Source organism: Streptomyces winkii (assembly GCF_032248595.1).
Classification (GTDB): domain Bacteria; phylum Actinomycetota; class Actinomycetes; order Streptomycetales; family Streptomycetaceae; genus Streptomyces; species Streptomyces winkii.
Window position 1 is genome coordinate 173015 of the sequence record NZ_JASTTH010000009.1, and the last position, 57151, is coordinate 230165.

The following is a 57151-nucleotide window of genomic DNA, read 5'->3' on the forward strand; positions in this document are numbered from 1 at the left end:
TACCGTCTGGCCGCACACGCGTCAGGGTGCGCGGAGCCCGCGTCGTCACCGTGCCGCACATCGCCTGCCGGGCCACCGCGCCGACCGCGCCCGGCGCCCAACTCCCGGGCGGCGGCGAGGTTTACGGGAACGCGAGGGCGGAGGGCCGCCGGCTCAGACGCGTTCGGCCTTCGCGCTGCGCGACATCAGCTCCTTGAGCGCCACGAGGGGCGGCTTCCCGTCGTGCACGATGCCGACCACCGTCTCCGTCAGCGGCATCTCCACGCCGTGCTTGCGGGCGAGTTCACGTACGGACTCGCACGATTTGACACCTTCCGCGGTCTGCCGTGTGACCGCGATCGTCTCCTCCAGCGTCATGCCGAGGCCCAGATTGGTGCCGAAGGTGTGGTTGCGCGAGAGCGGCGAGGAGCACGTGGCCACGAGGTCGCCCATGCCGGCGAGGCCCGCGAAGGTGTGCGCGTCCGCGCCCATCGCCAGCCCGAGACGCGTGGTTTCGGCGAGACCGCGCGTGATCAGGGAAGCCTTGGCGTTGTCGCCGAGTTCCATGCCGTCGGCGATGCCGACGGCCAGCGCGATCACGTTCTTGACGGCGCCGCCGAGTTCACAGCCGACGACGTCGGTGTTGGTGTACGGACGGAAGTACGGGGTGTGGCAGGCCGCCTGAAGGCGCTGCGCCACGGAGACGTCCGTGCAGGCCACGACGGAGGCCGCGGGCCGGCGAGCGGCGATCTCCTTCGCCAGGTTGGGCCCTGTCAGCACGGCCACCCGCGACCGTTCGACCGCGGCGACCTCCTCGATGACCTCGCTCATGCGCTTCGCGGTGCCGAGTTCGACGCCCTTCATGAGCGAGACGAGCACCGTGTCCGGGTGCAGCGACGGCGCCCAGCCGGCGAGGTTGCCGCGCAGCGTCTGGGACGGCACGGCGAGCACCGTGAACTCGGCACCGTCCGCGGCCTCGGCCGGGTCCGTGGTGGCAGACACGGTAGCGGGGAGTTCGACCTCGGGGAGGTAGTCCGGGTTCACGCGACGGGTGTTGACCGCCTCGGCCAGCTCCGCTCTCCTCCCCCAGAGCGTCACCTCGCAGCCCGCGTCGGCGAGCACCATCGCGAAGGCGGTGCCCCAGGAACCGGTGCCGAATACGGCGGCTTTCGTCACGCGTTCTCTCCCCCGGCGCCGCCCGGGGGCGCCGTGTCCTGCTGTGCTCGTTCTGCTTGCTGTGCCGGTTCGGCCTGCTGTGCGCTCGCGTCCCGCTGTCCGCTTCCGTCCTTCCGCGCTCGGTCGTCCTGCGGTGCGCTTTCGGCCTGCTGTTGCGACGGGACCTGTTCCCGCTGCTTCTTGTCGACCGCGGCACGGTGGTCGTACCGCTCCGCGGGCGCGGGCTCACCGCGGATGTCCGACAGCAGTGCCGTGATCTCGTCCATGATGCGGTCCGTGACCTCGCGGAGCACAGCCGCGGTCGGTTCCTTCCCGTAGAACTCCGAGAGATCGATGGGCGGTCCGGCCTGGACGATCAGCGTCTTGCGCGGAAAGAGCTTGATCTCGCCGCGCTTCGGGTACGGCGGCACCGCGAGATTCGCTCCCCATTGCGCGACGGGAATGACGGGCGCCCGCGTTTCCAAGGCCACGCGTGCCGCCCCGGTCTTGCCCTTCATCGGCCACATGCCCGGCTCACGCGTGAGGGTGCCCTCGGGGTAGAACGCGACGCATTCCCCCTTGTCGATGGCCTCCACGGCGGCGCGGAACGCCCCTATGGCGTCCTTGGACTCGCGGAAGACGGGGATCTGTCCGGTGCCGCGCATCGCGGCTCCCACGAACCCGCTCCTGAAGAGGCTCACCTTCGCGAGAAACCTCGGGACCCTGCCGGTGTTGTACTGGAAGTGGGCATAGGAAAGCGGATCCACGGCGGAGTTGTGATTGACGACGGTGATAAACCCGCCCTTTTCCGGAATATGTTCCATTCCGCGCCAGTCCCGCTTGAAGAACACCAAGAGCGGCGGTTTCAGCAAAACCGCGGCAAGGCGGTACCAGAAGCCGATTCTGCGGCGGGACACCCGGACACCATCTCCTCTTGCCTGTTCGAACAGCGACGGGGCTCCCGGCGGACGGCAGGGCACGGGCCTGCCGCGGAAACGGGCGCGGGACCCCCGGCACGGCGGGCGTGGGCCTGACCGGCGCGTCCGGCGCGCGTTCACCCCGGCGCGCGAGGGGCAAGTCTCACCCCGTACCCCCCACCGTGTCGAGCACACGGTGCGTCTGCGTCTGCCCCGCAACCGTAGCCGGGCGCCTCGGGGGCGCTTCGGGCGGCGGGTGAGAATGAGGGAGATGCAGCCACATGTGACGCCCGTCGCCTGGACCCTCGTGGTGCCGTTGAAGCCGCTGACACGGGCCAAGAGCAGGCTCGCCGCGTCCGCGGGCGACGAGGCGCGCGCCCGGCTCGCGTTGGCGTTCGCGCAGGACACGGTGAGCGCCGCGCTGGCATGTGCGTCCGTACGCGGTGTGGCAGTCGTCACGGACGACCGGCGTGCGACGCAGGCGTTGAGCGCCCTCGGAGCCCGCGTCCTACCGGACGTCCCCGCGGCGGGTCTCAACCCCGCACTGGCACACGGTGCCGCCGAGGTCCGCGCCGATCGCCCCGGTACCGCTCTCGCCGCTCTCAACGCCGATCTCCCGGCGCTGCGGCCCGAAGAGCTCGCCCGCGTGCTGGACTTCGCCGCGCGCTCCCCTCGCGCGTTCCTGGCCGATACGGCCGGTACGGGCACCACGCTGCTGTCGGCGCTGCCGGGCCATGCGCTGGGGCCGCTCTTCGGGCCGCACTCGCGCGCCAGGCACCGCGCCTCGGGCGCCACGGAGATCGAGCTGGCGGGAGTGGACAGCGTGCGCCGGGACGTGGATACGGAGGCGGACCTCGTGACCGCCTGCGCGCTGGGGGTGGGCCCGTTCACGGCCCGTGCCCGGTGCGAGGACGCCCCGTGCGAGGGCGCCGGGGCCACACCCGCGGGCAGCGGTCAGTGAACCGGTGTGAACCGGTTCCTCCGAGGTGTCTTCGCAGCCGGCTGAGTCGCGGGCGGACGGCGCCACGTTGCGCGCACGCCCTAGGCTTCGCAGCATGCAGGCCACTTCGTACACCTACGACCCCGAGACGCGCAGCGGCAGCGTGCTTCTCGACGACGGAACGCCGCTCCCCTTCGACGCGGCCGCCTTCGACGCCGGCGGGCTGCGGCTGCTGCGTCCCGGCCAGCGGCTGCGCATCGAGGTCGAGGGCACCGGCGACGAGCGCAGGGTCACCTTCGTGACGTTGCAGACACTTTGAGAGCCGCGGGCGGCCGGCCGCGCAGGACCGCGCCGGCCGAAACCCCTTGAAACGCCCGCCGGGCCGGACTCCCGACGGAGTCCGGCCCGGCGCTGCGGGACGTGTCGCACGTGGCCGTGCTGGGTTGTACGAAGTCGTACGTACGAGCCGTACAAGCCGTACGGGCTCAGCGCTTGCGCGCGGTTGCCCTCTTGGCGGTGGTCTTGCGGGCGGCGGTCCGGCGGCCGGGCGCCTTCCTCGCGGGGGCCTTCTTGGCCGTGGACTTCTTCGCTGCGGACTTCTTGGCGGTCGTCTTCTTCGCCGCCGCCTTCTTCGCGGTGCCCTTCTTCGCCGCCGCCTTCTTGGCGGTCGTCTTCTTCGCCGTCGTCTTCTTCGCCGGCATCCGCTTCGCGGTCTTCGCCGCGGTGGTCTTCTTGGCGGCCCCGCGCTTCGCCGCGGACTTCTTCGCCGCCGCACGCTTGGTCGTCTTCTTCGCGGAAGTGCCGCCCATCAGGCTGCCCTTCGGGGCCTTCTTCACCGCGACATCGTTCTTCGGAAGCCTCTTCGCCCCGCTGACCAGTTCCTTGAAGCCGGCGCCCGCGCGGAAGCGCGGCACCGAGGTCTTCCGCACGCGCACGCGCTCACCGGTCTGCGGATTACGGGCGTACCTGGCGGGCCGGTCCACCTTCTCGAAGGAGCCGAACCCGGTGACCGAGACCCGCTCCCCTGCGACAACGGAGCGGACGATCGCGTCCAGTACGACATCGACCGCGTCCGCGGCCTGCTGCCGTCCACCGAGCTTGTCCTGGATTGCTTCGACGAGCTGCGCCTTGTTCACGTCTTCCCCTTCGGAACTATTGCAGGAACGAATGTGTTCAAGCTTTTTCGCACGCTAGGCAGATATATACCGCGAATCAAACATGAAACGGGCGAATCACCCTTGTGCCGCAACGAACTCGCCCTTCATCGAGTTCCGTCAGCGCGCTTGCCTGCCTGTTCCTCGGGGAAGCGCCCCTCGTCGATATCCGTCATGAGACGGTCCACGCGCCGCTCCGCGTCGGCGAGATCGTGCTTCGAGGCCGCGGTGATGACGAGCAGTTTGCGCTGAAGCGCCACCCGTACGCCCTCGGGGACTTGCAGTGTGCGCACTCGTGTGTGCGCCTCTTTCAAGCGGGCGGCGAGCCGGTCGTAGAGATCGAGTTGACCGTCGCGTTCCATGCACCGATTGTGCCATCTGGGGTGAGTTGTCGCATGCCGGCTCCTCAACACGCACTCGCGCCCCACGCCACGAGGGGCGAGGGGCGCGAGAGGTGACGCCGTTGCGGGCGGTGCGCAGGGGGCCGCGCTAGATGTGCGTCACGCCTGCTGCGTAAGGGGTTTGAAGGCCGGGCGCCGCGACTCGTAGTCGCTGATGGCGTCGTCGTTCTTCAGCGTGAGGCTGATGTCGTCCAGCCCTTCCAGCAGCCGCCAGCGGGCGTTCTCGTCCAGATCGAAGGCGGCCTCGACGCCGGGCGCGGAGACCTTGCGCTCGACGAGGTCCACCGTGACCTCGGTGCTCGGGTCGGACTCGGCCAGCGCCCACAGCGCGTCCACGGTCTGCTGCGGCAGCACGACGGTGAGCAGGCCGTTCTTCAGGGAGTTGCCGCGGAAGATGTCCGCGAAGCGCGGGGAGATCACGGCCTTGAAGCCGTAGTTCTGGAGGGCCCATACGGCGTGCTCGCGGGACGAGCCGGTGCCGAAGTCCTCACCGGCGACCAGCACCGTGCCGCCCTTGTACGCCTCCTGGTTGAGCACGAAGTCGTCCTGCTTGCGCCATGCCTCGAAGAGCCCGTCCTCGAAGCCGTCCCGCGTGACCTTCTTCAGCCAGTGGGCGGGGATGATCTGGTCGGTGTCGACGTTGCTGCGGCGCAGCGGTACGACCCGGCCGGTGTGTGTCGTGAAGGCTTCCATGGTTTTGCGTCCTCCTCAGACGCCGGCGGGCACGCGTACGTCGGTCAGGTCGGCGGGCGAGGCGAGGTGCCCCAGCACCGCGGTGGCGGCGGCGACCTGCGGCGAGACCAGGTGCGTGCGGCCGCCCTTGCCCTGCCTGCCTTCGAAGTTGCGGTTGGAGGTGGACGCGGCGCGCTCGCCGGGCTGGAGCTGGTCGGGGTTCATGCCCAGACACATCGAACAGCCCGCGTGCCGCCACTCGGCGCCGGCCTCGGTGAAGATCTTGTCCAGGCCCTCCTCGACGGCCTGGAGCGCGACCCGTACGGAACCGGGCACGACGAGCATCCGCGTTCCCTCGGCGACCTGCCGCCCCCGGATGACGGACGCGGCCGAACGCAGGTCCTCGATACGGCCGTTGGTGCACGAGCCGACGAAGACCGTGTCCACGCCGACCTCGCGCAGCGGCTGCCCGGCACGCAGCCCCATGTACTCCAGGGCCTTCTCGGCGGCGACCCTGGCGCCCTCGTCCTCGAAGGAGGCCGGGTCAGGCACGGACTCCGACAGCGGCGCGCCCTGGCCCGGGTTGGTGCCCCAGGTGACGAACGGGGCCAACTCCCCGCCCTCGATGACGACCTCGTGGTCGAAGGCGGCGTCGTCGTCGGTGCGCAGCGTCTTCCAGTACTCGACCGCTGCGTCCCAGTCGGCGCCCTGCGGGGCGTGCTCGCGACCCCGTACGTACTCGAACGTCGTGGCGTCCGGGGCGATCATGCCGGCACGCGCGCCCGCCTCGATGGACATGTTGCAGATGGTCATGCGCGCTTCCATCGACAGCTTCTCGACGGCCTCGCCGCGGTATTCGATGACGTAGCCCTGGCCGCCGCCCGTGCCGATCTGCGCGATGATCGCCAGGATCAGGTCCTTCGCTGTGACGTCGTCGGGCAGTTCGCCGTTGACCGTGACCGCCATGGTCCGGAACGGCGCCATCGGCAGCGTCTGCGTGGCCAGTACGTGCTCGACCTGGCTGGTGCCGATGCCGAAGGCGAGCGCGCCGAACGCGCCGTGCGTGGAGGTGTGGGAGTCGCCGCAGACGACCGTCATGCCCGGCTGCGTCAGGCCCAGCTGCGGGCCCACGACGTGTACGACGCCCTGCTCGACGTCGCCCAGCGGGTGCAGACGCACGCCGAAGTCCGCGCAGTTCTTGCGCAGCGTCTCCAGCTGGGTGCGCGAGACGGGGTCCGCGACGGGCTTGTCGATGTCGAGGGTGGGGGTGTTGTGGTCCTCGGTGGCGATGGTCAGATCGGTACGGCGCACGCGCCGGCCGTTCTTACGGAGACCGTCGAAGGCCTGCGGGCTGGTCACCTCGTGCAGCAGGTGCAGGTCGATGAAGAGGAGGTCGGGCTCGCCTTCGGCGCGCGTGACGACATGATCGTCCCAGACCTTCTCCGCGAGTGTCCGTCCCATCGCTTTCCCTCCGGCCGGCCGCATTGCCGGCCCACATGTCGAGATCCAATGGCACACCACGGCGGGTGGTCCCGCCGATGAGCAGTGTGCGCCGCCACTCCAGGGTGGCGGGTGGCGCCGGAAAAGGAACTTGCGTTTCATACTCTGAGACGCGAATATCGACGCATGGACAACTCTAGCGGCGTCGGCGTTCTCGACAAGGCGGCTCTCGTACTGAGCGCTCTGGAGTCCGGTCCGGCCACCCTCGCCGGGCTGGTCGGGGCGACCGGCCTGGCACGTCCGACGGCACACAGGCTCGCGGTGGCGCTGGAGCACCACCGTCTCGTCGCGCGGGACATACAAGGGCGCTTCATCCTCGGCCCGCGCCTCGGTGAACTGGCCGCCGCGGCGGGCGAGGACCGGCTGCTCGCCTCCGCCGGGCCCGTGCTGACGCACCTGCGCGACGTGACGGGCGAGAGCGCCCAGCTCTACCGGCGCCAGGGCGACATGCGCATCTGCGTGGCCGCGGCGGAGCGGCTGTCCGGATTGCGGGACACGGTGCCGGTCGGCTCGACGCTGCCCATGAAGGCGGGCTCCGCCGCACAGATCCTCATGGCCTGGGAGGAGCCGGAGCGCCTTCACCGCGGCCTCCAGGGCGCCCGCTTCACGGCCACGGCGCTCTCCGGCGTACGGCGCAGGGGGTGGGCACAGTCCGTGGGCGAGCGTGAGCCCGGCGTAGCCTCCGTCTCGGCGCCGGTGCGCGGCCCGTCGAACCGCGTGGTCGCCGCGGTGTCCGTGTCCGGGCCCATCGAGCGGCTGACGCGGCACCCGGGCCGCATGCACGCGCAGGCGATCGTCGACGCGGCGGCGCGGCTGAGCGAGGCGCTGCGCAGGACATCGGGCTGAGCGGGCTGGGCAGACCTCTGCGCGCCGGGCCCCAACGCCCTGAGCCGCGGCCCGGGTTGGAACGGACTCGTCGATCCGCCCCGCACGCGAAAAAGCCCCCGCAGCTCACGAGGGCTTTCGATCGAGTACCCCCGACCGGATTCGAACCGGCGCTACCGCCTTGAGAGGGCGGCGTGCTAGGCCGCTACACAACGGGGGCCCCAGCCTGCCGGTGATGCCACCGGCCCGTACCCCCGACCGGATTCGAACCGGCGCTACCGCCTTGAGAGGGCGGCGTGCTAGGCCGCTACACAACGGGGGCCTCGATCTTGTCAACTGACAGCACACACAGCGCACTTGCCGAGATGCATTTCAAGATCGCGCTGGGCTACCAGGACTCGAACCTAGACTAACTGAACCAGAATCAGTCGTGCTGCCAATTACACCATAGCCCACCAAAACGCAACCCCCTGCTGTGAACTGATCAGCGGGGATCTTGTCCGGGTGACCGCCTTCCGGTCGGGCCTCGCAGCTCCGTCCCGTTCGGCGACAGGAAGAACAGTACCCGATCGCGGACGGCGCTCCAAAACGGGTTCCCTGAGGCCGCAACCGGCCCGGAAAGGCATGCCAGGAGCACGGCAGGAGCGCAGAGAGAGCCGGCGACGGCTCCGTCAGGCCGTCCCCAGCTTCGCCAGTGCCGCGTCCACACGCGCCAACGTACGGTCCCGGCCGAGGAGTTCGAGGGACTCGAAGAGCGGAAGGCCGACGGTGCGGCCCGTGACCGCGACGCGGACGGGCGCCTGGGCCTTGCCGAGCTTCAGGCCGTGCTCCTCGCCCGCCGCCAGCACCGCCTCCTTGAGCGCCTCGGCCTTCCAGTCGGCGTCGGCGAGCTTCGTACGGGCGGTGCGCAGCACGTCCTCCGCGCCGGGCTTCATCGCCTTCGTCCAGGACGCCTCGTCCTCGACGGGCTCGTCCAGGAAGAGGAAGTCGACGTTCGCGGTGATGTCGGACAGGACGGTCAGCCGGGTCTGTGCCAGCGGCGCCAGCTCCTCGAACGCGGCCTGGTCGAAGGCCTCCGGCCGCCACGGCGCGTACGGGGCGCGCAGCCACGGCTCGCACGCCGAGACGAAGTCGGCGGGCGGGAGTTCGCGCAGGTGCGTCGCGTTGATGGCCTCGCACTTCTTCAGGTCGAAACGCGCCGGGTTGGCGTTGACGTCCGCGATGTCGAACGAGGCGATCATCTCGTCGAGGGAGAAGATGTCGCGGTCCTCGGCGATCGACCAGCCCAGCAGCGCAAGGTAGTTGAGCAGGCCCTGCGGCAGGAAGCCGCGCTCGCGGTAGAGGTTGAGGGACGCCTGCGGGTCGCGCTTCGAGAGCTTCTTGTTGCCCTCCCCCATCACGTAGGGGAGATGGCCGAAGACGGGCGTCGTGCCGCTGCCGACGCCGAGCTGCGCGAGCGCGCGGTACAGGGCGATCTGGCGCGGGGTGGAGGAGAGCAGGTCCTCGCCGCGCAGCACGTGTGTGATCTCCATCAGCGCGTCGTCGACCGGGTTGACGAGCGTGTAGAGCGGGGAGCCGTTGGCGCGGACGATGCCGTAGTCCGTGACGTTCTCCGGGGCGAAGGTGAGGTCTCCGCGCACCAGATCGGTGAAAGTGATCGGCTCGTCCGGCATGCGGAAGCGGACGATATGCGTACGGCCCTCGGCCTCGTACGCGGCGATCTGCTCCTCGCTCAGGTCGCGGCACTTGCCGTCGTACCCGGAGGGCCTGCCGGCCTTGCGGGCGGCCTCGCGGCGCACCTCCAGCTCCTCGGCGGTGCAGTAGCAGGGGTAGGCGAAGCCGTGCTCCTGGAGCCTGGCCGCCACGTCGGCGTAGATCTCGGTGCGCTGCGACTGGCGGTACGGGCCGTGGGGGCCTCCCCCTGGGCCTGCGGCCCGGGCGGTACCCCCAGGGCCACCGGAGGCGGCGTCGAACGCGGCGGGGCCCTCGTCCCAGTCGAGGCCGAGCCAGCGCATGGCGTCCAGCAGCTGCTCGTACGACTCCTCGGTGTCCCGCGCGGCGTCGGTGTCCTCGATGCGGAAGACGAGGGTGCCGCCGTGGTGGCGGGCGAACGCCCAGTTGAACAGGGCGGTGCGGACGAGGCCGACGTGGGGGTTGCCCGTCGGTGAGGGACAGAACCGTACGCGGACGTCGTTCGTGACGGCCGTGGACGGCGGTGCGGTCGCGGTCGCGTCAGTCACGCTTGACCACCTTGTTGGTGAGAGTGCCGATGCCTTCGATGGTGACGGCGACTTCGTCGCCGATGCCGAGCGGGCCCACGCCCGCCGGAGTGCCGGTGAGGATGACGTCGCCCGGCAGCAGCGTCATGGCCTCGGTGATGTGGACGACCAGATCCTCGATCGAGCGGACCATCTCGCTGGTACGGCCGAGTTGGCGCTGCTCTCCGTTGACGGTGCACATCACGCCGAGGTCGGAGGCGTCCAGCTCGGTCTCGACCCAAGGTCCCAGGGGGCACGAGGTGTCGAAGCCCTTGGCGCGGGCCCACTGCGACTCCGCGCGCTGGATGTCGCGGGCGGTGATGTCGTTGCCGCATGTGTAGCCGAGGATCACGTCGTGGACGCGCTCGCGCGGCACGTCCTTGCACAACCGGCCGATGACGACGGCCAGTTCGGCCTCGTAGTGCACCTCGGAGGAGAAGGACGGATAGGTGACGGGGTCGTGCGGGCCGCACACGGACGTGGACGGCTTGAAGAAGACGACCGGTGCGTCCGGCACCTCGTTGCCCATCTCCTTGGCGTGCTCGGCGTAGTTGCGGCCGATCGCGACGACCTTGTTGGGCAGCACGGGCGGCAGCAGGCGCACCTTGCTCAGGGGGAGCTTCTGCCCCGAACGCTCGAACTCCGCGAAGGGATGGCCCTTGATGATGTCCAGGACGGGGCCGCCTTCGGTCTCCGCGTCCCCTTCCACGACGCCGAAAGCGACGTTTCCGTCGAGGGAGAATCTTGCGATGCGCACGGGTTCGGGGTGCCCTTCGGATGTGGCCGGACGGGGTGACGACGCCCCAGCGTATGCGATGGGGTTCCCCGGGGCCTCCGCCCCCACTCCCCCGCCGGGGCTCCGGCCGGGGTCCCCTGGGGCACCGGACGCGCCGCGGGGCGCTCAGGGACGCACAGGGCAGCACGGGACAGCGCAGGGCGGACTCCGGTGGCGCCTGCGGTGCCGCCGGTGGCGCGGATGGCGTGCGGCACCGTGGGCACAATCGCCTGAGGCCGAGGTGAACGGCCCCCGGGGCGACCCTGATTGGAGAGAGCGTGAGCAACCGAGCCGCCGCCGGACGGAGCGAGCCTCTGTGGTCCTGGCTGACGCCGAGCCTGTTGCTGCTGGGCGCCATGGCGGTGTGGGGCGTGCTGCGGTATCCGGAACTGCCGGACCGGGTGCCCGAGCACATCGGCCCGGAGCGCGTCGACGCCTGGACGGCGAAGTCCGTCGGGGCCGCCTTCGTCCCGGTCTTCGTCTACGCCGGGATCACGGTGGTGCTCGCCGGCTGCGCCGCCCTGTCGACCCACATCAGGCCCCTGAACGAGATGCCCGCCTCAGCGAGCCGCCGGCCGGGAGCCACGAACGCCCTGACCAACCGCCCCGCCAGCGCGGCCTCGGGCCGCCGTACGGCCAGGGCCCTGCTGATCATGAACGCTTTGTGCGGGGCGGCTCTTCTGCCGTTGTGCTGGATCCAGTGGCGTACGCCGGAGACGGCGGAGGTCCCCGCGTGGCTGCTGCCCGGCACACTGGAGCTCTTCCTCCTCGGCCTCGTGCCGATGGCCGTCGCCTGGTGGCAGGACGCGGCGGAGAAGAAGGCCGCGAGGACCGCGTGAGCAGCGCGTGAGCAGCGCGTGCAGCGTCCCGTGAACGGCGCGTCCGCATGGGTCCACATGACCGCGGATCGTGAGCCGGCGTGAGCGGCGCGCTCGCGCGGACCCGTACAACTGCCGCCCCCACAAGGCGAGAAGCCGCACCCTCAGGTCCGGCTTCCCCGCGAGCGGTGTGCCGTTCTCTGCTCCGGCACGTGGCCGCGCCCTAGCGCAGGCGGGCCATCAGCGCGTGTTCGACCAGGGTGATCAGCGCGCTCTTCGCGTCGGCGCGGTGCCGCGCGTCCGTGGTGATGATCGGGGCGTCGGGCCCGATCTGGAGGGCCTCGCGGACCTCCTCCGGCGTGTAGGGCTGGTGCCCGTCGAAGCCGTTCAGCGCGATCACGAAAGGGAGGCCGGAGTTCTCGAAGTAGTCCACCGCGGGGAAGCAGTCCGCGAGGCGGCGCGTGTCGACCAGCACGACGGCGCCGATCGCTCCGCGGACCAGGTCGTCCCACATGAACCAGAAGCGGTCCTGCCCCGGCGTACCGAAGAGGTAGAGGATCAGGTCCTGGTCGAGGGTGATGCGGCCGAAGTCCATGGCCACCGTGGTGGTGGTCTTGTCGGCGGTGTGCGACAGGTCGTCGATACCTGCCGACGCCGAAGTCATCACGGCTTCCGTGCGCAGCGGATTGATCTCCGACACGGCACCGACGAAGGTCGTCTTGCCCACACCGAATCCGCCAGCAACCACGATCTTCGCGGAAGTGGTGGAACGGGCAGCAGCGCCGCCGCTAGAGCTTCCGAAGTCCACTGAGCACCCTTTCGAGCAGTGTCACGTCTGGCTGGCCGTCGGAGTTGCTGTCGTCGCCACCAGGCTGGTGGATGGCGACGAGGCCAGCTTCGGCCAGGTCGGCGACGAGGATACGGGCGACGCCGAGCGGGATGGTGAGAAGTGCCGAGATCTCAGCTACCGATTTGATCTCGTAGCACAGGCGGCAGATCCGCTGGTGCTCGGGCAACTGGCCCTGAAGCATGGCGGGTTCGGCCGAGGTGTGCACCAGTGCCTCGATGGCGAGCTGGTACCGCGGACGGGTCCGTCCACCCGTCATGGCATACGGGCGCACCAGCGGCTGCTGCTCCGGGCGGCCGCCCTGGTGGGCGGGGTCCTTGCGGGGCTGCGGCTGTACCGGCTGGATGCGGGGCGGAGGTCCCTGGTCGAACTGGCGCCGCTCGTACTGCTGGTCGTACCGCGACGACTCGTACAGCCCCTCGTCGTAGCGGGAGGGCTGCCGGCGGCGCGGCGGCGGCGGTGGCTGCTGCTGTGGTGGCTGCGCGGCCCCCTGAGGGTCCTGGCCGTGCTGCTGTCCGGCGGCATGCCTGCTGGGCGTGGAGGGGAAGTTGAAACGCTTCGGGCGCCCGTTCTCATGACCGCTGCCGTACGACGACGGGCCGCCTGGGGGCATTGCCATGTTTCCTCCTCCGACTCACGGACGTGCGGGCCACACATTGTTCCGTCCTGCTCCGGCAGCGGCTCAGCGGGCACCGCACCTAACGCACTTTATGGCGCTCGGGCGCAACGCGCACTGCCTGTCTGCCGGTTGAGAACTAGTTCAGCAGGCTTCCTTGCAGTTCGGCGCGGAGATCCGGGGTCAGGACCGTTCCCGCGCGATCGACGAGAAGTGCCATTTCGTAGCCGACGAGTCCGATATCGGCCTCGGGATGTGCGAGAACCGCGAGTGCCGAACCGTCGGAGATGGACATGATGAAGAGAAATCCTCGCTCCATCTCCACAACCGTCTGGTTCACGCTGCCGCCCTCGAAGATGCGGGAGGCTCCGGCGGTGAGTGAGGTCAGCCCGGACGCGACGGCCGCCAACTGGTCGGCGCGGTCGCGCGGGAAGCCCTCGGACATCGCGAGCAGAAGTCCGTCCGCGGAGACCACCACTGTGTGGGACACACCGGGGGTGCTGTCCACGAAGTTGGTGATCAACCAGTTCAGGTTCTGCGCCGCCTGGCTCATCGGGCTCACACTAACGCTCCTGATCGTAGGTGCTGCCGGGGCCGTAGCCCTGTCGGTCATTCTGGGGGGCGTCACCCGCGTCGCGCCCTCGGCGTACGCCGCGGTGGAGGTTGCTCAGCCTGCCACGGACGTCCTCGGGTGCGCGGGAGACCATGGGGCCTCCCTGCGGGTTCGCTTCGGCGGTGCCCGCGACCAGGTTGGCCCTGGGCACCCGCCGGGGAAGGCCGGATGGAGTGAGACCACTGGACTGCGGGTCACGCAGCCGGCCTGCCCGGCTCCAGCGCTCGTCGTTGGCGCTACGCCAATCCTCGGAAGGTTCCGTTTGAGGCTGGTGCTGCTGGTGTTGCTCCTCCGGACCTCCCTCTTGCCGTGACCGCCCCGCTTCCCGGCGCGGCAGGCCTGCGCCGGTTGTGGTGCGATAACTGCTCGGGGTGGGGCCCGGACGGTCGAAGCCTACGCGGTCACCGCCACTCTCGTGAACGCCCGTACCGGATTCCGGTTGGGCCTCCTGCGAGGCGTGGCCTGCACCGTAGTACGGCAACTGGTCTGGCTGGTGGGGCAGTTGGGAGTCGCGCTGCGGCTGCTGCTGCTCGTACGGGGACTGCGGCCGCGGAGGGATGCCGGGGTCGCGCCGCAGCCGCTCCTGCTCACGCCGCTGTTCCTGCACCTCGGGGGGCTCCGCGGGCTCCGGCTGCGGGAACCGGCTCTGCCGCTGCCGCCATTCCTCCTCCGGCTGCCACGGCGCCTCCGGCTCCAGTTCCAGCGGCTGTTCGCGGAACTGCTGCGGCTGCGGCTCCCTTTGCTGTTGCTCCTGCTCGTACTCGCTCTGCTCGTACTCGCTCTCGCCACGGTTCTGCCGGGACTCCATCGCCTCGCGGCGCTCGTCCCGCAGCTGCGCGCGGCCGACCGGGTCGAGGGGGCCGAGCGAGGAGAGGTCGTCGGGAACCTCGTATCCTCCCTCGCCGAAGCCGAGTTCGCCCGCGGCGCGGGACGGCGGCAGGCCGCGCCCGTACTGCGCGGGCCCGGGCGCCACCGGCGGCGCGGGAGGCCCCGGGGCCTCCGGCATGATCCGGGAGACGGTGAAGTCCTCGTAGCCCTCTTCCTCGCCGCCGCCTCCGCGCGTGATCCCCTCGGGGAGCATCACCAGGCACGTCGTGCCCACCTGCTCGCCGGAGGGCCGCAGTTGTACGCGGATGCCGTGGCGGTCGGCGAGGCGCCCGACGACGAACAGGCCCATGCGGCGCGCGAGGGCGGCGTCCACGACCGGCGGGTTGGCCAGCTTGTGGTTGATGTCCGCGAAGTCCTCAGCCGTCAGCCCGACGCCCTTGTCGTGGATCTCGATCACGATGCGGTCGTCCGGGAGCCGCGTGGCGGTGACGTCGACCTTGGTCTGCGGCGAGGAGAAGGACGTGGCGTTCTCCAGCAGCTCGGCCAGCAGATGCACGAGGTCGTTGACGACCTGGCCGTGGATGTCGGTCTCGGGGATGCCGGAGAGGTCGATGCGCTCGTAGTGCTCCACCTCGGAGGACGCGGCGCGCAGGATGTCCACGAGCGGCACCGGCTCGTTCCAGCTGCGGCCCGGCTCCTCGCCGGCGAGCACGAGGAGGTTCTCGCCGTTGCGGCGCATGCGGGTCGCGAGGTGGTCCAGACGGAAGAGGCTCTCCAGCTGGTCCGGGTCGGCCTCGTTGTTCTCCAGGTCGGAGATCAGGCCGAGTTGGCGCTCGATGAGGCCCTGATTGCGGCTGGAGAGGTTCGTGAAGATCGCGTTGACGTTGCCGCGCAGCAGCGCCTGCTCGGCCGCGAGACGTACGGCCTCGCGGTGCACCTGGTCGAAGGCGCGGGCCACTTCACCGATCTCGTCGGTGCTGTCGATCGGTATTCGCGCGACGCGGGTGTCGACGCGGCCCGGGTCCGTACGGGAGAGCTGGTCGACGAGCATCGGCAGCCGCTGCTCGGCGATGTCGAACGCCGCGTTGCGCAGGCCGGCCATGCTGCGGCTCATGGAGCGGGCCATCATGCCCGCGAGGAAGAACGCGATCAGCAGCGCCACCAGGACGATGAGCCCGTTGATCAGGGCGTCGCGGGCGGCGTCGTCCGAGATCTGCGCGGTCTCGTCGACGGCGCGCTCGGTGAGCTCCTTCTCCACGGCGCGGTAGGCGTCGAACGTGCCGGTGGTGGTGGCGAACCAGCTCTCCGGCGTGATGCCCTTCGCCGCCAGGGCCTGCTTGGGGGCTCCCGAGACGATGAGGGGGATCGCCTTCTCGGTCGTCGGCGGGGGGACGAAGTCCTTGCCCGCGGCGGTCGCCTTGGCCTCCGCCTTGGCCTGGGCCTCCTTGCCCTTCGCCTGGGCCTTGGCGACCTCCTGCTTCAGCAGCGTCACGTCTTCGGGACGGCCGCCGCCGACGTACTCCTCCAGCGCGATGCGCTCCAGGTAGGCGTAGGAGGTCAGGCCGGTGTGCTGGCGCTTGGTGTCCGACTTGGACGGGCCGGGCCGTACGAGAAGATGCATGCCGATGGACCGCTCCAGGGACTGGGCGGCCTTGCCCAGCGACACGGAGTAGACGGTGCGGCCGTAGGAGGTGATGTTGCCCGTGCCGAAGCCGAGTTCGTTGGCGAACTCCATCAGCGGGTGCTGGACGCCGACGTAGCGCTCCTCGGTCTCCACCCCGCCGAGGCGCTTGCTGTAGGCGGCCGCGCGCAGCGGGCCCAGCTTGGGCTCCACCTTGCGGAAGAGGGCGAGGCGCCGCTCGAGTCCGGGCTTGTCCGGCATGGCGGACGCGGCGCGGTCGAAGTCCTTCTTGGCGCGGTCGGTGACGGTTCGGGCGCGGTCGACTGCCGGATCGTTACGCCGCCCCGCGAGCAAGGGTGCAGCGGTTCGGTCGCGCTCGTCGATGAGGGCGTTGCCGTAAGTCGCCGCGGCGCGCACGAGTTCGGCGGTGCGCTGGGCGTCCTCGGCCTCGTTCCAGGTGCTGATCGAGTCGTTCACGCGGAAGCCGCCGAAGACGAGTCCGACGAGTACGGGTATGAGGAGGATGGCGTAGAGCCGCGTCCGCACACGCCAGTTGCGCACGGCCAGGCGGCTGCTCGAACCACCGGCGCCGTCGGGCAGGTCGGAGGTCACCGAAACCCGCGACGGCGGGGTGAAGTTGCCCCTCGACTCCCCCCGGGCCTCTGTCGCAGCGCCCGTCTTGCTTCGCCTCACGCGACTCCTCACCTCTTGACCCTCGGTGTCCGTATCCGACGTCCATGGGTCGGCGACGTGCCAACTCACTACTGATGAGTTCGACGCATTTCAGCACGTCAGGGCGGCGTCCAACAAACACTTCGCGGAGGCCCGTACCAGCCCCCCACAGGCCTGCGAAAGCGGGCATACGAGGGCAATGGGGGCAAAGGGGTCCGATTTTGTGAGCAGAGTGAAGCCTTTTGCTCGCCAGCCGTGTTCACGGCGACGTAATTCACTGTCGAAACGTTATGAACCTGAAGGAGCGGTTGCGGGGAAGAACACAGCCAACACAGCCGGGCAGAGGGACTCCTGCCCGGCTGTGCCGTCAACTCGTCCCGGAGAGCGCTTAGTTGGCCCTCGCGCTCACTTCAGCCGGGCGAGCAGGGCGTGCTCGACCAGCGTGATGAGGGCACTCTTCGCCTCGGCGCGGTGCCTCGCGTCCGTGACGATGATGGGGGCGTCCGGCCCGATCTGCAGGGCCTCGCGAACCTCTTCGGGCGTGTAGGGCTGGTGCCCGTCGAAGCCGTTCAGCGCGATGATGAACGGCAGGCCCGAGTTCTCGAAGTAGTCCACCGCCGGGAAGCAGTCCGCCAGGCGGCGGGTGTCGACGAGGACCACCGCGCCGATCGCGCCGCGCACCAAGTCGTCCCACATGAACCAGAAACGATCCTGCCCGGGCGTGCCGAAGAGGTAGAGGATCAGGTCGTCGTCGAGCGTGATGCGGCCGAAGTCCATGGCCACCGTCGTGGTGGTCTTGCCACCTGTGTGGGTCAGATCGTCGATGCCGGCGGACGCGGACGTCATGACCGCTTCCGTACGGAGCGGATTGATCTCGGAGACCGCACCGACGAAGGTCGTCTTGCCCACGCCGAATCCGCCGGCCACGACGATCTTCGCGGACGTCGTCGCACGGCCGGGGGCAGGGGCTCCGGCTCCGTAACCCACCATCTGGCCCGTCTGCGGGCTAGAGCTTGCGAAGTCCACTGAGCACCCTTTCGAGCAACGTCACATCTGGCGCGCCGCCGGGCTCGGAGCCGCCGCCGGGCTGGTGGATGGCCACCATTCCGGCCTCGGCGAGATCGGCGACCAGGATCCGGGCCACACCCAGCGGTATCGCGAGCAGGGCGGAGACCTCCGCGACCGACTTGACCTCCCGGCACAGATGGCAGATGCGCTGGTGCTCCGGGAGCAGACCCTGAAGCTGTACCGGGTCCGCGCTCGTGCTCACCAGCGCTTCGATGGCGAGCTGGTACCGCGGCCTGGTACGGCCACCCGTCATCGCATAAGGGCGCACCAGCGGCTGGTCGCCCTCACCTCCGTACGGTGCGTGCTGGTATGGGGCACCGTACGGGCCGGGCGAGGCTGGCGGGGTCATGGCTCCTCCGGGCGAGGCATGAGGTCGGGGTCGGGTAACGGACTGAGGTGGCTCATGTAGGGGGAGCTTTCAGGTCAGTTGAGGATGCTCCCCTGAAGTTCAGCGCGCACGTCAGGGGTGAGGACGGTTCCTGCGCGGTCTACCAGTAGCGCCATCTCGTATCCGATGAGACCGATGTCAGCCTCCGGATGGGCGAGGACGGCCAGTGAAGAGCCGTCGGAGATGGACATGATGAAGAGGAAGCCGCGCTCCATCTCCACCACCGTCTGGTTGACGGGGCCTCCCTCGAAGATCCGGGAGGCACCGGCAGTCAGTGAGGTCAGCCCGGACGCGACCGCCGCCAGCTGGTCGGCGCGGTCGCGCGGGAAGCCCTCGGACATGGCCAGAAGGAGGCCGTCCGCGGAGACCACCACCGTGTGCGACACACCTGGGGTGTTGTCCACGAAGTTGGTGATCAACCAGTTCAGATTCTGCGCCGCCTGGCTCATCGGACTCAACTAACGCTCCTGCTGGTAATGGGGGCCTATGCCGCGGCCGTTGGTGGTACCGGCTTGTCGGCCCTGCTGGATGCCGCGGCGGAGGTTCGTCAGCCTGCCGCGGACGTCATCGGGTGCACGAGAGACCTGCGGTCCTGCTTGTGCGGAGGACTGCTGCTGTGCCGTGCCCGCGACGAGGTTGGCGCGGGGCACGCGGCGCGGCAGACCGGAGGTGGTCACTCCGCCCGCGGCGGGCTGGCGCACCTGCTCCGCTCGGCGCCAGCGCTCGTCGTTGGGCGAGGCCCCCCAGTGGGCGCCGGTGTCGGCGCCGTGCTGAGCCCCGGTGGAGTGGTTCGCCGAGACCCCGTCCGAGGACGGACGGGCGTGCCGCTGCGGCATCGGCGGCACGGCCGAGGCCGGCTGCCCTGGCCGCGGGGTGGGGGCGTGGGACGAGGACCGCTCCGGCGCGGACTCGTAGGACTCCCGCTGGGCGGGAGGCGGCGGAGGCGCCGAGGAGGCGGCCCGGAACCAGTTCGACTCGATCGACTCGAAGATCGGCGTCGGGGCGTCGGCCGCGGCCGGCGGACCGGACGGTATGCCGAAGTCCGGGTCGTACGAGGGCTCTTGGCCGCCTTGCGTCTGCTCGCTCTGCTCGCGTCCGGGTGCGGCTCCCTGGCCTCCGCTGGACGCTCCGGTGTAGCCGGGGCGGGCGAACTCGCCGGTGTCGTTGGACTCGGACTCGTCGTGACCGCGGGGGCCGTCCTCGGCGGGGCCGGAGGCCGTCGCCCAGCTCGGACGCGGCTGCGCCCACTCGTCGGGGCGCGTGAACTGCGAGGTGTCGCTCGGCCCGCCGGGCTCCGGACGCTCGAACTCGCCCGTGTCGGAGCCCGATTGGGGACGCGCGAACTCTCCGGTGTCCGAGCCCGACTGAGGACGCGCGAACTGACCCGTCTCGGAGGGCGACTGCGGACGCTGGAACTCGCCCGTGTCAGAGGGGGACTGGGGCATCGCGTACTCGCCGGTCGACTGGCTCTCGCGCTCCCAGGAGTCACCCCAGCCGCCGCCGGGCCGCTCGAACTCGCCCGTGCCCGGGCCGCCCTCGCCGCCCGGGAGGGCGCCCGCGGGCCCGGTCCGCTGCGGCAGCGGCGGCATCCCGCGGTTCGCGGGGCCCGCGCCCGGACCCTGCCGGTCCGGACCCCGGCCCTGGCCGCTGTCGCCGAAGAGGTTGGTGGTCGGTGCTCCGCCGTCGCCCTGGCCCGAACCGGCACCCACGGGGACGTCCGAACCGGGCAGTGCGGGACGGGACTCGCCGCCGCCCACCTGACGGGGCGGGGCGCCGCCCAGCTTGGCCTGGCCGCTTCCGCCGGGGCCGGCGCCCGGCCCGCGCTGAAGCGCGGCGGCGAGACCGGCGCCCTTGGGAACGCCACCGCCGCCGCCCGCCGCGGCGGGCTTGCCCTTGCCGCCCGCGCCCTGCGCGCCGCCCTGTGCGACGTCGACGGGCAGCATGACCAGGGCGGTCGTGCCGCCGGAGTCGGACGGACGAAGCTGGATGCGGATGCCGTGCCGCAGCGAGAGGCGGCCGACCACGAACAGGCCCATGCGGCGCGAGACCGACACGTCGACCGTCGGGGGGCTGGCCAGCCGCTCGTTGATCGCCGAGAGGTCCTCGGGCGAGAGGCCGATGCCGGTGTCGTGGATCTCGACCAGCACCCGGCCGTCGGGCAGGGCGTGGCCGGTGACCTTGACCTTCGTCTGCGGCGAGGAGAAGGACGTGGCGTTCTCCAGCAGCTCGGCCAGCAGGTGCACGAGGTCGTTGACGACGCGGCCCGCGACCTCGGTGGCCGGCACGGAGTTCAGCTCGATGCGCTCGTACTGCTCGACCTCGGAGGCCGCGGCGCGCAGCACGTCCACGAGCGGGACGGGCCTGGTCCAGCGGCGGCCCGGCTCCTCGCCCGCGAGGACGAGGAGGTTCTCGCCGTTGCGGCGCATGCGGGTCGCGAGGTGGTCCAGCTTGAAGAGCGAGGACAGCTGGTCCGGATCGGCCTCGCGGGACTCCAGCTCGGAGATGAGCGAGAGCTGACGCTGGATGAGGCCCTGGCTGCGCCGGGAGAGGTTGGTGAACATCGCGTTGACGTTGCCCCGCAGCAGGGCCTGTTCACCGGCGAGCCGGACGGCCTCGCGGTGGACGTCGTCGAACGCGGAGGCCACCTTGCCGATCTCGTCGCGGCTGTGGACGCCGACGGACTCGACGGAGGTGTCGACGTCCTGCGGCTCGGACTCGGACATCTGGCGGACCAGCTCGGGCAGCCGCTTGCGGGCGACGTCCTGAGCGGTGTCCTGGAGGCGCCGCAGCGAGCGGACCATCGAGCGGGCCACGACGAAGGCGCCGACGAGGGAGATGCCGAGGACGAGGAGGATGACGGCGCCGTTGATGAACGCCTCGCGCTGCGCGTCGGAGCGCAGTTCGCGCGCCTGCTGCTCCATCTGCGAGAGCAGCGTCGACTCGATCTTCCCCATCTCGTCGATCTTGGAGCGGTCCTGGTCGTACCAGTCGGGGTACGAGCGGTTCTCGCTCTTGATGCCGTCCTGGTTGTTCAGCACGCGGTCGCGGTACTTGTCGGCCAGCGTGATGTTGACGACGCCGCCGTCGAGCGGCTTCGTCAGGTCGGAGGCGCTCTCCTCGCCGTAGATCTGGTTGAAGCTGCCGAGGGAGGCGCTCTCGCTCTCGGCGGCCGTCTTGGCGTAGAGCCTGTCGCTCTCGGAGAGCTCGGGGCCGCCCTTGCGCGCGAGCCCGGCGGAGATGATGGCGCGCTGGATCGACGCGTACTCCTTGGCCGTTGAGAACGACGCCAGGGCGCGCGTGCTCTGGATCATCTCGGAGTTGTTCGTCGCCTGCGCCATGTCCTGGGACAGGGAGAGCAGCGAATCGATCAGCTGGTTGTAGCTGTTGACCGTCTGCGAGACCGACGAGGGGTTGTCGTACGCCCGCTCGCGGATGTTCTTGATCGCGGTCAGCTGGCGGGTGATGTCGAGAACGGTGGACTGGACGCCCGCCATCACCCTGTCGCTGCCGTCGATGTCCGCCGTGGCTTCCTTGAACGCCTGGAAGGACTGGTCCGTCTTCTCGCGCGGGCCGACGACGGTGTCGTCCTTGGAGTCCCCGGTGGCGGTCAGCGGGCCGGCCGAGCGGTCGCGCTCCTCCTGGAGCGCCGAGGCGAGTTCGGTCGCCTGCTCGGTCATCTCCGTGAGCAGCTTCATGTTGTCGAGCTGGTCGACCTTGCCCAGGGAGTCCTGAATTCGCAGGGCACCCAGGGTCGTTGCCGCGACCACCGGCAGGGCGAGCAGCGAGACAAGGCGCGTACTGATCCGCCAGTTGCGCAGGGCGGCACGCGAGCCCGGCCCAGGAGGCGTCCTGAGCCGCTGCTCGGCGCTCTTGTCAGCGCTCTTGGCGGCAGGACGGTTCGTCGCCGCGCCGTCCTCTTCATGCACGGCGGCCGTGGGGCCGCTCTGCTGGGCGCGCTGGGGTGTGGATCCGCGGTCCGTCATTCCGCGCGGCTCCGGATCCCCCGCAGCGCTGCCATCCCTCTTGAAACGTCCCTGCACTAGCGTCGCAACCTCTGGACCAGGCGCCCCTCCGCTTGGGACGGCGGGACGGTATCGAGTCTTGGGGGTCCCAAGGCCCCCCGGGCGGTCGTGAACTGACCGGCGCGCGTCCCCATGACCGCCGCGCGGCGCTGCTCTGCGCCCCTGCGCGCCGGCTTGTTTCCCGCAGCGGTCCGTGGAATTCCAGCACAGTGCCGGATCTCCAACAAGGCCTGTGGAAAACCCGGGAGAGCATGTGACGCTCTGCCGATATTCCGTCACGTGCTGTGCTGAACACTTCCCGAGATTCCGGACTTTTCCGCCGCGGTGCGTCGGCCTCTCACACCCCAGCAGTATCAGGCGCGGAGACGGTACTTCACATCTGGCCCCGATGTCCGCTTCGGCCCTCACCGACGCTCATCACGTAAGTCCCTTTTGCCCGCGCTCCGGTGAGGAAACTCACACGCTCCGCGTTGCCCGTGTCACCGACCGGAAGTAAAAGGCGCCCTAGCCTTGTTTACAGAACACTGCGGAACGACAAGCCAATTGGAAAGTGCGAGGTGCGGTCGAGCGTGAAGACCACCCTTATCATGCGCAATACAGCCAACCCGCGCCGGACCACCCTTGCCGATGTGCAGGACGCGGACGAGCTGACCACGAGGGCCGTCGCCGAAGAGGCCGAGAGCCTCGACGGCCTTCCCCCGCAGACCGCGAATCCCGAGCGCACCGTGCTCGAGGACGCACCCGCCGGCTGACGCGCGTCGGCGCCGACCACGCAGCAGGGCGGCCTCCCGTGAATCCGCACCGGGAGGCCGCCCTTCGTTCTTTCCGCTTTCTTGTGTTCTTTCCGCGTCCTGGGCCCGTGAGTTCAGCCCTGCCAGCTGTGCGGGGCCCTGAAGCCGCGTGCGCGCTCCAGCCGCCGCCAGCCCGCCTTGCCGACGGCCTTCTTGCGGGAGGCCGGGATCTGGGCGTGCCGGGCCGAGGCCGCGGCGCGGGCGAGCAACAGGGCCGTGACCGCGGCGAGTTCCTCCTCGCTGGCCTCGCCCTTCTCCACGCGGACGAGGCGGCTGCCCGCTGCGTCGGTCGCCGTACGGGTCACAGTGTCGGTCGGGTTCATCGAAGTCTTCATCCCTTACTGAGGGGGGTTTCCGTGTTTGCGTGAGGGCAGGTCGGCGTGTTTGGTGCGGAGCATCTGCAGGGAGCGGATGAGGACTTCGCGGGTCTCGGCCGGGTCGATGACGTCGTCGACGAGGCCGCGTTCGGCCGCGTAGTAGGGGTGCATCAACTCGGCCTTGTACTCCTTGACCATCCGGGCCCGCATCGCCTCCGGATCATCCGCACCCGCGATCTCCCGCCGGAAGATCACATTCGCCGCGCCCTCCGCACCCATCACCGCGATCTCGTTCGTCGGCCACGCGTAGGTCAGATCAGCACCGATGGACTGCGAGTCCATCACGATGTACGCACCGCCATACGCCTTGCGCAGCACCACCGAGATCCGCGGCACCGTCGCATTGCAGTACGCATACAGCAGCTTCGCCCCGTGCCGGATGATCCCCCCGTGCTCCTGGTCCACCCCCGGCAGGAACCCCGGCACATCCAGCAGCGTCACCAGAGGAATGTTGAACGCATCGCACATCTGCACAAACCGAGCGCCCTTCTCCGACGCCTCGATGTCCAGCACCCCCGCCAGCGACTGCGGCTGGTTCGCGATGACGCCCACCACCTGACCGTCCATCCGCGCCAGACACACGATCAGATTCGTCGCCCACCGCTCATGGATCTCCAGCACATCCCCGTCATCGACGAGTTCCTCGATCACCCTGCGCATGTCATACGGCCGGTTACCATCCGCCGGCACCAGATCCAGCAGCACCTCGCTGCGCCGCTCCACCGGGTCGGTGCACTCCTCGGCCGGCGGGTTCTCCCGGTTGTTGCCCGGCAGCATCGACAGCAGATACCGCACCTCTTCCAGACACGACGCCTCATCGTCGTAGGCGAAGTGCGCCACACCCGAGGTCGCCGCGTGCACATCCGCGCCGCCCAGACCGTTCTGCGAGACCTGCGCCCCGGTCACCGCCTGCACCACATCCGGACCGGTGATGAACATCTGCGAGGTCTCCCGCACCATGAACACGAAGTCCGTCAGCGCCGGCGAGTAGGCCGCACCGCCCGCACACGGGCCGAGCATCACCGAGATCTGCGGAATCACCCCCGACGCACGGGTGTTGCGCTGAAAGATCCCCCCATACCCCGCCAGCGCCGCAACACCCTCCTGGATACGCGCCCCCGCACCGTCATTCAGCGAGATCAGCGGCGCACCCGCCGAGATCGCCATATCCATGATCTTGTGGATCTTCGTGGCATGCGCCTCCCCCAACGCACCGCCGAAGATACGGAAATCGTGCGCATAGACGAACACCGTCCGCCCATGCACCAACCCCCACCCCGTCACCACACCATCGGTATACGGCTTCTTCTCCTCCAGCCCGAAACCCGTGGCACGATGCCGCCGCAACGGCTCCACCTCACGGAAACTACCCTCATCCAGCAGCAGATCGATCCGCTCCCGGACAGTCAGCTTCCCCTTCGCATGCTGAGCCTGCGTCGCCCGCTCACTAGGACCCCGCAGGGCGCGCTGCCGCAGAGCACGCAACTCCGCCACACGCCCGTGCGCGTCCTGCGCCCCGGGGCCTGCGGCGCCGGGCGCGGCCACGGTGTCCGTGGTCTGCTGCGCCTGCCGCGACGGCTGGGTCTCATCGGTCATGTATAGACCCTACGAAACCGCAGGGCGATTCATCCTCGTCAGATCCAAACAGTGTCCGGGCTCGATTCATGGTCGCGCTGGACAGAACGGCGCCGGAGCACGGCCTCGGGGCAGTGAACTCTCACATCCGGCACGCGCTGGGCTGTGGGGTTCCCACAGCCCGACGACGATCCCAGGTCAGGGGCCGTGCCCGGCCCCGCGCCCCGATCCGGGCCCAGCTCAGCGCGTCGGTGAACCCTTCAGGGCGGCGAACTCAGCGCAGCCGTACCGTACAGCCCACGCTCGCCCCCGCCGTGCCCGGCGTCACGCGCAGGCGGAGCGAGCGGCCGGTGCCGAGCACCTCCACACCGTCGTCCGCCGAGAGCACCTCGCGCACGTGCCGGTGCCAGGTGACCTCGAACTGCCCGCCGGTCCTTGGAGGTTCCGCCACATGCACGGTGGCGGTGCGCTGGTTCCCGGAACCGCCACGCCTCCCGCCCCGCCGCACCAGCACGCTGCACGGGGCGCTCGCCGTGAGGCGCCCCGCCGACCCCGCGGCCCAGAAGTTCGCCGCGCTCAGCCCCAGGCCCGGGACGGTGACGGCCTGCACCGCCGCCGTGTTGGCGTCGACGGCGAGCCAGCGCGCGTCCGCGGCGCGGGCGGCGAGCTGCCACGCACTCGCGCCCGGCATCAGCAGATAGACGTAGCCGGCGTCGGCGGGGTCCGTGCCGTGACTGGTCCACAGCGTCAGATGGCGGCGCGTGACGGGGTCGGTCACGCTGCCGCTGTTGATGTCGGACCATGCGCCGGTGCGTTCCTCACACAGCACGCGCAGCCGCGTGCCGCCGGGCCAGACCCAGCCGCCGTGCCCCTCCAGATGTGCCCACCGCGCGCGTGCGGTGATGCGTGGACGGCCGGGCGCGCCGGGTTCCGTGCCGCTCCGGACGCCGTCCACCGTGAGGGCCGGCGTGCGGGCGGATGCCCCGGGGGCGCCCAGATTGCGGTCGTCGAAGACGGTCTCCACTTCCGTACCGTCCTCGCAGCTGATCCCCGCGCCGAGGCAGACGACCGCGTCGTCCACGCAGAACCAGGACTTGCGCGCGGTGAGCGTGCTCTCCAGGCCCCTCAAGTCCTGCCCCACGGCGGCGAATTCACCGTCCGTCGCACCGCCCGCCCATGCTGTGGCGGGCTTCGGCTCGCCCCACTCGCCGCCCGCGTTGTCAGGCAGGCGCTTGGTGGAGACGGTGGTGCCGGGCATCCGGTACCAGTCGGCCGTCGGCCAGTAGTCGTCGGAGTACTGGCCGAGCGTCCCGGACGGCCCCCACCAGGAGAGCATCCCGGCACCCGTGTGCCAGCCCCGCGGATTCTCGCCGTTGCCCGCCTCGTAGTACGCGATGCGGTCGGAGGCCATGGCGATGTTCGCGCACCAGCCGGGCCGGCGGTGGACTGCCCGCGCCATCGCGGGAAAGAGCCGGTGCTCCACGGGCTCCACGGCGACCGGGCCGTCCTCGTCCGCGACCGCGTGCAGCCGCGCCAGGTCCGCGACGTCGAACTGCGGATCGGTGAGGACCGGCAGCTCGGTGTCCCGCTCGATCCAGCCCCGCACCATCGCGTTCCAGCGCCGGCGCTCCTCCTCGCTCGCTCCGCCGCCCAACAGGGCCACGGCGGCGAGCAGTTGATGCCCGCGGGTGTGGTCGCTCTGCCGGATCCGCTTCGTGTCCTGCTTGAGGATGCCGCGGGAGATCGCCCGGCCGCTGACGCTGTCCATCATCAGCCCGTCGTGCAGCAGCGGCGCGTAGGCGTTCTCCACGCTGTCGAGGATGATCCGGCGCGCGGGGTCGGTGACCTCCCAACTCGTGCCGTCCAGCAGGGTGAAGAGCCTGCCGAGACCGTCGAGCAGCACGTAGCCGTACGTGCCGGAGTAGGCGACCCACGTGTGCTGGATGAAGGAGCCGTCGGCGTAGAGCCCGTCCCCCTCGGTGACGTACGGGAAGACCGGGGAGAGGGAGGCGGTGGCCAGCGCGATCTTGGCGGGGGCCTCGCCGAGGACGCCGCGTACCGCGTAGACGCGGCAGAAGTCGACGCGGTTTGCGCCCGTCGAGCGGCCGGCGTACTCGTCGAAGACCGACTCGGGGAGGAAGTGGTCGACGGCGGCGAGGTATCGGCCACGCGCCTCCGCCGGGATCTCGTCGTACAGCATCGCGACGATGTCCAGCAGCAGGCGGGGGCTGCCGATCTGCCACTCCCACCAGTTGCCGTACGGCTCGGTGCCCGCGTGGTAGACGCGCTCGTGCACATGGGCAAGCCCTGTCAGTACGGCGTCGCGGAGGGCGGCGTCGCCCGTGCGGCCCGTGCCGGGCTGGACGTAGCCCTCGGTCATCGTGGCGAGCCGCTGGTAGGACTGCGTGATTCCGGAGGGCGGGTCGAAGGGGTACTCCGGGAAGAGGGAGTCGTCCGCGGGATCCATCTGCCCCAGCAGTTCGGCGGCCTGTTCGCCGGTCTCCGCGAGGCGGGACGCCCAGGGCTCGGCCGCCGGGTCGAAGCCGGTGCCCAGCAGCAGGCGCAGCCAGCGCTCGCGCAGCGCCGCGAAGTCGTCGGCGGCGGGCGCCTGTCGGGACCCGGCGCGGCCGAGTGCCGCCGCGGGTACGGGAGTTGTCACGGAGAGAGCGGTTACCACTGATGCGGCGGAGGCGGCCAGGAAAGTGCGTCTGGGCCAGTTCGGCAAGGACGGCACGGCGTTTTCCCCTCTCGAAGTGGCGTAGACCTCTCGGGTCCTGAGACGGTCTAGCAGCCCGGGGAGGACCCGGCAATGGGGCCCGCCGCAGATCGGTCCGCAAGCGCTGTCATGGCGGACGCCGCCGGGCGGCGCGGCATGTGCCGGTCCCTGTCCCCGCTCCCGCTCGGCCTGGAACTCCCTTGCGGGGCAAGGGCGTTGGACGCAGCCTGCATGGAAGACCTCCGGAAGGGCTCCATGGGGAACCTCATGGGCCCGGTTCCGGGGCCTCTCATGCAAGGGGGCCGAACGCCCCGCCGCCACCGGCCCGCAGGAGCACCGTCCGATGACCGACGCAGCCGAGGCCCCGCACCAGGACGACGCCGGAGCCCCGCACCGCCTGGACCCCCGCGGCACCGCACAGCACTCCGTCAACGAGCGGCTGCGCGCCCGCGGCCCGGCCGTCCCCGTCGTCCTGCCCGGGGAGGTCGACGCGGTGGCCGTCACCGGCCACGCCGAGCTGCGGGACTTCCTCACCCATCCCCAAGTGGCCAAGAACGCCTGCCACTTCGCCGCCCTCCAGGAGGGCCGTCTGCCGGAGGGCTGGCCGCTGACCGTCTTCGCCACCGTCGAGGGCATGACCACCGCGGACGGCGACGACCACCGGCGGCTGCGCGGACTGGCCGTCAAGGCCTTCACCGCGCGCCGCGTCGAGAGCCTGCGACCGCGCGTGGAACAGCTCACGACGGAACTGCTGGACGCGCTGCCCGCTGCCGTCGACGAGGACGGCAGCGTCGATCTGCGCGAGCACTTCGCCTATCCGCTGCCCATGGGCGTCATCTGCGAACTCCTCGGTGTGGACCCGGAGTTGCGCGACCGGCTGCACCACCTGTCCGGCGTCCTCGTCAGTACGAGCGCGGAGCCCGCCACGGTGATCGCGGCGAACCGCGAGGTCGTCGAGGTCCTCGGCCAGGTCGTCGCCACCCGCCGCGCCGACCCGGGGGACGACCTGACGAGCGCCCTCATCGCCGCCCGCGAGGAGGACGGCGACCGGCTCAGCGAGACCGAACTCGTGGGCACGCTGATGCTGATGATCGTCGCCGGGCACGAGACCACGCTGAACCTGATCACCAACGCGGTGCGCGCCCTGTGCTCACACCGCACCCAACTCGGCCTGGTCCGCGCCGGGTCGGCAACCTGGGACGACGTCGTCGAGGAGACGCTCCGCTACGACAGCCCCGTCAGCTACTTCCCGTTCCGCTACCCGACGGCGGACCTCACGGTGGGCGGCAGGACCGTCTCCCGGGGCACGCCGGTCCTCGCCGGCTACACCGCCGCGGGCCGGGACCCCCGTACGTACGGCGAGGACGCGGCGGCCTTCGACGTCATGCGCGAGAACAAGCGCCACCTCTCCTTCGGCCACGGCGCGCACTTCTGCATCGGCGCGCCGCTGGCCAGGATGGAGGCGGCCGTCGCGCTGCGGGCGCTCTTCGACCGCCATCCGGAGCTCCGTCTCGCCGTGCCCGACGAGGAGTTGGCGCCGCTGCCGAGCTTCGTCGGCAACAGCACGCGGACGCTGCCGGTGCGCCTGGACGGGGAGGGCTGAGGGCGGCGGGGCTGAGGGCGGCGACCCTGCGGCGGCCCGCGCCGGTCACTCGTGCGGCTCGACTCCCGCCCGCAGCAGCCCGTACGTGTAGGCGTCGTCCAGTGCCTGCCACGACGCGGCGATGATGTTGTCCGCGACTCCCACCGTCGACCACTCCGAGCGCCCGTCGCTCATGGAGACCAGCACCCGCGTCGTGGAGTCGGTGCCGTGCCCGCCTTCGAGGATGCGGACCTTGTAGTCGACGAGCGAGAGCCTGGCCAGCTCCGGGTGCAGCCGCTCCAGCCCGCTGCGCATCGCCCGGTCCAGCGCGTTGACCGGGCCGTTGCCCTCGCCGGTGGCGATGATGCGCTCGCCCTTGGCCCACAGCTTGACGGTGGCCTCGTTGGCCTGGTCGCCGTCGGGACGCTGCTCGACGATGGTCCGCCAGGACTCCAGCCGGAAGAAGCGCCGGACGCGGCCGTCCACCTCGTCGCGGAGCAGCAGCTCGAACGAGGCGTCCGCGGCCTCGTACGTGAAGCCCTTCAGCTCCTGCTCCTTGACGCGCGCCACGATCCGCCCGACCAGATCCCGGTCGCCTTCGAGGTCGTAGCCGAGTTCCTTGCCCTTCAGCTCGACCGATGCGCGCCCCGCCATGTCGGAGACGAGCATCCGCATGGTGTTGCCGACGCGTTCTGGCTCGATGTGCTGGTAGAGGTCCGGGTCGACCTTGATCGCGGAGGCGTGCAGCCCCGCCTTGTGCGCGAAGGCCGAGGTGCCGACGTACGGCTCGTGGGTGGAGGGCACGAGATTGACGACCTCGGCGATCGCGTGCGAGATGCGGGTCATCTCCTCCAGCGCGCCCTCCGGCAGCACCTGCTTGCCGTACTTGAGCTGGAGCGCGGCCGTGACGGGGAAGAGGTTCGCGTTGCCGACGCGCTCGCCGTAGCCGTTGGCGGTGCACTGGACGTGGGTGGCGCCCGCGTCGACGGCGGCGAGGGTGTTCGCGACCGCGCACCCCGTGTCGTCCTGCGCGTGGATACCGAGCCGGGCCCCGGTGTCGGCGAGCACGGTGCGTACGACCGCCTGGACCTGGGCCGGAAGCATCCCGCCGTTGGTGTCGCACAGCACGACGACGTCGGCGCCCGCCTCGTGCGCGGCACTCACGACCTGCTTGGCATAGCGGGCGTTGGCGAGGTAGCCGTCGAAGAAGTGCTCGCAGTCCACGAAGACCCGGCGGCCCTGCTCGCGCAGATACGCGACGGAGTCGCGGACCATCTCCAGGTTCTCCTCCAGCGTCGTGCGCAGCGCGAGCTCGACGTGCCGGTCGTGCGACTTGGCGACGAGCGTGACGACCGGAGCGCCGGAGTCCACGAGGGCCTTGAGCTGGGCGTCCTCCGAGGCACGCACGCCTGCCTTACGAGTGGAGCCGAAGGCCACCAGCTGCGCGTTGCGGAAGTCGATCTCCTCGCAGGCGCGGTCGAAGAACTCGGTGTCCCGGGGGTTCGCCCCCGGCCAGCCGCCCTCGATGAAGCCGACGCCGAACTCGTCGAGGTGACGGGCGATGGTCAGCTTGTCGGCGACGGTGAGGTTGATGCCCTCCCGCTGGGCCCCGTCGCGCAGGGTGGTGTCGAAGATGTGGAAGTTGTCGTCTGTACCGGCCGGGGCGTGCGTGCTCATGGCTGCTGTGGCTCCTGGTGGATGCTGTGCTCATGCGGAACGAACGGAGATCCGTGATACCGGGCTCTGCTTGTCCCTCGTGTTTCTGATGCTCCTGTTTCTCCTCGCACCGTCGCCCCCGGCTGCGGGTGGGCCGGAAACAAAAAAACCTCTCGTGGGTACGAGAGGTCTGGCGCGCGGGTCTGGGACACGGTGGCCGATGCCGCGCGGGTGTTGCTGCGACAGTCGGTCACGCAGGACCGGCGCGCCTGCTGCCGATAATCATGGCGAACGAGGACACGCGGGGAGTCTTGCACAATCCGCCCCGGTATCCGCAAGGTGTCTCACCATCCGGAAACCGGCTGGACTGCGGAGGTCCGCCACGGCCGTACGGGACCGGCCCGCATCCCGCCCGCACCGGTTCCGTCCACGGCCGGAGCGGGCGGGTGCGAATTCAGGGCGGCGAAGCGCCACTTCGGCCCGCGCCCGCGAGGGCACAAGGTGCCGCCGCCGTCAGCGCGGACGCACCCGTGATCCCGCCGGACACGCATCGGTGCAGGGCTGCGCTGTGGCGAACACCACCCCCAGGTCCTCGCACGAAGCCCGGCGGGCCGGACCCGCCGGTGCCCCGTGCGTCCCGCGCCGCCGCCCTCAGGTCAGCGGCCGCATCCAGCCGTGCCGGTCCTCGGCGTGCCCGGTCTGCACCGCGAGCAGCGCCTCGCGCAGCCGCATGGTGATCTCGCCGGGCTGCCCGTCGGCGACCTTCCACGCGCCGCCGGCGGACTTCGCCTCGCCGACGGGAGTGATCACGGCGGCCGTGCCGCAGGCGAAGACCTCGGAGATCGTGCCGTCCGCGTTCCCGTCGCGCCAGTCGTCGACGGTGAGCCTGGCCTCCTCGGTGGCGTACCCGAGGTCGGCGGCGAGCGTGAGCAGCGAGTCGCGGGTGATGCCCGGCAGGAGCGTGCCGGTGAGCGACGGCGTGACGATCTTGGCGTCCGCGCCCGACCCGTGCACGAAGTAGAGGTTCATGCCGCCCATCTCCTCGATGAAGCGGCGCTCGATCGCGTCCAGCCACACCACCTGGTCGCAGCCCTGCTCGGCGGCCTCCGCCTGCGCGACGAGCGAAGCGGCGTAGTTCCCGGCGCACTTGGCCTCGCCGGTGCCGCCGGGCGCCGCCCGCACGTACTCCTTGGAGAGCCAGACGGACACCGGCCGCACGCCGCCCGGGAAGTACGAGCCGGCGGGCGAGGCGATCAGCATGAAGAGGTATTCGTTGGCGGGCCGCACGCCGAGGCCGACCTCCGTCGCGAACATGAACGGCCGCAGATACAGCGACTCCTCGCCGCTGCCCGGCACCCAGTCCTTGTCCTGCCGCACGAGCAGCTCGCACGCCTCGATGAACGTCTCCTCGGGAAGCTCCGGCATGGCCAGCCGGCGTGCGCTGCGCTGGAAACGGCGGGCGTTGGCGTCCGGGCGGAACGCGGAGACGGAGCCGTCCGGCTGCCGGTACGCCTTCAGTCCTTCGAAGATCGACTGTGCGTAGTGCAGCGCCATGTTGGCGGGATCGAGCTGGATCGGAGCGTACGGCTGGAGCTGGGCGTCGTGCCAGCCGCGGCCCTCGGTCCACTTGATCGTGACCATGTGGTCCGTGAAATGACGGCCGAAGCCGGGATCCGCCAGGACCGCCTCGCGCTCCGCGGCGGGCAGCGGCTGCGAGGAGGGCTTGAGGTCGAAGTCGATTCGAGGCGTCGTCATGTGAGCGCGTCCTTCGCTGTGTGTCGTGGCGGACCGCGCTCCCGTACGCCCTCCGTCATGTGCTTGGACGTCCGAGCATTCCCTCATGCGTCAGCCCCCGCGTCCGATTATCACGCGCGGGGGTCCGCCGAGAAGAGTCCGGGTGGGCGGCCCCTGGATGGATGGTGGCACCCCGACCCCTCACAGGCACAGCGGCCGGGTACCGATGCCCGGCCTTGAATCCTGGACCGGGTCAGCCGGATACCGCCGCGGCCAGGGCGTCGCCGATCTCGTCCGTCGTGCGCGGGCCGGAGCGTCCGGCCAGGTCGGCCGTGACGGCGTCCTCGACGCGGGCGGCCTCCGTCCCGAGGCCGAGATGCCGCAGCATCAGGGCGACGGAGAGCACGGTGGCCGTCGGGTCGGCCTTCCCGGTGCCCGCGATGTCGGGCGCCGAGCCGTGGACGGGCTCGAACATGGACGGGAATTCGCCGGTCGGGTTGATGTTCCCGGAGGCGGCGAGGCCGATGCCGCCGCTGACGGCGGCCGCGAGGTCGGTGATGATGTCGCCGAAGAGGTTGTCGGTGACGATCACGTCGAAGCGCCCCGGATCGGTGACGAGGAAGATCGTCGCGGCGTCGACGTGCAGATAGTCGGTGGTGACCCCGGGGTACTCCTCGCCGATCTTGTCGAAGAGGTTCTTCCACAGGTGGCCGGCGTGCACCAGCACGTTGTTCTTGTGCACCAGGGTCAGCTTCTTACGGGGGCGCGCCTGGGCGCGCTCGTACGCGTCCCGCACGACGCGCTCGACACCGTACGCGGTGTTCACGCTGACCTCGTTGGCGACCTCGGCGGGCGTACCGGTGCGGATGCTGCCGCCGTTGCCGACGTACGGGCCCTCGGTGCCCTCCCGCACGACCACGAAGTCGATCGCGGGACGGCCCGCCAGCGGAGTCTCCGTGTTCGGGAAGAGCTTCGAGGGCCGGAGGTTGACGAAGTGGTCGAAGGCGAAGCGCAGTTTGAGCAGCAGCCCGCGCTCCAGGACCCCCGAGGGGACGCTCGGGTCGCCGATGGCGCCGAGCAGGATCGCGTCGTGCCGCCCCAGCTGCTCCAGCTCGGCGTCCGGGAGGGTCTCGCCCGTGGCGTGCCAGCGCGCCGCACCCAGGTCGTACTGCTTCGTCTCCAGCTTCACGTCCTGCGGAAGGACGGAGGTGAGGACCTTCAGGCCCTGGGCCACGACTTCCTGGCCGATTCCGTCACCGGGGATCACTGCGAGGCTGATGCTGCGAGACATGCGGTGACTGTACCTGCCGTCCCAGGAGTTGACATTCACCGTCCACATGCCGGACGCGCCCCAAGCGGGGCGGGACCGGCATGGTCGACGGAAGGTCCGAGGTGCGAGCCGGTCGCCTCAGTGGCCCGTGGCGCCGCCGTTGTCCCGGCGGTCGAGGGCGCGCTGAAGGGCGGCTGCGGCGTTCCTGCGGTCGGCGTCGCGGTTCGTACGGGTGGTGTGGCGGACGCGGCGGCGTGCGGTCTCATCCATGATCAGCAACTCCTTCTGCACACAAAGGCTTCAAGAAGGGAAGGTGGGGGCTGGATGCCGGAATGGGCGGGGGCGGAACGGTGCGTCAGGGGTCACCTGCACTCGTGCACCGGGCCTCGACCGCCGGTCGCTGGATGAGCGAGACGTTCGGCTTTCCACAAAGGTAGAACCCGATCGCCGTGATGTCTCGCCAATTAGTTGGCCTTCCTACTATCTGAGACGAACACCACTCGATTCAGGCCACGCCGCGCCCCTGACCGGCCGCGGGGGCCGGGGCACCGGCCCCTACAGCAGGGCGGCGAGCAGCGCCGGCAGCTCAGCCAGCCCCGTGATCCGGCGGACCGCCGCTGCGGCTCCCGGTCCCGCGGCGCCGTCCCGGTCGATCCATACGCCGTGCAGGCCCGCCTCGTCGGCGGCTCGCGCGTCGATGTCGTGGCGGTCGCCGACGTAGACCACCTCGGCGGGAGGCAGCCCGAGCGCCTCGCACCCGGCGCGGAACGCCTCGGGTGCGGGCTTGGCATGGCCCAATTCGTCCGGGCACAGGAGGACTTCGAAGCGGTCGCGGATGCCCAGGCGGCGCAGCTTGCGCTCCTGGTTGGGGGTCGAGGAGTTGGAGAGCGCGCCGTGCCGGTACGCGGGAGTCAGCGCGTCGAGCGCGGGGACGGCGTCGGGGAAGAGCGTCCATGCCTGCTCGTACAGCGCGACGTAGCGGCCGAACCAGGCATCCGCCTCCTCGTCGGTGAGCGGAGTGCCGAGGAAGCTCCGCGCGCGCTCCCTGCGGTGTTCGAGGAAGCCGAGCTCGCCGGAGACGAAGCGGGCGAACTGCTTCTCCATGACCTCCTGCCAGCGCGCGAGGGCGGCCTCCGGCGAGGCGTGGCGCTCCAGCAGCCGCTCGGCCTCCATGTGCCGGAGGGCGCCGGCGCGGTCGGAGCCGGTGTAGTCGAAGAGGGTGTCGTCGACGTCCCACAGGACCGCTCGGATGGGCATGCGGCGGACGTTAGCAGGCGGCGGACTGCGGGACCGGCCCCGGACTCGGCAGGTCAGCCCCGCGGCCCGGCACCGTGTCAACCGGTGCCGGGCCGCGGCCTGTTCACGTACCGGAGAGAGCGGGGAGCCGGTCAGCCCATGTGCGGGTAGCGGTAGTCGGTCGGCGCGACCTGGGTCTCCTTGATGGCGCGTGGCGACATCCAGCGCAGCAGGTTGAACTTCGAGCCCGCCTTGTCGTTGGTGCCGGAGGCGCGGGCGCCGCCGAAGGGCTGCTGACCGACGATCGAGCCCGTGGGCCGGTCGTTGAGGTAGAAGTTGCCCGCGGCGAACCGGAGTTTCTCGCTCGCCTCGGCCAGCGCCGCCCGGTCCTTGGCGAGGACGGCGCCCGTCAGGGCGTAGGCCGCGACGGACTCCATCTGCTCCAGCATCGTCGCCCAGTCGCCGTCCTCGTAGACGTGTACGGCGAGGATGGGGCCGAAGTACTCCTGGGAGAAGACCTCGTTCTCGGGGTCCGTGCACGCGATGACCGTCGGCTTCACGAACCAGCCCACGGAGTCGTCGTATTCGCCGCCGACGAGGATCTCGCAGGTGGGGTCCTGCTTCGCGCGGTCGATGGCCGCCTTGTTCTTGGCGAAGGCGCGGTCGTCGATGACGGCGCCGATGAAGTTGGACAGGTCGCTGACGTCGCCCATCGCCAACCCCTCGGTCTCGGCGAGGAGTTCGTCCTTGAGCCCGCCGTCCCACAGGGAACGCGGGATGTACGCGCGGGAGGCCGCCGAGCACTTCTGGCCCTGGTACTCGAAGGCGCCGCGCACCATCGCGGTCTTCAGCACGGCGGCGTCCGCGGTGGGGTGGGCGACGATGAAGTCCTTGCCGCCGGTCTCGCCGACGATGCGCGGGTAGGACTTGTAGCCGGTGATGTTCTCGCCGACCGTCCGCCACAGGTACTGGAACGTCTTCGTCGAACCGGTGAAGTGCACGCCCGCCAGGTCCGGGTGGGGCAGCGCGACCTCGGAGACCTCCTTGCCGTCGCCGGTGACGAGGTTGATCACGCCCTTGGGCATGCCCGCCTCCTCCAGCATCTCCATCAGCAGCACGGCGGAGTGGGTCTGCGTCGGGGAGGGCTTCCAGACCACCACGTTGCCCATCAGCGCGGGCGCGGTGGGCAGATTTCCGGCGATGGCCGTGAAGTTGAAGGGTGTGATCGCGTAGACGAAGCCCTCCAGCGGGCGATGGTCGAGGCGGTTCCAGACGCCCTTCGGCTGGATCGGCGGCTGCTCGGCGAGGAGTTCGCGCGCGAAGTGCACGTTGAAGCGCCAGAAGTCGATGAGTTCGCACGGGGCGTCGATCTCGGCCTGCTGGATCGTCTTGGACTGACCCAGCATCGTGGACGCGGCGATCGTCTCGCGCCACGGGCCCGACAGCAGTTCGGCGGCCTTGAGGATGATCGCGGCGCGGTCGTCGAAGGACATCGCGCGCCATGCGGGCGCGGCGGCCAGAGCGGCGTCGATCGCGTCCTGCGCGTCCTGCCTCGTGGCGTTCCCATAGGTGCCGATGACCTTGGCGTGGTTGTGCGGTTGCACGACGTCGACGCGTGCGCCGCCGCCCATCCGCTTCTCGCCGCCGACGGTCATCGGCAGATCGACCGGATTCTCGGCGAGTTCCTTGAGCTTGCGTTCCAGCCGGGCACGCTCGGGGCTGCCGGGCGCGTAGGTGTGCACCGGCTCGTTGTACGGGGCGGGGACCTGGGTCACAGCGTCCATGGCTGCCGTCTCTCCTTACTCTGAGGGCACTGTCGGGGTGTTCAGCCGCGGGTGGCGAGCGAGCGGAGGAAGAATCCGAGGTTGGCCGGACGTTCCGCGAGGCGCCGCATGAAGTATCCGTACCAGTCGGTTCCGTAGGGGACGTATACGCGCATCCGGTGGCCCTCGGCCGCAAGCCGCAGCTGCTCGCCCTCGCGGATGCCGTAGAGCATCTGGAACTCGAACTCGTCGTGCTTGCGCCCCAGGCGCCGCGCCAGCTCCTGCGCGATGGTGACCATCCGCGGGTCGTGCGTGCCGACCATCGGATAGCCCCTGCCGGAGAGCAGGATCTTCAGGCAGCGCACGTACGAGCGGTCCACCTCGGTCTTGTGCTGGTACGCGACCGACGCCGGTTCTTTGTATGCCCCCTTCACCAACCGTACGCGCGAGCCCTCACCTGCCAAGGCCCGGCAGTCGTCCTCGGTGCGCAGCAGATAGGACTGGAGCACCGCCCCGGTCTGCGGGAAGGTCCGCCGCATCTCGGCGAGGACGGCGAGGGTGGAGTCCACGGTGGTGTGGTCCTCCATGTCCAGCGTCACGGTGGTGCCCGACTCGGCCGCCGCCTCGACGACCGGCCGGACGTTGGCGAGCGCCACGTCGTGGCCGCCGTCCGGGAGCGCCTGCCCGAAGGCCGACAGCTTCACCGACATCTCGGCCCGCGCACCCAGGCCCTCGGCGGCCAGTGCGTGCGCGAGCGCGAGGTAGGCGTCCCGGTTGCGCAGGGCCTCCAGGCGGTCGGTGGTGTCCTCGCCGAGATGATCGAGAGTGACGTCGAGGCCGCGCGCGGTCAGCGACCGTACGGTCCGGATGCACGGCTCGAGCCGCTCGCCCGCGACGAAGCGGTCCACGACGGGCCTGGTCACCGGCGCGGACGAGACGAGACGGCGGATGCCGTCACTGCGCGCGGCGGCGAGGAGCACTGGTCCGAACACGGGCACCTCCACTGGCGTTCTTCTTCGCGCTCCAGGCGTCCCGTGGCGGGCCCCGTTCGACCGAGGGGGAACGTTGGGCAGGACGAAAGCCACGGCGTCGGAAGCCACCCTGAATCTAAGGATCGCGCCATCGCGGGGCCATCGACAGCTGTCACGCATCCGTGTCCCAGATCTCAGACATATGTACGAGAATGGTGAGGCCGGAGCGGACGGAAGCGGCCGGTGGGGACGGAGAAACCGGCGGAGAACCCGGAGAGCCGCCCGGAAACCGGCGGAGAGCAGCCGGAGCGGCGGAGAACCGGCAGGCGGGGAGGCGGACATGCGCGAGGACTACCAGGCACTCATCGACGAGGTCTGCGCGCTGCTGGGAACCCCCGCGACCCTGGAGCGCCGCGACTTCGCACTGATCGCCTTCGGCGCCCACGAGGGCGACGGCGACGGCGCGGAGCCCGCGCTGGACCCGGTGCGCAGGCGCTCCATCCTCGGCCGCCGCTCCACGGCGGAGGTGAGGGCCTGGTTCGAAAGCTTCGGCATCACCAGGGCGACGCGGCCCGTGCGCATCGATCCCGAACCGGCGGCCGGCGTCGAGCACGGCCGCATCTGTCTGCCCGTGCGGCACGGGGGCGTCGTCCACGGCTACATCTGGCTGATGGACGACGGTGCGCTGGACCTCGCCGACCCGCGGCTCGCGTCGGCGATGGAGGTGGGCTCGCGGATCGGAGCGCTGCTGGCCGCCGAGGCGCGGGCCGAGGCGCGTACGGGCGAGCTGCTGCGGGCGGTGCTCACCGAGGACGACCGAGCCCGGAGCGAGGAGGCGGCCGCGGAGCTGCGTGAGCTGCTCGGGCCCCCGGCGTCGGGACCGCTGGCGCTGGTGGCCGTGAGCCCGTGGCGCACGGGGACCGAGGGCGGGGACGCCGGTGAGCGGCGGGGCGGAAACGGGAGTGGCGAGGGCGCGGGAGGCCAGGGCAGGCAGGGCGGGAACGACGTACGGGCCGCGTCCGACCCGTACGCCACCGCGCCCGCCCCCGTATCTCCGCATGTGATGGCGCGCTCCGTGCTGCCGGGGCATGCGGGGGCGGCGCTCGCCGCCCTGGTGCGGCTGCGCTCCCCCGACGCCCGCGATCCGGCGCTCACCGCGGCCGCGCAGTTGCTGCGCGGGCCGGGCGCCCACGCCACGGCCGGTGTGAGCGGCACGCGGCGCGGCCTCGCCGAGGCGGTGCCCGCCTGGCGGGAGGCGCTCGCCGCGGCCCGGGCGGCGGAGGCGGAGGCGGAGCGGCTGGGCCCGGTCGCGGAGTGGGACGCGATCGGCCCGTACCGTCTGCTGACAGCGCTGCCCGCCGGCACCGGCGAAGACCCGGCCGCCGCCGCGCTGTTGCGCCCCGCGCACGCCGAACTCGCCCGCACCGCCGAGGTGTTCCTCGACCACGCGGGCCAGGCGGCCCGCACGGCCGCGGCCCTGGGCATCCACCGCCAGACTCTCTACTACCGCCTCTCCCGCATCGAGGCCCTCACCGGCCTCGACCTCGACGACGGCACCTCCCGCCTGCTGCTGCACATGGCGCTGAAGGCGGTGCGGCTGTGAGCCGCCGCACGCCCGCGATTCCGTGAGCGACGTCGGTGGATCACGAGCACTCGACGAGCAACAGGGGCTCGCTGAGCAACTGCCGGTGGAGGCCCTCCACATGTCGACGTACGAGTCGAGGTTCCTCTCGACCTTCTCCCAGTCCGGCCTCTTCCAGTCCGGCCTGAAGACCTCGACGCCCTTGACGATCCGCGTGAGTTCCGTGGCGTTGGCGCCGGTCGCCCTTGATGTCGCCCCTGGCCCGACGCCGCTGCCGGGGCCCTCCCCACACATGACAGAGCGGCCAAGCGCCATTGAAAACCGCGCGTGAAACCGAAACCGCCTCCGACGACCGGGACTTCGGCCGTCAAGAAAACTCCCAGCCGCGGCCCGGGTGTGCCTGAACAGGAATTCATCATTGGTCGCACCGGTGTTGCGAAATTCCCAGCAGCGGGATTTCCAATTTCATTGGAATAGGCCACACTTCAGAGCTTTTCTCATTGCTACGCTCACCGCGCAATCCCCACGAGGCGGCGTCGGACGACCTGTCTGATCCGCCTGTCGGAAAGTTGTCTGAGTCAACTGCCAGGAAGGCGACATGCGAAGAAGAACTCTGTGGGCGGCCGTCGCCGCCTCTTCGGCACTCACCCTGACCGCCACGGGCGTCGCGACCGCCGTCGGGACGGAGGCGGCGGGCTGCGCACAGACCCGGATTTTCGAAGTCGGCGGCCACCTCGACGGGAACGCGTCGGTCTACGACAAGAGCAACGGCAGTCTCCCGGCGGGAACGGACGCCCAGAAGGTGCCGTACTCGGCCCAGATCGCCCCGTTCCCGGGTGACACGATCTCTATGGACGACTCGGTGGCCGAGGGAATCTCCAAGCTGGACAAGGCTGTTCGCGACTACCACGGCCAGTGCCCGGACTCTCACATCACCATCTCCGGATACTCCCAGGGAGCGATCGTCGCCGGTGACGAACTGGCCCGGCTGTCGCAGGAGCAGACGATCCCGCACCAGCAGATCGACGGCGTGCTCTACGGAGATCCGAGACGGCCCGGCGTCGACGGCGGCCCGGGCGGCATCGAGGGGAACCTGCCGACCATCGTTCCCGGTATCACGATGAAGGGCCAGCGCGGCTTCGGCGACATAGCGGTCCACGAGATCTGCAACAAGAACGACGGCATCTGCTTCTCGGAGAACCCGGTCACGAATCTGCTCGGCTTCGCCAACGGCGTCGCGGGCTACTTCATGGGCGACCACTCCTACGAGATCGACCCGTCGGCGCACCGGGGCGACGGCGACACGGTCCACGACCAGCCACCGCGCGTCCCGCACGGGCCGCCGCTTCCCGTACCGGCGAAGACGCCGCGGGAGAAGTACGAGGGCGATGTACCCGGGGCGCAGCGCGCGACCGCCGTGTTCCGCGACGGCGTCCGCGAGCACCTTCCCCGCGAACTGCGCGACAAGCTCGACGAATTCCCTTGGCTCTCGGTCCCGGCGAAGTAGGCGAGTGGTGAGGGTTCCGCCCGCGGGCGGTCCGGTCGAAGACGCTGACAGTCGTGCGCCGCCGGACGGTTCCGGGGAGCGTGCCGTCGCGCCTGGAATACGTGGGCACCCCGGGGTGAGTCGAGGGTGACCTCTGCGTCTGCTGTGGCGGCCACACCGGCAAGCCGTACGGCGTCGTCGAGGGGCACGCGCTCTCGGCGCACGCCGCGCGGCGACGTCGGTCAGAGTCTGGGACTGAAGCGGATCGAAACCGCCGAGGGTTAGGGACGAAGGCAGCGCCACACATCGCATTGCTCATCCACACCGACACCGCAGATCAACGGTCCGCGATTGCTCACGAAATCGCGGACCGTACAGAGTTGTTGCGGGGTCCGCGATTTGACGCGCGATGTCCCCCACCCCGACCGAACACGGCCGCGAGTTCCTCCGCGAAGCCACCGAGTCGTCCGAGCCGCCACCGAAGCCGATCCCGCGCAGGACGGCATGCGCAGCCGCCGTTCCGCCATGAGATGAACTCGCGGGCAGAGGAGAGCGGCACGGGCAGGTGGTGAAGCAAGGACGGCCCCCGGAGGGCCCAGCATGCCGGCCGTCAAGAGGGCGGCCAAGGCGGAGGAATGGACGGGGAATCGATGTCGACAGCGGAATACGACCAGATCGCTGACTGGTACGAAGAGGACTTCCTCGGCAGGCAGGACGCCGCAACCACGGACGGAAACCCCCGCAGCCTGAACCGGCTGCTCGGCGGGCTTCTCGGGACAGGCAGCGGCACCTGCCTGGAGATCGGCTGCGGCACCGGTATTCACGCCGCCCCCATCCGCGACCGTGGCTGGACGCCGGTCGGCGTGGACCTGTCCCGCCGGATGCTCGGCTACGCCCGTGATCGGCTACCGGTCGCGCAGGCCGACGCCGAGAGGCTGCCGGTCCGCAGCAACTCCGTCCCGGCCGCCGTCGCGGTCATGGTGCACACGGACATGCCCCGCTATCCGACGGTGGTGCACGAAGCTGCCCGAATCCTCCATCCCGGCGGGGTGTTCGTGCACATCGGCGTCCACCCCTGCTTCTGCGGAGCGTTCGCCGACCGCTCGGAGCCCGATGCGATCGTGGTCCGTCCCGGCTACCTCGACGGCGCCTGGACGAAGACTTCCTGGACGAACCAAGGAGTACGCGACAAGGTCGGAGCCACGCACCTCCCGCTGCCCCACCTCATGCACGCGTTCCTCGACGCAGGACTGGTACTCGAGCGATTCGCCGAGCACGGCACCCCGACTCCGATCGTCATGGCGGTCACGGCACGCAAGCCCGGCCGACTCCCGACGTCGGCCACAGCGCGAAGTCACGGCCCCCGCACCGGGGTCGCTTCCGCTGATCAGGAGTCGTAGGCCGTCGTCAGGCGCAGCCTGGACGCCTCCAGGTGGTCGCGCATGGCCTGCGCCGCGGCCTGCGGATCCCGGGCTCGGACGGCGTCGAGTACCGCCCGGTGCTCGTCGACCGCCTCACCGGCGATGCTGTGCCGGAAGTAGAGGCGGTAGCTGTGGTTGTGCGCCCGGAAACGGCGCAGCGTGTCGGCCATCAGCGGGCTGCGGCTCGCCTCGGCGATCGCGTTGTGGAAGGCGGCGTCGAGCTCCGCGAAGTCCCGATACGACTCGTAGGTGTCGCCGCGCAGCGGCGGTGTCATCCGTTCAAGTGTCCGGTGCATATCGGCCAGTTCGGCCGCGTTCGCGTGCCGTGCCGCGCGCTCCGTGGCCGTCGGCTCGAGGAGCAGCCGGATGTCGTAGAGGTCGTCCAGGCCTGACCGGTCGAGCAAGGGGGCGACCTGGTAGCCGGCGTTCGGCCGGCGCACGACGAGGCCCTCCGACTCACACCGTGCGAGGGCCTCGCGGACCGGCGTCTGGGATACGTCGAGTTGGCGCGCGAGCCCGTCGATCGACAGCTTCGTACCGGGCTCCAGGTCGAGATCCATGAGCAGCGTCATCAGCGACTGGAAGACCGACTCGCGAACGCTGATCTTCACCGATCTGCGGGAACCCGAGCCGCTCCTCGCGGCCGCGCGCGCCGCCGGCACCCGGTCACTCATCGGTCCTCCACATCGTCGGTCACTGAAACTACGCGCTCGACTCGGCCAACCAGCAGGACGGTACTGATCGTTGCGGAATCTTCGCGACGCCTGGTTGACGCACAACCGGAACGCCTGCATCCTCAAGGCGAATCGTATCGTATCTGATTTCGTCCGGCCTCGCTCGCTCCGGAAGGTGACTCTCTTGACCATCCCCGACTGGTTCGGTGAAGCGGCCTTCGGGCTGTTCGTCCACTGGGACCACGCGAGTCAGCAGGGCGTGGAGATCGGCTGGCCGCTGGTCGGCCGATCGATCCTTCCGGGCCGTACCGAGCCCGAAGCCGACATCACGGTGGCGCAGTACCAGTCCACCGCCGCGACCTTCGATCCGCACCGATGGGATCCGCGGGCGGTGGCCCGCCTCGCCCGCGCCGCAGGCGTGCGGTACGTCGTCTTCACCGTCCGGCACCACGCCGGCTACTCGATGTACGACACCGAACACTCGCGCTTCTCCATCGCGGCGTCCCCGTACGGACGCGACATCACCCGCGAGTTCTTCGACGCGCTGCGCGCCGAGGGCCTGCGCGTCGGCGTCTACTACTCGCTGCCGGACTGGAACCATCCGGACTACCCGGCGTTCACCGACGCCGACCGCCCCTACCCTCACGACCGGTATCGCCGGCCGTCGCCGGAGCGGTGGGCGCGCTACATCGACTACGTCAAGGGACAGCTCACCGAACTGCTCACCCGGTACGGGACGATCGACCTGCTCTGGTTCGACGGGGAGTGGGAACGCACCGCCGAGGAGTGGCACGCCGCCGAGCTGCGTGAGCTGATCAAGTCGCTTCAGCCGGAAGTGATCATCAACGACCGGCTGCCGGGTCAGGGCGATTACGCCACTCCGGAGCAGGGCATGCCGCGGCGGCCGCCGGGCGGTCCGTGGGAGCTGTGTCTCACCATGAGCGAGAGCTGGGCGTACCGGCCCGACGACCTGGACTACAAGAGCCCGCGCCTGCTCGCCGGCTACCTCAGCGAGGTCGTCTCACGCGGCGGCAATCTCCTGCTCAACATCGGCCCACGCGGCGACGGATCGCTCGTTCCGGCCGAGGTGGCCACGCTCAAGCGGCTCGGCTCCTGGCTTGCGAGCCACGGCGAGAGCCTCTTCGGCGCCGGTCCGGCGTCCGAACGTCTCGACTTCTACGGCCCCGCCACCCAGCAGGGCGACACCGTCTACCTGCACCTGCTGCTGCGGCCGCAGGACCTGCTCGTCGTCCGCAACGTGCCCGTCGGCTCGGTGACCGGTGTACGCCTGCTCGGCACCGAGCAGCCGCTGGAGTTCTCCGTCAACGAGGAAGTGCACAAGGCCAACGGCGCCGACGACGAGCCCCTCGGCGAACTCCTCATCAGCGTGCCGCCACCGACCGGCGCCCTCGTCGACGTCGTTGCCATCGAACTGTCCAACTCCCGGAAAGGGGAGTCACGTGCGGACCTTTGACCCTTCCAAGGCGGCCAAGCGCGTCGTCGTCCTGCTCGCCGTCGCGAGCGTCCTCTCGGCGTGCGGCACCGGTCCGGGCGCTTCCTCCGGCGACGGCAAGTCGCTGCGCGTACAGATCCCCTCCGGGCCGTTGGCCAAGCGGATGCAAGAGGTCGGCCGGGACTTCGAGAAGGCCAATCCCGGCACCAAGGTCACCTTCGAGAGCGTCGACTCCGACAGCTCCCGCGGCCCGAACGTGGCGCTGCTCAGCTCGACCGCCACCCCCGACATCGGCTACCTCCAGCGCAGTACCGGCGTCTGGTCGGCGCTGCTGAAGAAGAAACAGCTCACGCAGATCGACGACGTGTGGGACGACGCCGGTCTGGCGAAGAAGTACGCCAAGAGCCAGAGCGCCTACTACACGACCAACGGGCACCACTACGGCGTCCTCTACGAGGAGCTGCTGGTCGCCCCGATCTACTACAACAAGGCGGCGTTCGCCAAGGCCGGCATACCCGACCCGGCCGATCACCAGGTCGCCTCCGTCGACGAGTTCGAGTCCATGGTGGACAAGTTGAAGGCCGCCGGGTACGCGGGCTTCGGCGTCGGCGGATCGAGCCCGTACGACCTGGGGCACACGCTCGACGCGCTGCTGCCCACCGCGGTGTCGAAGAGCGATTACGAGGCCATGCTCACGAACTTCAAGCCGGGGTCGCCGACGAAGGTCAAGTACACCGACCCGGGCTTCGTGAAAGTGCTGAAGACCATCCAGGACTGGCAGAAGAAGCGCGTCTACCAGAAGGGGATGCTCGGCATGGACACCACCCAGGCTCAGGCGCTGTTCACCAGCGGCAAGCTCGCGACGCTCCAGGGCGGCAACTACAGCTACGCGGAACTGAAGGCGGCCAAGCCGTCGTTCGACATGGGCTGGTTCCTGCTGCCGCCGCTCACGCCGGGCCGCAAGACGCCGTTCAACGCCTTCAACGGCGACACCCTCGTCGTCCCGGCCAAGGCGGGGAACCCCGAACTGGCGAAGAAGTTCCTCAAGTTCTTCATGACCGAGAAGTACCAGATCAGCGTCGTCGCCGGCAGCGGCTCCCTGCCGGTGTTCACCTCGATCCAGCCGTCCCGCCTGTCGAACCTGGGCGACCTGGTGCAGGAGCAGTTCGAGCTCTCCAAGTCCGTCGGGCAGGTCAACATCTGGGACTCGACCGTGCCGTCCACGCTCGGGCAGGCGTTCGCGGTGCCGGTGCTTCAGAAGCTCGTCTCCGGCAAGCTCACCCCGCGGCAGGCGGCGGAGCAGTTCCAGGCCGAGCTGGAGAAACTCCAGTCCGGCAAGGTCTCCGGGGCGACGGACTGATGGTCGCCCACGAGGCCGGTCCGGCTGTGGCCCGCGCCCCCGTGCGCGGGCCGCGCCGGAAGGCACGGAGGTTCCCGGTGCTGATGGTCGCGCCGGCGCTGGTGCTGATGGCCCTGCTGATCGCGTACCCGGTCGCGGAGTCGGTGCATATCAGCCTCGGCTCGTGGGACGGCATCGGATCGGTCACCTACCGCGGGCTGGCCAACTACCGGCGGCTCGTGGGCGATTCACTCGTCCAGCAGTCGATCGTGACGAGCCTGGTGTTCTTCGCGGGCACCGTGGGCTTCAGCGTGCTGATTGCGATCTTGCTCGCCAACGCGATCAACCGGAAGGTCCCGGGCGCCCGCGTCTTCAAGACCGTCTGGTTCCTGCCGGTCATCGTTCCGGTCAGCGCCGCGGGCGTGTTCTGGTCCAACTCGTTCCAGCCCTCCACCGGCGTGGCGAACACCGTGCTCGGCTCGCTCGGACTCGGCGACGGGCACGCCTGGCTCGCGTCGTCGTCGACCGCGCTGACCGTGACGATCTTCGTCGCGGTGTGGACGCAGACCGGATACGCGATGCTGATCCTGCTGGGCGCGATGGACACCATCCCGCCCGATGTCCATGAGGCGGCCACGCTCGACGGCGTGTCCGAGGCCGGACGGCTCTTCCGGATCACGCTGCCGAACATCGTGCCGATGATCGGCACGGTCACGACCCTGATGTCGGTGTTCTCCTTCAACGCCTTCGGCGTCATCTACGCGATGACCCAGGGCGGGCCCGGCAACGCCACGAGCATCCTGCCGGTGCTGGTCTACAAGCAGTCGTTCATCGACCAGGACTACGGCTACGGCTCGGCCACCGCCGTCGTGACGACGCTGATCGTCAGCGTCATCGGCGTCGTGGTCCTGCAACTGTTCCGCCAGCAGCGGCTGGACGCGCGATGAGGGAACCTGCGCGGCGCGCGCCGGCCCGGACTGCCGGCATGGCGGCGAGCGCGCGCCGGCGCGGACGGCTCCGGAGCCGCGGCCCCCTCTGGTACTTCGGTTATCTGCTGCTGCTCGTCTGGACGTTGATCACCATCGTCCCGTTCCTGTCGATGCTGTTGCTGTCACTGCATCCGACAACCGACATCTACGCCCATCCGCTGGGCCTCGACGGCCGCTGGGTGCTGTCGAATTACGCAGCGGCCTGGCGCGGCACGGTCGGCGGCGCACCGCTGTCGACGTACATCGTCAACAGCCTGCTGGTCACGCTGTGCAGCCTCGGCATCGGCGTGACCTGCGGCAGCCTCGCCGGCTACGGCCTGGCCCGCGCGACCCGCCGGTTGTCGGGCGCGGTCAGCCGCATCATGGTGCTCGCACTGAGCATCCCTCTGGTCGTCGCGCTGATCCCGACGTTCGAACTCCTCGGCAGGTACCGCCTTCTCAACAGCGTGCTCGGCATCTCGCTGGTGTACGGGGCCTTCACGACGCCGACCATCGCCCTGATCATGCGGTCGGTCTTCGCCGCCGTGCCCCGCGAGCTGCTGGAGGCGGCCAAGATCGACGGGTGCGGGGAGTTCGCCGCGCTGCTGCGCGTCGTCCTGCCGATCAGCAGGGGCGGCTTCATCTCGGTCTCGATGCTCGGGTTGATCTTCGTCTGGAGCGAGGTGCAGTTCGGTGTGGTCTTGCTGACCCGCCCGCAGAATCGCACGCTGTCAGTCGGACTGCTGTCCTTCCAGGGCCAGTTCGTCAGCGACCAGGGAGCGTTCTTCGCCGGACTCGCCATGGCGACGTTTCCCGTCGTCATTCTCTTTCTCATCTTCCAGCGCTACGTCACGAGCGGCATCACGCTGGGCGCCCTCAAGTGAGCCGTACAGTGCCCCGATCCAGGAAGCACACGACATGACACGAATCGAACGCATCGAAGTCCAGCTGGTGGATCTCGAACCGGCGGTCGTACGCGTCGACGCGATGCAGTCCTTCGTCAAGCAGGAGACGGTCCTCGTCACAGTCCACTCGTCCGACGGGCTGTCCGGTACCGGGTACTCCTACACCATCGGGACCGGCGGGCGGGCCGTCGTGTCGCTCATCCGCGACCATCTGGTCCCGGCACTGCTCGGGCGGGACGCCTGTCCCGTCGAGGCGCTGTGGCGGCACATGCTGGACCAGACCCGTGCGACGACCGTCGGGGCGATCACCTCGCTCGCGTTCGCCGCGGTGGACACCGCGCTGTGGGATCTGCGCGGCCGCCGTACCGGCGAGTCGCTGTGGCAGATGGCCGGCGGCGCCCACGAGCGGCTGCCCGTCTACGACACCGACGGCGGCTGGCTGCACCTGTCCGTCGAGGAGGTCGTGGAAGGCGCGAAGCGGTCGGCCGCGGCCGGGCTTCGCGGCGTGAAGATCAAGGTGGGCAAGCCGTCGCCGGCCGAGGACGCCGAGCGGCTCGCCGCCGTCCGCGCGGCCGTGGGCCGGGAGTTGGAGCTGATGGTCGACGCGAACCAGGCGTTCACCGCCGCCGAGGCGATCCGCCGCGCCCGCACGTACGAGCCGCTCGACGTCGCCTGGTTCGAGGAGCCGCTGCCGGCCGGCGACCTGGCCGGGCACGGCCGGCTGGCCGCCTCGACCAGCGTGCCCGTGGCGGTCGGCGAATCGCTGTACTCCGCCCAGCAGTTCGGGGCCTACCTGGCGGCGGGAGCGGCCGGGATCGTCCAGGTCGACGTCGCCCGCGTCGGCGGGATCACCCCCTGGCTGAAGGTCGCCCACGCCGCGGAGGTGCTCAACATCGCGGTGAGCCCGCACTTCCTGATGGAGCTGCACGTCAGCCTGGCCACGGCGGTGCCGAACGGGATCTTCGTCGAGCACATCCCGCAACTCGGGGCGATCACGCACAGCACGCTCTCCATCGAGAACGGGTGCGTGGCCCCGCCCCGCGTACCCGGCATCGGAATCGACTGGAACCACGACGCCCTGGACGATCACCGGGTCGTCTGAAACGACTGAAGGAGCCCTGATGAAGCGGGTCGCCACCGTCATCCGGCTGCGGCCGGAGAAGGAGCGGGAGTACCGGCGGCTGCACGCCGCCGTGTGGCCGGACGTGCTCGCCGCGCTGCACCGCGCGCACATCGGCAACTACTCGATCTTCCTCCGCGACGGCCTGTTGTTCAGCTACTACGAGTACACCGGGGACGATCTGCGGAGCGACCTGGCACGGCTCGCAGAGGACGAGACGACGCAGCGGTGGTGGCAGCTGACCGATCCCTGCCAGGAGCCGGTCGCCTCGGCGGCCGACGGCGAATGGTGGGCTCCGATGGAGGAGGTCTTCCATGACGACGGACCGCACTGAAGCCGCCGGAAGCGTCCCGGCGTCACCGCGTATCGACGCGCACCACCACGTGTGGGACCTGTCGGTCCGGGATCAGCCGTGGACCCGGGATCTGCCCGCGCTGCGCCGCGACTTCAGCATGACCGACCTGGCGCCGGAGCTCGACGCACACGGCATCGACGCGACCGTGGTCGTCGAGACGGTGGACTCCGCGGACGAGACCGTGGAGCTGCTGCGGCTGCACGCGCGCGACATGCGCGTCGCCGGTGTCGTCGGCTGGGCCGACCTCACCTCCCCGGGCCTCGCCGGCACGCTGGACCGGCTGCGCACGGCGGAAGGCGGTACCGGCCTGGTCGGCCTGCGGCACCAGGTGCAGCTCGAACCACCCGGCGCGGCGGAGGGCGACTGGCTGCTGCGGCCGGACGTCGCCGCGGGCCTGGACGTCCTGGGGGACCGCGGCCTGGTCTTCGACCTGATCGTCACCGCCGGGCAGCTGCCCTCGGCGATCGAGGCGGTACGGCGCCACGCCGGCACGTCCTTCGTCCTGGATCACGCGGGCAAGCCGCCCATCGCGGCGGGCACGGCCGAGCCGTGGGCGACGCACATCGCCGAGCTCGCGGAGCTTCCGAACGTCGCGGTGAAGTTCTCCGGCCTGCTCACCGAGGCCGCCGACGGGCAGCGCGACGCCGAGCATCTGCTCCCGTACGCCCGTCCGCTGCTCGAGGAGTTCGGCGCTCAGCGGCTGATGTTCGGCTCGGACTGGCCGGTGTGCACTCTGGCCGCCGGCTACGGGCGCACGATGTCGATCACGGCCGCGCTGCTGGAGACACTCGACGAGGCGGACCGCGCCGCCGTGTACGGGCGCACCGCGATCCGCTGGTACGGGCTCGCCCACGGCAGCGGAGCCGCCTCGTGAACCGCCGGCGTATCGGACGGACCGGTCTCCACGTGACCGAACTCGGCTTCGGCAGCGCGTCCATCGGAAACCTCTACGCGGCCATCGACGACGAGCAGGCACGGGCGACCGTCGACGCGGCCTGGCAGGGCGGCGTCCGGTACTTCGACACGGCGCCGCACTACGGGCTCGGCCTGGCCGAGCAGCGACTCGGCCGGGCGCTGGCGTCCAGGACCCGCGCCGAGTACGTGATCTCGACCAAGGTCGGGAGGCTCCTCGTGCCCAACGACGAACCGCGGGGCACGGATCTCGACTCGGGGTTCGACGTACCGGACACGCTGCGGCGGCGGCTCGACTACTCCCCTGCCGGGGTCAGGCGCAGTCTTGAGGACAGCCTGACCCGGCTGGGCCTCGACCACGTCGACATCGTCCTCGTACACGACCCCGACCTGCACCTCCCGCAGGTGATCGCCGAGACGGTGCCGGAGCTGCTGCGGATGCGCGACGAGGGCATGGTCTCGGCGGTCGGCGTCGGCATGAACTACTGGCAGCCGCTCGCGGAGATCGTCGACCGCTGTGACGTGGACGCCGTGATGCTCGCCGGACGCTGGACCCTCCTCGACCGCTCCGGCGAGCCGCTGCTGGACCGCTGTGCCGAGCGCGGCGTGTCGCTGCTCGCGGCGGCACCGTTCAACTCGGGCATCCTCGCGCGCGCTGAGCCGAGCGGCGACGACACCTTCGACTACGCGCCGGTGACCGAGCCGGTGCTGCGCCGCGCCCGCGAGCTCGCCGACCTCTGCCGGGCCGCGGGCGTCGAGCCGGCGCACGCCGCGCTCCGGTTTCCGCTGCGGCGGCCGGAAGTGGCGTCGGTGGTCGCCGGCATGGCCTCCCCGGACCAGGTACGCCTCGGCGTGCGGCGCATCGACGAGCCCGTCCCCGACGCGCTGTGGCCGCGGACACGGGCCGCGGCACCGCTGCCTGACGGCGCGTTCAGCCGGCCCCCGTCGCCTTGAGCGCGGCGTGCCCTGCCGCGGCCCGAACCGCTCTGCGGCGGCAGACCTTCGGAAGGACGGGACATGGGTGACTTCGACGGACTGCGGGCGCTCGTCACCGGCGGCGCATCGGGCATCGGCCTCGCCACCGCCCGCCGCCTGGCCGAACTCGGGGGAACCGTCGCGGTCCTCGACCTCAACGGGCCGGACGACACCACACTGATCGGTGTCACGGCAGACATCACCGACGACGCCGCGGTGCGCGCGGCCGTCGGCGAGGCGATCGGCCGGCTCGGCGGCATGGACGTCCTCGTCAACAACGCCGGCATCGGGGCGCAGGGCGGTGTGGAGGACAACCCCGACGCGGAGTGGCAGCGAGTCCTGGACGTCAACGTGGTCGGCCTGGTGCGCGTGACCCGTGCCGCGCTGCCGGCGCTGCGCGCGTCCGCGCACGCGGCGATCGTCAACACCTGCTCGATCGCGGCCACGGCGGGCCTGCCGCAGCGTGCGCTGTACTCGGCCAGCAAGGGCGCCGTGCTCGCGCTGACCCGCGCGATGGCGGCCGATCTGCTCCGGGAGAACATCCGGGTCAACGCCGTCAGCCCGGGGACCGCGGACACCCCGTGGATCGGCCGGCTGCTGTCCGCCGCCGACGACCCCGGCGCCGAACGCCTGGCCCTGGAGGCCCGCCAGCCGCACGGCCGCCTGGTCCGGCCCGACGAGATCGCGGCCGCGATCGCCTACCTCGCCTCGCCGGTCTCATCGTCGGTGACCGGCACGGCCCTGGCGGTCGACGGAGGCATGGACGGCCTGCGCCTGCGCCCCGGCGCCTGACCCGATGCCTGCCAACACGGAATCCGGCGCGCGCCCACGGCGGAAAGCGTGTGGTCCTCGGCGTACGGACGGCACAATCTGCCTCAAAGGGGGCGCCTTCCGCGAGAGTGAGCTATGTCTGGTTCCGCCATCCACGTCGAGGGTCTGGTCAAGCGCTTTGGAACGACCACGGCCCTCACCGGCATCGATCTGAACGTCGAGGAGGCCACCGTCTTCGCCCTGCTCGGACCGAACGGCGCGGGCAAGACGACCCTGGTGCGGGTGCTCGCCACCCTGGTCGCTCCGGACGAGGGAAGCGCCCAGGTCTTCGGCCGCGACGTCGCCGACGATCCCGCCGGCGTACGGGAACTCCTGGGACTGACCGGCCAGTTCGCGGCGGTCGACGAGATGCTGACCGGCCGGGAGAACCTTCAGATGTTCGGGCGCCTGTTCAACCTCTCGGCCGCGGCCGCCCGCCGTCGGGCGGGCGAACTGCTCGAGCGCTTCGACCTGGCCGACGCCGGAGATCGCCGGGCAGGCACGTACTCAGGCGGCATGCGGCGACGGCTCGACCTCGCGTCGAGCCTCCTGACCCGCCCGCGCGTGCTGTTCCTGGACGAGCCGACGACCGGCCTCGACCCGCGCAGCCGCAACGAGATCTGGTCGATCGTGCGTGAACTCGTCCGCGACGGTACGACGCTCCTCCTCACCACCCAGTACCTCGAGGAGGCGGATCAGCTCGCCGACCGTATCGCCGTGATCGACCACGGCGGCGTGATCGCGCAGGGCACGGGAGACGAGCTCAAGGACCGGATCGGCGGCCGGCTCCTGGACGTCGAACTCGTCACCGCCGCACAGCGCGAGAGAGCATGCGTGGCGCTGATGAGCATCGGCTGCCGCGGTCCCGAACCCGGCGACCAGCCCGCGCAGCTGACACTTCCCGCGCCCCACGACGGCCTCGAGATGATCGAGAACGCGGCTTCGGCGCTCCGCAGAGCGGACATCGCAGTGCGCGATCTCAGGCTCCGCCGCCCGACGCTCGAGGACGTGTTCCTCCAGCTGACGGGCGCGCCCCCGACCGAGGACGAAGCCGCCTCCGAAGGCGCGTCCGAAGCCGCGTCCGAAGCCGCCGAGCACGAGGCGCCGACCCGTGACGTCCCTGCTGCTGAGACCCCGGCGACCGGCCCCCGGGCCGCGACGCGACCACCGCGGTGGAGGCGGCTCTCGCCGGGAATCCTCCGTGCCGCCGGCGCCGGCGCCGACGCACGGGTGATCAGTGCGCGCAACCTGCTCCACTTCATCCGGCAGCCGGATCTGCTGGTCTTCTCGACGATCCAGCCGATCATCTTCGTGCTGCTGTTCGCGTACGTCTTCGGCGGCGCGATCAGCGGGTCGCTGCCTCACGGAGTCACGTACATCAACTACCTGCTGCCCGGCATCCTCATCCAGTCGGTGACGTTCCGGGCCAGCATGACGGCACTGGGCCTGTCCGACGACCTGAAGCTCGGCGTGATCGACCGTTTCCGCACCATGCCGATGGCGCGCTCCGCCGTGCTCGTCGGCCGTACCGCCGCCGACTTGATCCGGAACGTCCTGATCATCGGGCTGATGATCGTCATCGGCTACCTCATCGGCTTCCGCTTCCAGGCCGGTGCCGTACAGGCTGTCGGCTCCGTCGTCCTCGTCAGCGCCTTCGGTCTCGCACTGAGCTGGATCTTCGCCTTCGTGGCACTCATCGTGCGAAGCGCCGAGGCAGCTCAGTCGGCCGGCTTCGTGATCCTCTTTCCGCTCGTGTTCGCGAGTTCGGTGTTCGTGCCGATCTCGAGCATGCCGAGCTGGCTGGAGGCGTTCGCGAGCGTGAGCCCGGTGACCCTGACCGCGGACGCGGCGCGTTCGCTGGCGCTCACGCCCGGCCTGCCCTCCACCCTCGGCGGCGCGATCGCATGGATCGCGGGCATCCTCGCCGTGTTCGTCCCGCTCTCCGTGTGGCGCTACCGGCGCATGACCTGATGTGCCGCAAGAGCCCGCCACGGCGGGCGCTCTGTGCGTAGCGTCGGGTGGGTGACGGACGACGCCGACGGGGACGGGGGCAAGGCCGTGGCCGGGAACGCGGACGTGGCCGGGAGCGGGGACGAGGACGAGGCCCTGCGTGCTCTGTACGACGCGTCGATGCGGGGAGCCCCGCCGACGCCGTCCCCCGGCGTCGTCTACGAGCAGGACGGGCCGCTCGTACGCGCCGTCGGCGGCTTCCGCGGCTTCGTCTTCTGCCCCCGCGACCCCGGCCTGCGCGGCGCCGGGCTGGACCGGCTGATCGAGCGGCAGCGCGATCTCTTCGCCGGGCGCGGCGAGACGGTGGAGTGGCGGGTGCACTCGCACGACCGCCCGCCGGAGCTGACGGAGCGCCTGCGGGCGGCCGGCTTCGCGGCTGCCCGGCGCAACACCGTACTCGTGGGCGAGAGCGCGGAGTTGGGCACGGAGTCGGGTGCCGCGCCGGGGACGGGGCGGGCGCTGCCCGAGGGCGTCGTGGTGCGCCGCGTCAGCGGGGCGGCGGACATGCGGCGGATCGGCGCGATGCAGGCCGCGGTCTGGGACATGGACCTGAGCTGGCTCGCCGGCTTCCTCACCGGCCGGATCGAGGCGGCGCCGGAGGACGTGGCCGTGCTCGCCGCCGAGGCGGACGGGCAGATCGTGAGCGCGGCATGGATGTTCCTGTGGCCGGAGCGGGGCTTCGCCGGGCTGCGGGGCGGGACGACGCTTCCCTCATGGCGGGGCCTGGGCGTCTACCGGGCCCTTGTCGCCCGGCGCGCCCGGATCGCGGCCGCGCGCGGCGTGCCGTATCTACAGGTCGACGCCACGGGCGACAGCCTTCCGATCCTGCGCCGGCTGGGCTTCCGGACCGTCACCAAGATGACGCCGTACGTGTGGACGCCGCCGGGCCGCTGACCGGCCGGGACGGCCGGAACGGGCCGAACGGCCGGAACTTCCGGAACACCCGCCTCAGGCGCCGGTCGTCCCGTCGACGGCCTCGCGGATGAAGTCGGCATGGCCGTTGTGCCGCGCGTACTCGTGGATGAGGTGCAGCATCACCAGCCGCAGCGAGACCTCCTCGCCGGACCGCGTGTGGCGTCCCGTGACGTCGAGGGACTCCGCCTCCCGCTCGATGCGCCGCGCGTGCCCGATCTCCGCCCGCCAGGCGGCGAACGCCTCGGCCCGCGTGGAACCGCTCGCGTCGTACGCCTCCTGGAAGTCGCCCACGTCCGACCAGACCAGCGGGAGGTCCTGGCCGTCGATCGTGCGCCGGAACCACACCCGCTCCACCTCGGCCATGTGCCGCACCAGGCCCAGCAGCGAGAGCGTGGACGGCGGTGAGGCGGCGCGGCGCAGCTGCTCGTCGCTCAGGCCCTCGCACTTCATCGCGAGCGTCTCGCGGTGGAAGTCGAGGAAGGCCCGCAGTGTCTCGCGCTCCCCGCCGGTCAGCGGCGGAGAGGTCCGTTCCGTGGCCACCCTGTTCTCCCCTGTCCCGTGAACGTATGGCTGTGAAGCTGCCCGTGAAGCCGCCGCGAAGGCGCTCGTGAACGTGGCAGTGAACGTACGTGCGCCCGGACCGTGTCTCCACGACCCGGGCGCACGCCTGCCTGCGGTCCGCCGTACGCGGCCCGCCTCCCCTGCTCAGTCGGAGAGGTCGACGCTGCGGGCGGACGTCGCCCCGATCTCGCCCTTGATCTCCGCGAGGACGGGAGCCGGGATGTCGTCGTCGACGGTGAGTGCCACGAGGGCCTCGCCGCCGGCGGTGGCCCGGCCCACCTGCATGCCGGCGATGTTGATCCCGGCCTCGCCGAGGATGCGGCCCACCGTGCCGACCATGCCGGGGCGGTCGGTGTAGCGGAAGAACGCCATGTGCTCGGCGAGCGGCAGGTCGACGTCGTGCTCGCCGACGGCGACGACCTTCTGCTGGTGCTTCGGCCCGGTCAGGGTGCCGGAGACCGAGACCTCCTCGCCGCTGCTGAGGGTCCCTCGTACGGTCACCATGTTGCGGTGCTCCGCCGACTCGCTGGAGGTGGTCAGGCGCACCTCGACGCCGCGCTCCTGAGCGAAGAGCGGCGCGTTGACGTAGCTCACCGTCTCGTCGACGACGTCCTCGAACACGCCCTTGAGAGCGGAGAGTTCGAGCACCTTCACGTCGTGCTGCGTGATCTCGCCGTACACCTCGACGTCCAGCCGGACCGCGACCTCTCCGGCGAGCGCCGTGAAGATGCGCCCGAGGCCCTCGGCGAGCGGCAGCGCGGGACGTACGTCCTCGGCGATGACGCCGCCCTGGACGTTGACGGCGTCCGGCACCAGCTCGCCCGCGAGCGCCAGCCGCACCGACTTGGCGACCGCGATGCCCGCCTTCTCCTGGGCCTCGCCCGTGGAGGCGCCCAGGTGCGGCGTGCACACGACCTGGTCGAACTCGAAGAGCGGCGAGTCGGTGCAGGGCTCGCTCGCGTAGACGTCGAGACCGGCGCCCGCGACGCGGCCCTCCTTCAGGGCGGAGGCCAGCGCCGCCTCGTCGACGATGCCGCCGCGGGCGGCGTTGACGACGCGGACGCTCGGCTTGACCTTGTGCAGCGCGTCGTCGCCGATCAGGCCCAGCGTCTCCGGGGTCTTGGGGAGGTGGACGGTGATGAAGTCCGACACCTCCAGCAGCTCGTCGAGCGAGAGCAGCTTGACGCCCATCTGCGCGGCCCGCGCGGGCTGCACGAACGGGTCGTACGCGACGACCCTCATGCCGAACGCCGACATGCGCTGCGCCACGAGCACGCCGATGCGGCCGAGGCCGACGACGCCGAGCGTCTTCTCGCTCAGTTCCACGCCGGTGTACTTGCTGCGCTTCCACTCGCCGTTCTTCAGCGCGGTGTTGGCCTGCGGGATGTTGCGGGCCGTGGCGATCAGCAGGCCGCACGCGAGCTCGGCGGCGGTGACGATGTTGGACGTCGGGGCGTTCACCACCATCACGCCGGCCTTGGTGGCGGCCGGGACGTCGACGTTGTCGAGCCCGACGCCCGCGCGGGCGACGACCTTGAGTTTCCGTGCGGCTGCCACCGCGTCCGCGTCGACCTTCGTCGCGGAGCGGACGAGGATCGCGTCCACATCGGCGATGGCGGTGAGGAGTTCGTCCCGGTCGGCGCCGTTGCAGTGCCGGATCTCGAAGTCCGGCCCGAGGGCGTCGACGGTGGCGGGCGAGAGCTCTTCGGCGATCAGTACTACGGGTTTGCTCACGTGGTCTCCAGTATCGGGGCACCTCCCAGGCCAAAGGCCCAGGGGGAGGATCATCCTCGCTGCGGGCAGCGGCGGGGAGCAACGGCCACGTCCCGGCGGCCGTAGACGGTGGAGGGGGTATCCCCGCGGGGCGGCGGCGCAAGGGCAGACGCACGACGCTGTGAGCCTGTGGCGCGCTCGGCTTGTGCGTG

At 70.6% G+C, this 57151-nt stretch carries 49 protein-coding genes, 3 tRNA genes and 1 pseudogene; 21 read left to right on the forward strand and 32 right to left on the reverse strand.

The window, feature by feature from the left end:
- Positions 1-153: 153 nt before the first annotated feature.
- Together QQM67_RS26235 and QQM67_RS26240 are read right to left on the reverse strand one after the other, a co-directional pair.
- On the reverse strand, positions 154-1155 hold the full coding sequence (locus tag QQM67_RS26235; protein ID WP_314177113.1) for an NAD(P)H-dependent glycerol-3-phosphate dehydrogenase: 1002 nt from the start codon (positions 1153-1155) through the stop codon (positions 154-156).
- Entirely contained in the window at positions 1152-2051 is a 900-nt protein-coding gene (locus QQM67_RS26240) for a lysophospholipid acyltransferase family protein (protein WP_314177115.1), read from the reverse strand. Before QQM67_RS26240 ends, QQM67_RS26235 begins: the two co-directional genes overlap by 4 nt.
- 262 nt (positions 2052-2313) lie before the next feature.
- Here QQM67_RS26240 and cofC point away from each other — a divergent pair, with 262 nt between their 5' ends.
- Positions 2314-3012 (forward strand): 2-phospho-L-lactate guanylyltransferase, encoded by a 699-nt coding sequence (gene cofC, locus QQM67_RS26245; protein ID WP_314177116.1) that lies wholly within the window; start codon positions 2314-2316, stop codon positions 3010-3012.
- A gap of 94 nt (positions 3013-3106) precedes the next feature.
- Positions 3107-3310 carry a hypothetical protein gene (locus QQM67_RS26250; RefSeq protein ID WP_314177119.1) on the forward strand — a complete coding sequence of 68 codons (204 nt, stop codon included), beginning with the start codon at positions 3107-3109 and terminating at the stop codon, positions 3308-3310.
- Positions 3311-3476: 166 nt separating this feature from the next.
- Here QQM67_RS26250 and QQM67_RS26255 read toward each other — a convergent pair whose 3' ends face one another.
- The 4 genes from QQM67_RS26255 to leuC form a co-directional block, all read right to left on the reverse strand.
- A complete protein-coding gene (locus QQM67_RS26255; RefSeq protein WP_314177121.1) occupies positions 3477-4127 on the reverse strand; it encodes an HU family DNA-binding protein in 651 nt (216 codons plus the stop codon).
- Between the two features lie 125 nt (positions 4128-4252).
- Positions 4253-4507, reverse strand: coding sequence for an SCO5555 family protein (locus QQM67_RS26260; RefSeq protein ID WP_028435369.1), 255 nt, complete (start codon positions 4505-4507; stop codon positions 4253-4255).
- 138 nt (positions 4508-4645) lie between these two features.
- Positions 4646-5239, reverse strand: a complete 594-nt coding sequence (gene leuD / locus QQM67_RS26265) for a 3-isopropylmalate dehydratase small subunit (RefSeq protein WP_314177123.1) — start codon at positions 5237-5239, stop codon at positions 4646-4648.
- A 15-nt stretch (positions 5240-5254) separates the two neighbouring features.
- The gene (gene leuC, locus QQM67_RS26270; protein ID WP_314177125.1) at positions 5255-6679 is read right to left on the reverse strand and encodes a 3-isopropylmalate dehydratase large subunit; all 1425 of its coding nucleotides are present in this window, start codon (positions 6677-6679) and stop codon (positions 5255-5257) included.
- A gap of 165 nt (positions 6680-6844) precedes the next feature.
- Between leuC and ndgR the strand changes: the two genes are divergently transcribed.
- The gene (ndgR, locus tag QQM67_RS26275; RefSeq protein ID WP_314177127.1) at positions 6845-7564 is read left to right on the forward strand and encodes an IclR family transcriptional regulator NdgR; all 720 of its coding nucleotides are present in this window, start codon (positions 6845-6847) and stop codon (positions 7562-7564) included.
- A gap of 126 nt (positions 7565-7690) precedes the next feature.
- Here the strand turns inward: ndgR and QQM67_RS26280 are convergent.
- The 5 genes from QQM67_RS26280 to QQM67_RS26300 form a co-directional block, all read right to left on the reverse strand.
- Positions 7691-7763: transfer RNA gene (locus QQM67_RS26280), tRNA-Glu, on the reverse strand.
- Between the two features lie 29 nt (positions 7764-7792).
- Positions 7793-7865: transfer RNA gene (locus QQM67_RS26285), tRNA-Glu, on the reverse strand.
- 61 nt (positions 7866-7926) lie between these two features.
- Positions 7927-7998 (reverse strand) — tRNA-Gln (locus QQM67_RS26290).
- Positions 7999-8214: 216 nt separating this feature from the next.
- Complete coding sequence (gene gltX / locus QQM67_RS26295) at positions 8215-9783, reverse strand: glutamate--tRNA ligase (RefSeq protein WP_314177129.1); 1569 nt, start codon at positions 9781-9783, stop codon at positions 8215-8217.
- Entirely contained in the window at positions 9776-10558 is a 783-nt protein-coding gene (locus tag QQM67_RS26300) for a fumarylacetoacetate hydrolase family protein (RefSeq protein ID WP_314177130.1), read from the reverse strand. Before QQM67_RS26300 ends, gltX begins: the two co-directional genes overlap by 8 nt.
- A 296-nt stretch (positions 10559-10854) precedes the next feature.
- Between QQM67_RS26300 and QQM67_RS26305 the strand changes: the two genes are divergently transcribed.
- A complete protein-coding gene (locus tag QQM67_RS26305) occupies positions 10855-11415 on the forward strand; it encodes a DUF1648 domain-containing protein (protein WP_314177132.1) in 561 nt (186 codons plus the stop codon).
- A gap of 202 nt (positions 11416-11617) precedes the next feature.
- On the opposite strand, the gene QQM67_RS26310 is transcribed toward QQM67_RS26305, so the two are convergent.
- The 8 genes from QQM67_RS26310 to QQM67_RS26345 form a co-directional block, all read right to left on the reverse strand.
- Positions 11618-12202, reverse strand: coding sequence for a GTP-binding protein (locus QQM67_RS26310; protein WP_028435360.1), 585 nt, complete (start codon positions 12200-12202; stop codon positions 11618-11620).
- Positions 12183-12860 (reverse strand): DUF742 domain-containing protein, encoded by a 678-nt coding sequence (locus QQM67_RS26315; protein WP_314177134.1) that lies wholly within the window; start codon positions 12858-12860, stop codon positions 12183-12185. The genes QQM67_RS26310 and QQM67_RS26315 overlap by 20 nt, the downstream gene beginning before the upstream one ends.
- Positions 12861-12996: 136 nt before the next feature.
- Entirely contained in the window at positions 12997-13410 is a 414-nt protein-coding gene (locus QQM67_RS26320) for a roadblock/LC7 domain-containing protein (RefSeq protein WP_037975732.1), read from the reverse strand.
- Between the two features lie 10 nt (positions 13411-13420).
- Entirely contained in the window at positions 13421-16612 is a 3192-nt protein-coding gene (locus tag QQM67_RS26325; RefSeq protein WP_314177136.1) for a sensor histidine kinase, read from the reverse strand.
- Positions 16613-16996: 384 nt separating this feature from the next.
- Positions 16997-17617 carry an ATP/GTP-binding protein gene (locus QQM67_RS26330; RefSeq protein ID WP_399067649.1) on the reverse strand — a complete coding sequence of 207 codons (621 nt, stop codon included), beginning with the start codon at positions 17615-17617 and terminating at the stop codon, positions 16997-16999.
- On the reverse strand, positions 17598-18008 hold the full coding sequence (locus QQM67_RS26335) for a DUF742 domain-containing protein (RefSeq protein ID WP_028435355.1): 411 nt from the start codon (positions 18006-18008) through the stop codon (positions 17598-17600). Before QQM67_RS26335 ends, QQM67_RS26330 begins: the two co-directional genes overlap by 20 nt.
- Positions 18009-18082: 74 nt before the next feature.
- Positions 18083-18496, reverse strand: coding sequence for a roadblock/LC7 domain-containing protein (locus QQM67_RS26340; RefSeq protein WP_028435354.1), 414 nt, complete (start codon positions 18494-18496; stop codon positions 18083-18085).
- A gap of 9 nt (positions 18497-18505) precedes the next feature.
- The gene (locus QQM67_RS26345) at positions 18506-22087 is read right to left on the reverse strand and encodes a nitrate- and nitrite sensing domain-containing protein (protein ID WP_314177138.1); all 3582 of its coding nucleotides are present in this window, start codon (positions 22085-22087) and stop codon (positions 18506-18508) included.
- Positions 22088-22638: 551 nt separating this feature from the next.
- On the opposite strand from QQM67_RS26345, the gene QQM67_RS26350 reads away from it, so the two are divergent.
- Positions 22639-22821, forward strand: a complete 183-nt coding sequence (locus QQM67_RS26350) for a hypothetical protein (RefSeq protein ID WP_314177140.1) — start codon at positions 22639-22641, stop codon at positions 22819-22821.
- Between the two features lie 113 nt (positions 22822-22934).
- On the opposite strand, the gene QQM67_RS26355 is transcribed toward QQM67_RS26350, so the two are convergent.
- From QQM67_RS26355 to QQM67_RS26365, 3 genes are all read right to left on the reverse strand, one after another.
- Positions 22935-23183 carry an acyl-CoA carboxylase epsilon subunit gene (locus tag QQM67_RS26355; protein WP_314177142.1) on the reverse strand — a complete coding sequence of 83 codons (249 nt, stop codon included), beginning with the start codon at positions 23181-23183 and terminating at the stop codon, positions 22935-22937.
- Positions 23184-23198: 15 nt separating this feature from the next.
- The gene (locus QQM67_RS26360; protein WP_314177143.1) at positions 23199-24833 is read right to left on the reverse strand and encodes an acyl-CoA carboxylase subunit beta; all 1635 of its coding nucleotides are present in this window, start codon (positions 24831-24833) and stop codon (positions 23199-23201) included.
- Between the two features lie 253 nt (positions 24834-25086).
- Positions 25087-27546 (reverse strand): polysaccharide lyase 8 family protein, encoded by a 2460-nt coding sequence (locus QQM67_RS26365; protein WP_399067653.1) that lies wholly within the window; start codon positions 27544-27546, stop codon positions 25087-25089.
- Positions 27547-27871: 325 nt separating this feature from the next.
- Between QQM67_RS26365 and QQM67_RS26370 the strand changes: the two genes are divergently transcribed.
- Positions 27872-29131, forward strand: a complete 1260-nt coding sequence (locus QQM67_RS26370; protein WP_314177147.1) for a cytochrome P450 family protein — start codon at positions 27872-27874, stop codon at positions 29129-29131.
- 45 nt (positions 29132-29176) lie between these two features.
- On the opposite strand, the gene cimA is transcribed toward QQM67_RS26370, so the two are convergent.
- The 7 genes from cimA to QQM67_RS26405 all read right to left on the reverse strand — a co-directional run bounded on the left by cimA (position 29177) and on the right by QQM67_RS26405 (position 37761).
- Positions 29177-30787, reverse strand: coding sequence for a citramalate synthase (cimA, locus tag QQM67_RS26375; protein WP_314177149.1), 1611 nt, complete (start codon positions 30785-30787; stop codon positions 29177-29179).
- 630 nt (positions 30788-31417) lie between these two features.
- The gene (locus QQM67_RS26380) at positions 31418-32521 is read right to left on the reverse strand and encodes a branched-chain amino acid aminotransferase (RefSeq protein WP_314177151.1); all 1104 of its coding nucleotides are present in this window, start codon (positions 32519-32521) and stop codon (positions 31418-31420) included.
- A 232-nt stretch (positions 32522-32753) separates the two neighbouring features.
- Positions 32754-33791, reverse strand: coding sequence for a 3-isopropylmalate dehydrogenase (locus QQM67_RS26385; RefSeq protein ID WP_314177154.1), 1038 nt, complete (start codon positions 33789-33791; stop codon positions 32754-32756).
- A 117-nt stretch (positions 33792-33908) separates the two neighbouring features.
- Positions 33909-34040, reverse strand: a complete 132-nt coding sequence (locus QQM67_RS26390; protein ID WP_314177525.1) for a hypothetical protein — start codon at positions 34038-34040, stop codon at positions 33909-33911.
- A gap of 285 nt (positions 34041-34325) precedes the next feature.
- Positions 34326-35027, reverse strand: coding sequence for an HAD family hydrolase (locus QQM67_RS26395; RefSeq protein WP_314177156.1), 702 nt, complete (start codon positions 35025-35027; stop codon positions 34326-34328).
- A 131-nt stretch (positions 35028-35158) separates the two neighbouring features.
- A complete protein-coding gene (gene pruA, locus QQM67_RS26400) occupies positions 35159-36790 on the reverse strand; it encodes an L-glutamate gamma-semialdehyde dehydrogenase (protein WP_314177157.1) in 1632 nt (543 codons plus the stop codon).
- 41 nt (positions 36791-36831) lie between these two features.
- Complete coding sequence (locus tag QQM67_RS26405; protein ID WP_314177159.1) at positions 36832-37761, reverse strand: proline dehydrogenase family protein; 930 nt, start codon at positions 37759-37761, stop codon at positions 36832-36834.
- 319 nt (positions 37762-38080) lie between these two features.
- On the opposite strand from QQM67_RS26405, the gene QQM67_RS26410 reads away from it, so the two are divergent.
- The 3 genes from QQM67_RS26410 to QQM67_RS26420 all read left to right on the forward strand — a co-directional run bounded on the left by QQM67_RS26410 (position 38081) and on the right by QQM67_RS26420 (position 42208).
- Complete coding sequence (locus QQM67_RS26410; protein WP_314177161.1) at positions 38081-39343, forward strand: helix-turn-helix domain-containing protein; 1263 nt, start codon at positions 38081-38083, stop codon at positions 39341-39343.
- A 577-nt stretch (positions 39344-39920) separates the two neighbouring features.
- Complete coding sequence (locus tag QQM67_RS26415) at positions 39921-40829, forward strand: PE-PPE domain-containing protein (RefSeq protein ID WP_314177163.1); 909 nt, start codon at positions 39921-39923, stop codon at positions 40827-40829.
- A 629-nt stretch (positions 40830-41458) separates the two neighbouring features.
- Positions 41459-42208 (forward strand): class I SAM-dependent methyltransferase, encoded by a 750-nt coding sequence (locus QQM67_RS26420; protein ID WP_314177164.1) that lies wholly within the window; start codon positions 41459-41461, stop codon positions 42206-42208.
- Here the strand turns inward: QQM67_RS26420 and QQM67_RS26425 are convergent.
- On the reverse strand, positions 42196-42903 hold the full coding sequence (locus tag QQM67_RS26425) for a GntR family transcriptional regulator (protein WP_314177165.1): 708 nt from the start codon (positions 42901-42903) through the stop codon (positions 42196-42198). The two genes, QQM67_RS26420 and QQM67_RS26425, sit on opposite strands and share 13 nt — an antisense overlap.
- Positions 42904-43078: 175 nt before the next feature.
- Between QQM67_RS26425 and QQM67_RS26430 the strand changes: the two genes are divergently transcribed.
- The 12 genes and pseudogenes from QQM67_RS26430 to QQM67_RS26480 all read left to right on the forward strand — a co-directional run bounded on the left by QQM67_RS26430 (position 43079) and on the right by QQM67_RS26480 (position 54644).
- A complete protein-coding gene (locus QQM67_RS26430; protein WP_314177167.1) occupies positions 43079-44377 on the forward strand; it encodes an alpha-L-fucosidase in 1299 nt (432 codons plus the stop codon).
- Positions 44364-45716 (forward strand): ABC transporter substrate-binding protein, encoded by a 1353-nt coding sequence (locus QQM67_RS26435; RefSeq protein WP_314177169.1) that lies wholly within the window; start codon positions 44364-44366, stop codon positions 45714-45716. The genes QQM67_RS26430 and QQM67_RS26435 overlap by 14 nt, the downstream gene beginning before the upstream one ends.
- An 83-nt stretch (positions 45717-45799) precedes the next feature.
- Positions 45800-46642 carry a carbohydrate ABC transporter permease gene (locus QQM67_RS26440; RefSeq protein WP_314177485.1) on the forward strand — a complete coding sequence of 281 codons (843 nt, stop codon included), beginning with the start codon at positions 45800-45802 and terminating at the stop codon, positions 46640-46642.
- A gap of 38 nt (positions 46643-46680) precedes the next feature.
- Positions 46681-47547, forward strand: a complete 867-nt coding sequence (locus QQM67_RS26445) for a carbohydrate ABC transporter permease (protein ID WP_314177170.1) — start codon at positions 46681-46683, stop codon at positions 47545-47547.
- A gap of 34 nt (positions 47548-47581) precedes the next feature.
- The gene (locus QQM67_RS26450; RefSeq protein WP_314177172.1) at positions 47582-48670 is read left to right on the forward strand and encodes a mandelate racemase/muconate lactonizing enzyme family protein; all 1089 of its coding nucleotides are present in this window, start codon (positions 47582-47584) and stop codon (positions 48668-48670) included.
- 19 nt (positions 48671-48689) lie between these two features.
- On the forward strand, positions 48690-49022 hold the full coding sequence (locus tag QQM67_RS26455; protein ID WP_314177174.1) for an L-rhamnose mutarotase: 333 nt from the start codon (positions 48690-48692) through the stop codon (positions 49020-49022).
- Positions 49003-49917, forward strand: coding sequence for an amidohydrolase family protein (locus tag QQM67_RS26460; RefSeq protein ID WP_314177176.1), 915 nt, complete (start codon positions 49003-49005; stop codon positions 49915-49917). The genes QQM67_RS26455 and QQM67_RS26460 overlap by 20 nt, the downstream gene beginning before the upstream one ends.
- Complete coding sequence (locus tag QQM67_RS26465) at positions 49914-50909, forward strand: aldo/keto reductase (RefSeq protein ID WP_314177178.1); 996 nt, start codon at positions 49914-49916, stop codon at positions 50907-50909. Before QQM67_RS26460 ends, QQM67_RS26465 begins: the two co-directional genes overlap by 4 nt.
- A gap of 63 nt (positions 50910-50972) precedes the next feature.
- The gene (locus QQM67_RS26470) at positions 50973-51722 is read left to right on the forward strand and encodes an SDR family NAD(P)-dependent oxidoreductase (protein ID WP_314177180.1); all 750 of its coding nucleotides are present in this window, start codon (positions 50973-50975) and stop codon (positions 51720-51722) included.
- Positions 51723-51836: 114 nt separating this feature from the next.
- Positions 51837-52844, forward strand: a pseudogene (locus QQM67_RS30730) (ATP-binding cassette domain-containing protein); the annotation flags it as partial.
- Between the two features lie 126 nt (positions 52845-52970).
- Positions 52971-53711: an ABC transporter permease gene (locus tag QQM67_RS30735; RefSeq protein WP_399067725.1), complete on the forward strand. Its 741-nt coding sequence runs from the start codon at positions 52971-52973 to the stop codon at positions 53709-53711.
- A 159-nt stretch (positions 53712-53870) separates the two neighbouring features.
- The gene (locus QQM67_RS26480) at positions 53871-54644 is read left to right on the forward strand and encodes a GNAT family N-acetyltransferase (RefSeq protein WP_399067727.1); all 774 of its coding nucleotides are present in this window, start codon (positions 53871-53873) and stop codon (positions 54642-54644) included.
- A 54-nt stretch (positions 54645-54698) separates the two neighbouring features.
- Here the strand turns inward: QQM67_RS26480 and QQM67_RS26485 are convergent, their stop codons facing one another.
- Both QQM67_RS26485 and serA read right to left on the reverse strand, forming a co-directional pair.
- Positions 54699-55205: a DinB family protein gene (locus QQM67_RS26485; protein WP_314177187.1), complete on the reverse strand. Its 507-nt coding sequence runs from the start codon at positions 55203-55205 to the stop codon at positions 54699-54701.
- A gap of 165 nt (positions 55206-55370) precedes the next feature.
- Positions 55371-56960, reverse strand: coding sequence for a phosphoglycerate dehydrogenase (gene serA, locus QQM67_RS26490; protein ID WP_314177190.1), 1590 nt, complete (start codon positions 56958-56960; stop codon positions 55371-55373).
- Positions 56961-57151: the final 191 nt, after the last annotated feature.

What these genes read in the sequence shown, in the direction of transcription:
- QQM67_RS26315 (WP_314177134.1), bottom strand. Translation starts at nt 12,860, where the DNA reads ATGGCAATGCCCCCAGGCGGCCCGTCGTCGTACGGCAGCGGTCATGAG.
- QQM67_RS26450 (WP_314177172.1), top strand. Translation starts at nt 47,582, where the DNA reads ATGACACGAATCGAACGCATCGAAGTCCAGCTGGTGGATCTCGAACCG.
- QQM67_RS26355 (WP_314177142.1), bottom strand. Translation starts at nt 23,183, where the DNA reads ATGAACCCGACCGACACTGTGACCCGTACGGCGACCGACGCAGCGGGC.
- QQM67_RS26385 (WP_314177154.1), bottom strand. Translation starts at nt 33,791, where the DNA reads ATGTCTCGCAGCATCAGCCTCGCAGTGATCCCCGGTGACGGAATCGGC.
- QQM67_RS26370 (WP_314177147.1), top strand. Translation starts at nt 27,872, where the DNA reads ATGACCGACGCAGCCGAGGCCCCGCACCAGGACGACGCCGGAGCCCCG.
- leuC (WP_314177125.1), bottom strand. Translation starts at nt 6,679, where the DNA reads ATGGGACGGACACTCGCGGAGAAGGTCTGGGACGATCATGTCGTCACG.
- QQM67_RS26425 (WP_314177165.1), bottom strand. Translation starts at nt 42,903, where the DNA reads ATGAGTGACCGGGTGCCGGCGGCGCGCGCGGCCGCGAGGAGCGGCTCG.
- ndgR (WP_314177127.1), top strand. Translation starts at nt 6,845, where the DNA reads ATGGACAACTCTAGCGGCGTCGGCGTTCTCGACAAGGCGGCTCTCGTA.
- QQM67_RS26480 (WP_399067727.1), top strand. Translation starts at nt 53,871, where the DNA reads ATGCGGGGAGCCCCGCCGACGCCGTCCCCCGGCGTCGTCTACGAGCAG.
- QQM67_RS26260 (WP_028435369.1), bottom strand. Translation starts at nt 4,507, where the DNA reads ATGGAACGCGACGGTCAACTCGATCTCTACGACCGGCTCGCCGCCCGC.
- QQM67_RS26390 (WP_314177525.1), bottom strand. Translation starts at nt 34,040, where the DNA reads ATGGATGAGACCGCACGCCGCCGCGTCCGCCACACCACCCGTACGAAC.
- QQM67_RS26415 (WP_314177163.1), top strand. Translation starts at nt 39,921, where the DNA reads ATGCGAAGAAGAACTCTGTGGGCGGCCGTCGCCGCCTCTTCGGCACTC.
- QQM67_RS26380 (WP_314177151.1), bottom strand. Translation starts at nt 32,521, where the DNA reads ATGACGACGCCTCGAATCGACTTCGACCTCAAGCCCTCCTCGCAGCCG.
- QQM67_RS26250 (WP_314177119.1), top strand. Translation starts at nt 3,107, where the DNA reads ATGCAGGCCACTTCGTACACCTACGACCCCGAGACGCGCAGCGGCAGC.
- QQM67_RS26455 (WP_314177174.1), top strand. Translation starts at nt 48,690, where the DNA reads ATGAAGCGGGTCGCCACCGTCATCCGGCTGCGGCCGGAGAAGGAGCGG.
- cimA (WP_314177149.1), bottom strand. Translation starts at nt 30,787, where the DNA reads ATGAGCACGCACGCCCCGGCCGGTACAGACGACAACTTCCACATCTTC.
- QQM67_RS26440 (WP_314177485.1), top strand. Translation starts at nt 45,800, where the DNA reads ATGGTCGCGCCGGCGCTGGTGCTGATGGCCCTGCTGATCGCGTACCCG.
- cofC (WP_314177116.1), top strand. Translation starts at nt 2,314, where the DNA reads ATGAGGGAGATGCAGCCACATGTGACGCCCGTCGCCTGGACCCTCGTG.
- QQM67_RS26445 (WP_314177170.1), top strand. Translation starts at nt 46,681, where the DNA reads ATGGCGGCGAGCGCGCGCCGGCGCGGACGGCTCCGGAGCCGCGGCCCC.
- QQM67_RS26410 (WP_314177161.1), top strand. Translation starts at nt 38,081, where the DNA reads ATGCGCGAGGACTACCAGGCACTCATCGACGAGGTCTGCGCGCTGCTG.
- QQM67_RS26320 (WP_037975732.1), bottom strand. Translation starts at nt 13,410, where the DNA reads ATGAGCCAGGCGGCGCAGAACCTGAACTGGTTGATCACCAACTTCGTG.
- QQM67_RS26335 (WP_028435355.1), bottom strand. Translation starts at nt 18,008, where the DNA reads ATGACCCCGCCAGCCTCGCCCGGCCCGTACGGTGCCCCATACCAGCAC.
- QQM67_RS26340 (WP_028435354.1), bottom strand. Translation starts at nt 18,496, where the DNA reads ATGAGCCAGGCGGCGCAGAATCTGAACTGGTTGATCACCAACTTCGTG.
- pruA (WP_314177157.1), bottom strand. Translation starts at nt 36,790, where the DNA reads ATGGACGCTGTGACCCAGGTCCCCGCCCCGTACAACGAGCCGGTGCAC.
- QQM67_RS26460 (WP_314177176.1), top strand. Translation starts at nt 49,003, where the DNA reads ATGACGACGGACCGCACTGAAGCCGCCGGAAGCGTCCCGGCGTCACCG.
- QQM67_RS26395 (WP_314177156.1), bottom strand. Translation starts at nt 35,027, where the DNA reads ATGCCCATCCGAGCGGTCCTGTGGGACGTCGACGACACCCTCTTCGAC.
- QQM67_RS26470 (WP_314177180.1), top strand. Translation starts at nt 50,973, where the DNA reads ATGGGTGACTTCGACGGACTGCGGGCGCTCGTCACCGGCGGCGCATCG.
- leuD (WP_314177123.1), bottom strand. Translation starts at nt 5,239, where the DNA reads ATGGAAGCCTTCACGACACACACCGGCCGGGTCGTACCGCTGCGCCGC.
- QQM67_RS26420 (WP_314177164.1), top strand. Translation starts at nt 41,459, where the DNA reads ATGTCGACAGCGGAATACGACCAGATCGCTGACTGGTACGAAGAGGAC.
- QQM67_RS26360 (WP_314177143.1), bottom strand. Translation starts at nt 24,833, where the DNA reads ATGACCGATGAGACCCAGCCGTCGCGGCAGGCGCAGCAGACCACGGAC.